General features: G+C 70.5%; 34 protein-coding genes (1 of these 34 only partly in view). 16 read left to right on the top strand and 18 right to left on the bottom strand.

Annotation, left to right across the window (positions count from 1 at the left end; genetic code table 11):
* From ABH935_RS05010 to ABH935_RS04990, 5 genes are all read right to left on the bottom strand, one after another.
* Window positions 1–182: hypothetical protein (locus ABH935_RS05010; RefSeq protein ID WP_370376550.1), on the bottom strand; the 182-nt coding region annotated here is incomplete at its 3' end.
* A 77-nt stretch (window positions 183–259) separates the two neighbouring features.
* On the bottom strand, window positions 260–1,060 hold the full coding sequence (locus tag ABH935_RS05005) for an arylamine N-acetyltransferase (protein WP_370376549.1): 801 nt from the start codon (window positions 1,058–1,060) through the stop codon (window positions 260–262).
* Between the two features lie 97 nt (window positions 1,061–1,157).
* A complete protein-coding gene (locus tag ABH935_RS05000; protein WP_370376548.1) occupies window positions 1,158–1,919 on the bottom strand; it encodes a succinate dehydrogenase/fumarate reductase iron-sulfur subunit in 762 nt (253 codons plus the stop codon).
* A 2-nt stretch (window positions 1,920–1,921) separates the two neighbouring features.
* Entirely contained in the window at window positions 1,922–4,162 is a 2,241-nt protein-coding gene (locus tag ABH935_RS04995; protein WP_370376547.1) for a fumarate reductase/succinate dehydrogenase flavoprotein subunit, read from the bottom strand.
* 17 nt (window positions 4,163–4,179) lie between these two features.
* Complete coding sequence (locus ABH935_RS04990) at window positions 4,180–5,004, bottom strand: hypothetical protein (RefSeq protein WP_370376546.1); 825 nt, start codon at window positions 5,002–5,004, stop codon at window positions 4,180–4,182.
* Window positions 5,005–5,351: 347 nt separating this feature from the next.
* Between ABH935_RS04990 and ABH935_RS04985 the strand changes: the two genes are divergently transcribed.
* Both ABH935_RS04985 and typA read left to right on the top strand, forming a co-directional pair.
* Window positions 5,352–8,186, top strand: a complete 2,835-nt coding sequence (locus tag ABH935_RS04985; RefSeq protein ID WP_370376545.1) for a PQQ-binding-like beta-propeller repeat protein — start codon at window positions 5,352–5,354, stop codon at window positions 8,184–8,186.
* A 145-nt stretch (window positions 8,187–8,331) separates the two neighbouring features.
* The gene (gene typA / locus ABH935_RS04980) at window positions 8,332–10,227 is read left to right on the top strand and encodes a translational GTPase TypA (RefSeq protein WP_370354192.1); all 1,896 of its coding nucleotides are present in this window, start codon (window positions 8,332–8,334) and stop codon (window positions 10,225–10,227) included.
* A 188-nt stretch (window positions 10,228–10,415) separates the two neighbouring features.
* Here the strand turns inward: typA and ABH935_RS04975 are convergent, their stop codons facing one another.
* Both ABH935_RS04975 and ABH935_RS04970 read right to left on the bottom strand, forming a co-directional pair.
* The gene (locus ABH935_RS04975; RefSeq protein ID WP_370376544.1) at window positions 10,416–12,401 is read right to left on the bottom strand and encodes a cell wall-binding repeat-containing protein; all 1,986 of its coding nucleotides are present in this window, start codon (window positions 12,399–12,401) and stop codon (window positions 10,416–10,418) included.
* A gap of 174 nt (window positions 12,402–12,575) precedes the next feature.
* Window positions 12,576–13,007, bottom strand: a complete 432-nt coding sequence (locus ABH935_RS04970; RefSeq protein WP_370376543.1) for a DUF4232 domain-containing protein — start codon at window positions 13,005–13,007, stop codon at window positions 12,576–12,578.
* On the opposite strand from ABH935_RS04970, the gene ABH935_RS04965 reads away from it, so the two are divergent.
* Window positions 12,994–13,320 (top strand): hypothetical protein, encoded by a 327-nt coding sequence (locus tag ABH935_RS04965; RefSeq protein ID WP_370376542.1) that lies wholly within the window; start codon window positions 12,994–12,996, stop codon window positions 13,318–13,320. The genes ABH935_RS04970 and ABH935_RS04965 overlap by 14 nt on opposite strands.
* A 123-nt stretch (window positions 13,321–13,443) precedes the next feature.
* Here ABH935_RS04965 and ABH935_RS04960 read toward each other — a convergent pair whose 3' ends face one another.
* A complete protein-coding gene (locus ABH935_RS04960; protein WP_370376541.1) occupies window positions 13,444–15,600 on the bottom strand; it encodes a prolyl oligopeptidase family serine peptidase in 2,157 nt (718 codons plus the stop codon).
* Window positions 15,601–15,675: 75 nt separating this feature from the next.
* Between ABH935_RS04960 and mshB the strand changes: the two genes are divergently transcribed.
* From mshB to ABH935_RS04945, 3 genes are all read left to right on the top strand, one after another.
* A complete protein-coding gene (mshB, locus tag ABH935_RS04955; RefSeq protein WP_370376540.1) occupies window positions 15,676–16,647 on the top strand; it encodes an N-acetyl-1-D-myo-inositol-2-amino-2-deoxy-alpha-D-glucopyranoside deacetylase in 972 nt (323 codons plus the stop codon).
* Window positions 16,647–17,219: a hypothetical protein gene (locus ABH935_RS04950; protein ID WP_370376539.1), complete on the top strand. Its 573-nt coding sequence runs from the start codon at window positions 16,647–16,649 to the stop codon at window positions 17,217–17,219. The genes mshB and ABH935_RS04950 overlap by 1 nt, the downstream gene beginning before the upstream one ends.
* 286 nt (window positions 17,220–17,505) lie before the next feature.
* On the top strand, window positions 17,506–21,084 hold the full coding sequence (locus ABH935_RS04945) for a VanW family protein (RefSeq protein ID WP_370376538.1): 3,579 nt from the start codon (window positions 17,506–17,508) through the stop codon (window positions 21,082–21,084).
* A 51-nt stretch (window positions 21,085–21,135) separates the two neighbouring features.
* Here the strand turns inward: ABH935_RS04945 and ABH935_RS04940 are convergent, their stop codons facing one another.
* Entirely contained in the window at window positions 21,136–21,696 is a 561-nt protein-coding gene (locus tag ABH935_RS04940) for a LysR family transcriptional regulator (protein ID WP_370376537.1), read from the bottom strand.
* Window positions 21,697–22,111: 415 nt separating this feature from the next.
* Here ABH935_RS04940 and ABH935_RS04935 point away from each other — a divergent pair, with 415 nt between their 5' ends.
* The 5 genes from ABH935_RS04935 (at window position 22,112) to ABH935_RS04915 (ending at window position 27,728) form a co-directional block, all read left to right on the top strand.
* Window positions 22,112–23,206 carry a glycosyltransferase gene (locus tag ABH935_RS04935; RefSeq protein WP_370376536.1) on the top strand — a complete coding sequence of 365 codons (1,095 nt, stop codon included), beginning with the start codon at window positions 22,112–22,114 and terminating at the stop codon, window positions 23,204–23,206.
* 221 nt (window positions 23,207–23,427) lie between these two features.
* Window positions 23,428–24,393 (top strand): ABC transporter ATP-binding protein, encoded by a 966-nt coding sequence (locus tag ABH935_RS04930; protein ID WP_370376535.1) that lies wholly within the window; start codon window positions 23,428–23,430, stop codon window positions 24,391–24,393.
* Window positions 24,390–25,112, top strand: a complete 723-nt coding sequence (locus tag ABH935_RS04925) for an ABC transporter permease (RefSeq protein ID WP_370376534.1) — start codon at window positions 24,390–24,392, stop codon at window positions 25,110–25,112. The genes ABH935_RS04930 and ABH935_RS04925 overlap by 4 nt, the downstream gene beginning before the upstream one ends.
* Before the next feature lie 80 nt (window positions 25,113–25,192).
* On the top strand, window positions 25,193–26,509 hold the full coding sequence (locus tag ABH935_RS04920; RefSeq protein WP_370376569.1) for a sensor histidine kinase: 1,317 nt from the start codon (window positions 25,193–25,195) through the stop codon (window positions 26,507–26,509).
* Between the two features lie 592 nt (window positions 26,510–27,101).
* Window positions 27,102–27,728 (top strand): response regulator, encoded by a 627-nt coding sequence (locus ABH935_RS04915; RefSeq protein ID WP_370376533.1) that lies wholly within the window; start codon window positions 27,102–27,104, stop codon window positions 27,726–27,728.
* Window positions 27,729–27,759: 31 nt separating this feature from the next.
* On the opposite strand, the gene ABH935_RS04910 is transcribed toward ABH935_RS04915, so the two are convergent.
* From ABH935_RS04910 to sdhC, 7 genes are all read right to left on the bottom strand, one after another.
* On the bottom strand, window positions 27,760–28,626 hold the full coding sequence (locus tag ABH935_RS04910; protein WP_370376532.1) for a hypothetical protein: 867 nt from the start codon (window positions 28,624–28,626) through the stop codon (window positions 27,760–27,762).
* Between the two features lie 11 nt (window positions 28,627–28,637).
* Complete coding sequence (locus tag ABH935_RS04905; RefSeq protein WP_370376531.1) at window positions 28,638–29,138, bottom strand: SigE family RNA polymerase sigma factor; 501 nt, start codon at window positions 29,136–29,138, stop codon at window positions 28,638–28,640.
* 79 nt (window positions 29,139–29,217) lie between these two features.
* A complete protein-coding gene (locus ABH935_RS04900) occupies window positions 29,218–29,658 on the bottom strand; it encodes an SSI family serine proteinase inhibitor (RefSeq protein ID WP_370376530.1) in 441 nt (146 codons plus the stop codon).
* 182 nt (window positions 29,659–29,840) lie between these two features.
* Window positions 29,841–30,614, bottom strand: a complete 774-nt coding sequence (locus tag ABH935_RS04895) for a succinate dehydrogenase iron-sulfur subunit (RefSeq protein WP_370354214.1) — start codon at window positions 30,612–30,614, stop codon at window positions 29,841–29,843.
* Window positions 30,614–32,377 (bottom strand): succinate dehydrogenase flavoprotein subunit, encoded by a 1,764-nt coding sequence (sdhA, locus tag ABH935_RS04890; RefSeq protein WP_370376529.1) that lies wholly within the window; start codon window positions 32,375–32,377, stop codon window positions 30,614–30,616. The genes ABH935_RS04895 and sdhA overlap by 1 nt, the downstream gene beginning before the upstream one ends.
* Window positions 32,378–32,385: 8 nt before the next feature.
* On the bottom strand, window positions 32,386–32,838 hold the full coding sequence (locus ABH935_RS04885; protein ID WP_370376528.1) for a succinate dehydrogenase hydrophobic membrane anchor subunit: 453 nt from the start codon (window positions 32,836–32,838) through the stop codon (window positions 32,386–32,388).
* 8 nt (window positions 32,839–32,846) lie between these two features.
* Window positions 32,847–33,245: a succinate dehydrogenase, cytochrome b556 subunit gene (gene sdhC, locus ABH935_RS04880; RefSeq protein ID WP_370376527.1), complete on the bottom strand. Its 399-nt coding sequence runs from the start codon at window positions 33,243–33,245 to the stop codon at window positions 32,847–32,849.
* A 372-nt stretch (window positions 33,246–33,617) separates the two neighbouring features.
* Between sdhC and ABH935_RS04875 the strand changes: the two genes are divergently transcribed.
* Both ABH935_RS04875 and ABH935_RS04870 read left to right on the top strand, forming a co-directional pair.
* On the top strand, window positions 33,618–34,868 hold the full coding sequence (locus ABH935_RS04875; RefSeq protein WP_370376526.1) for a cytochrome P450: 1,251 nt from the start codon (window positions 33,618–33,620) through the stop codon (window positions 34,866–34,868).
* A 233-nt stretch (window positions 34,869–35,101) separates the two neighbouring features.
* Entirely contained in the window at window positions 35,102–36,685 is a 1,584-nt protein-coding gene (locus ABH935_RS04870) for a methylmalonyl-CoA mutase (RefSeq protein ID WP_370376525.1), read from the top strand.
* Between the two features lie 156 nt (window positions 36,686–36,841).
* Here ABH935_RS04870 and ABH935_RS04865 read toward each other — a convergent pair whose 3' ends face one another.
* Entirely contained in the window at window positions 36,842–37,516 is a 675-nt protein-coding gene (locus tag ABH935_RS04865) for a DUF3800 domain-containing protein (RefSeq protein WP_370376524.1), read from the bottom strand.
* A 163-nt stretch (window positions 37,517–37,679) separates the two neighbouring features.
* Between ABH935_RS04865 and ABH935_RS04860 the strand changes: the two genes are divergently transcribed.
* The 3 genes from ABH935_RS04860 (at window position 37,680) to ABH935_RS04850 (ending at window position 40,914) form a co-directional block, all read left to right on the top strand.
* Window positions 37,680–38,312: a SigE family RNA polymerase sigma factor gene (locus ABH935_RS04860; RefSeq protein ID WP_370376523.1), complete on the top strand. Its 633-nt coding sequence runs from the start codon at window positions 37,680–37,682 to the stop codon at window positions 38,310–38,312.
* On the top strand, window positions 38,309–39,232 hold the full coding sequence (locus ABH935_RS04855; RefSeq protein ID WP_370376522.1) for a hypothetical protein: 924 nt from the start codon (window positions 38,309–38,311) through the stop codon (window positions 39,230–39,232). The genes ABH935_RS04860 and ABH935_RS04855 overlap by 4 nt, the downstream gene beginning before the upstream one ends.
* A 227-nt stretch (window positions 39,233–39,459) precedes the next feature.
* Window positions 39,460–40,914: a N,N-dimethylformamidase beta subunit family domain-containing protein gene (locus ABH935_RS04850; RefSeq protein ID WP_370376521.1), complete on the top strand. Its 1,455-nt coding sequence runs from the start codon at window positions 39,460–39,462 to the stop codon at window positions 40,912–40,914.
* Between the two features lie 21 nt (window positions 40,915–40,935).
* Here the strand turns inward: ABH935_RS04850 and ABH935_RS04845 are convergent, their stop codons facing one another.
* Window positions 40,936–42,085: the 3' portion of a N,N-dimethylformamidase beta subunit family domain-containing protein gene (locus ABH935_RS04845; RefSeq protein ID WP_370376520.1), read on the bottom strand. The gene runs 68 nt beyond the window's last position; the window shows 1,150 of its 1,218 coding nt (coding positions 69–1,218); its start codon lies beyond the right edge, outside the window — the gene reads right to left on this strand; it ends in the stop codon at window positions 40,936–40,938.

Genomic DNA, 42,085 nt, shown 5'->3' with positions numbered 1-42,085 from the left:
GCGGGCTGGGCGGCGCGGCAAGGCGGATCAGCAAGCAGCCACGCGAGAATCGGCGGCTTGGCTGGGCGCGGCGAGGTTGTTCGGCAAGTGGGCACATCAAATTCGGCGGCGGGCTGGCTGGCGCGGATTAGTGGCGCGGCGGGGCAGATCGGCTGGCGAGCGCGCAAAAAGTCGTCGCTCACCAAGCGCGCCGATCAGCCCGCCCGATCAGCCCGCCCGATCAGCCCGCCCGATCAGCCCGCCCGATCGGCCTGTCCGCTCAGCCCTTCGACCGCCGGGGCGCCCGCGCCAGCTCGATCCCGAACCGCTCCCGCAGCAGCGTCAGCAGGTGCTCGTCCGAGGTGACCTCCTCGACGTGCCGTCCCGTGCTGTCGGTGGTGATCAGCTCGTCGCCGGTCAGGGTCAGGCGGCCGTCGTCGGTCAGGCGCGAGCAGACCAGGTTCTGGGTGAAGTGCGACTCCGGTGAGGTGACCTGCCACCAGCACGCCTGCGTGAAGTCGGTCAGGGCCAGGGGCTTCGGGTCGACCCGGTACTGGGCTTCGCCGTCGCGGAGGATGGTGAACTCCGCGTCGTCGTTCTCCGCGATGCGGAACAGGCCGCCGGGGTCCTTCTGGTCTGTGCGGTCGGTGAAGTTCAGGGGGTACTCGGTGTGCTTGCCGAAGCCGACGTCGGCCAGCCAGGTGTCGCCTGCCGCGTCGGTGACGTGCAGGGCCAGGTGGTCCAGTGGTGGGCTGTAGCCGTGCGCTGTGCTGAAGGTGCGGGCTGACAGGCGGTGCACGCGGTAGCCGAAGGCCTCCAGGAGGAGGGCGAACAGGCCGTTGAGTTCGTAGCAGAAGCCGCCTCGGCGGTGTTCGACGATCTTCTCGAACAGGGCCGCGCCGTCCAGGGTGACCGGTTCGTCGAGGTGGATGCTCAGGTTCTCGAACGGGACGGTGTGCAGGTGCGCGCTGTGCAGGCGGCGGAGCGTGGCGGCGTCGGGGGTGGTCGGGCCCTCGGCGACGCCGATGCGGGCGCGGTAGGCGGCGACCTGTTCGTGGTTCAGAGCGTGCGTGGGTGCCATGCGTCCTTTATCGCAGATCCGGCGCGGAAACGCCTGGGGCCGCAGTCCTACGACTGCGGCCCCGGGCGTTGTTCAGACATGCGTCAGACGCCAGGCGTCAGGCGTCCGACGAGGTGCGGCGGCGGATCTTGCTGCCCAGCCAGACCAGCGGGTCGTACTTCTTGTCGACGACGCGCTCCTTCAGCGGGATCAGCGCGTTGTCGGTGATGTGGATGTGCTCGGGGCACACCTCGGTGCAGCACTTCGTGATGTTGCAGAAGCCGAGGCCGTGCTCCTCCTGAGCCGCCTTCTTGCGGTCGGCGGTGTCCAGGGGGTGCATGTCGAGCTCCGCCACGCGCATCAGGTAGCGCGGGCCGGCGAAGCTCTCCTTGTTCTCCTCGTGGTCGCGGACCGCGTGGCAGGTGTTCTGGCACAGGTAGCACTCGATGCACTTGCGGAACTCCTGCGAGCGCTCCACGTCGATCTGCTGCATGCGGTACTCGCCGGGCTTCAGGTCCTTCGGCGGGGTGAAGGACTTCACCTCGCGGGCCTTGGCGTAGTTGAAGCCGACGTCGGTCACCAGGTCCTTGATCACCGGGAAGGTGCGCAGCGGGGTGACGGTGACGGTCTCGTCCTGCTCGAAGGTTGACATGCGGGTCATGCACATCAGGCGCGGCTTGCCGTTGATCTCCGCCGAGCACGAGCCGCACTTGCCGGCCTTGCAGTTCCAGCGGCACGCCATGTCGGGGGCCTGCGTGGCCTGCAGCCGGTGGATGATGTCGAGGACGACCTCGCCCTCGTTGATCTCGACCTCGAAGTCCTTCAGGTCGCCGCCGGACGCGTCGCCGCGCCAGACCTTGAACTTGCCTTTGTAACCCATCGTCACTTCTCCTCGGCGGCGGTGTCGGACGTGGCGTTCTCCGCCTGGGCGCCGGCCTGGGCCTCGGCGGTCTGCTCCTCGGCCTGGGCCTCGGCGGACTTCTCGGCGGACTTCTCAGCCGCCGACCCGCCGTTGTTCTGGCCGGGGATCGGAGCGGCTTCCGGCACGGAGTCGGTCTTGGCCTCGGCGGCCGCGTCGGTCTCAGCCGCGGGCACGGCGTCGGGCTTGGCGTCGGCCTTCGTCTCCGGCTCGGCGTCCGTGTCCGCGACCGCGTCGGGGACCGCGTCCGCGACGGCGTCCGTCGCGGCCTCGGCCTCCGCCTCGGCAACCTCGCCGAGCACCGCCAGCTCCTCGTCCGTGAAGTACTTCTTCAGCTCGGAGACCTCGAACAGCCCCAGCAGATCCGGCCGGATCGTCGGAATCGGCTGGTGCTTGAGGTCGATCCCGCTGCCGTCCTCGCTCAGCGTGCAGATCAGGTTGACCTGCCGCCACTTCGAGGACATCGCCGGGAAGTCGTCGCGCGTGTGCCCGCCGCGGGACTCCTCGCGCTCCAGCGCCGCCTTGGCCACGCACTCGCTGACGATCAGCATGTTGCGCAGGTCCAGCGCGACGTGCCAGCCGGGGTTGAAGCGGCGCCCGCCGACCGAGCCGACCTTCTTGTGCCGGGGCTTGAAGTCCTCCAGCTTGGTCAGCGCCTCGCTCACCTCTTCGGGCTTCCGGATGATGCCGACCAGCGTGTTCATCGACACCTGCAGGTCGTGGTGCAGGGTGTACGGGTTCTCGCCCTCGGGGTTGGCCAGCGGCGCGAGCGCCTCCTCGACCGCGGCGTCCACGTCGGCCTCGGCCACGGCCGGCTTGCCGTCCGCGCCGAGTCCGTCCACGTACTCCGCGGCGTGCAGACCCGCGCGGCGGCCGAAGACCAGCAGGTCCGACAGCGAGTTGCCGCCGAGCCGGTTGGAGCCGTGCATGCCGCCGGAGCACTCGCCGGCCGCGTACAGGCCCGGGACGGCCGTGCCCTGGGTGTCCGGGTCGACCTCGATGCCGCCCATGACGTAGTGGCACGTCGGGCCGACCTCCATCGGCTGCGCCGTGATGTCGACGTCGGCCAGTTCCTTGAACTGGTGGTACATCGACGGCAGCCGGCGCCGGATCTCCTCGGCCGGCAGCCGTGTGGAGACGTCCAGGTACACGCCGCCGTTCGGGGTGCCGCGGCCGGCCTTCACCTCGGAGTTGATCGAGCGGGCCACCTCGTCGCGGGGCAGCAGCTCCGGGGGGCGCCGGTTGTTCTCCTGGTCGTCGTACCAGCGGTCGGCTTCCTCCTCGGTCTCCGCGTACTGCTTGCGGAAGACGTCCGGCACGTAGTCGAACATGAACCGCTTGCCCTCGCTGTTGCGGAGCACGCCGCCGTCGCCGCGGACCGACTCGGTGACCAGGATGCCCTTCACCGAGGGCGGCCAGACCATGCCGGTCGGGTGGAACTGGATGAACTCCATGTTCACCAGCGCGGCGCCGGCCAGCAGGGCCAGCGCGTGGCCGTCGCCGGTGTACTCCCAGCTGTTGCTGGTGACGGTGTAGCTGCGGCCGATGCCGCCGGTGGCCATGATCACCGCCGGGGCCTCGAAGAGCACGAACTGCCCGGTCTCGCGGTAGTAGCCGATCGCGCCGGCGATGCGGCCCTGCTCGTCCTTGAGCAGCCGGACGATCGTGGTCTCGGCGAATACGCGCAGGCTGCCCTCGTACTCGCCGGTCTCGGCCTTGTCCTCCTGCTGCAACGCGACGACGCGCTGCTGCAGCGTGCGGATCAGCTCCAGGCCGGTGCGGTCGCCGACGTGCGCCAGCCGCGGGTACTCGTGCCCGCCGAAGTTGCGCTGGCTGATCTTGCCTTCCTTGGTGCGGTCGAACAGCGCGCCCCAGGCCTCCAGCTCCCAGATGCGGTCCGGGGCCTCCTTGGCGTGCAGTTCGGCCATCCGGAAGTGGTTCAGGAACTTGCCGCCGCGCATGGTGTCGCGGAAGTGGACCTGCCAGTTGTCCTTCGGGTTCACGTTGCCCATGGCGGCGGCCGCGCCGCCCTCGGCCATCACGGTGTGCGCCTTGCCGAACAGCGACTTGCTGATGATGGCGACGCGCTTGCCGGAGTGCCGGGCCTCGATCGCAGCGCGCAGTCCCGCACCGCCGGCCCCGATCACCACTACGTCGTAGGAGTGGCGTTCGATGCTCTCAGCGTTCTCAGTCTTCCCAGTCATGATTGCGCACTGATCCTTTAGAAGAACGTCGGGTTGCTGAAGGTACCGTTGGCCACCAGGGCGACATACGCGTCCGTCAGCGCCACGCCGAACAGCGAGATCCACGCGAAGAGCATGTGCTTGTGGTTCAGCTTGGACACCAGCGTCCAGCCCTTGTAACGCAGCGGGTGCTTGGAGAAGTGCTTGAGCTTGCCGCCCATGATGTGGCGGCAGGAGTGGCACGACGCCGAGTACAGCCACAGCAGTGTGGCGTTGGCCAGCAGCACCAGCGTGCCCAGGCTCATGTGGCCCCACGCGCCGTCGACGTTGCGGAAGGCCAGGACCGCGTCCCAGGTCAGGATGACGTTGAAGATCAAGCCCGCGTAGAAGAAGTAGCGGTGCGAGTTGTTCAGGATCAGCGGGAAGCGGCGCTCGCCGGTGTACTTCTCGTGCGGCTCGGCGACCGCGCAGGCCTGCGGCGACAGCCAGAAGGCGCGGTAGTAGGCCTTCCGGTAGTAGTAGCACGTCATCCGGAACCCCAACGGGAAGATCAGGATGAGCAGCGCCGGCGAGATGGACCACCAGTCGCCGAACGGCTTGAAGCCACCCAGGGACGAGCCCGGCACACACTTCGTCGCGATGCACGGGCTGTAGAACGGTGAGATCAGGTTGCCGGTGTAGTAGTCGGCATTCTGGAACGCGCGGAACGTCGCGTAGAAGATGAAGGCGATCAGCACGATCATCGTCAGGAGCGGACTGAGCCACCACCTGTCTGTGCGCAGCGTCTTCTGTTCGATCTGTGCGCGCGCCGGGCTCAGCGGGGCGGGTGCCTCGGGGCCGGGCGCGATGGTGTCAGTCGCCATCGACTTGTGTCTCCCAGACGGGCAATGTTCTTACACTGATGTCTTACACGTAGGCGTCTTGCGTACGCGGGCTTTCACTTGGCAGGGCTCTACGAAGCTGCGCGAACTCTAATGGACATCGCGTCAGATTCCATAGAACGCGTCACCCGGAGTAGTGGAAACGTGATCTACGTCACATCCTACCGGCGGCTGATCAGGGCCCGGACGGCGGGGGGACCGACAAGGGTTTGGCATCATGCTCCTCGAAGCCGCCGCCGACGCGACGCTGGACGCGCCGGGGGTGCACGGGGACACGGGGAGACGGGAAACGGCGCGCGTGAGGCGGCCGTAATCAAGGAGTGGTCGCGATGGTGGGAGCGGTCGGGGCGGTCGGGGCGGCGATGGGGCCGCTGACGGAGGGGGACCCGCGGCGGGTCGGTCCGCATTCGACGGTCGGCCGGCTCGGCGTCGGCGCGCTGGGTCCGCTGTACGGGGGGTACTCCGACGACGGCCGGGCGGTCGCGGTCCGGGCGCTGCGCCCGGAGCTGCTGGCCGACGAGACGGTCAAGGCACGCCTCGCGGCCGACGTCGCGGCGGCCCGCACGGTCACGGTGCCCTACGCGGCGCCGGTGCTCGGGGCGGAGCTGGAGGGCGAGGCGCCGTGGCTGGCGTCGGCGTTCGTCGCCGGGGTGCCACTGCCGAAGGTGGTGGCCGACCACGGGCCGCTGCCCGAGCCCGCGCTACTAAGCCTCGCAGCCGGGCTCGCCGAGGCACTGGCAGCCGTGCACGCCGCCGGCGTGATGCACGGCGATCTGCGACCGGGCACGGTACTGCTGACACCCGAGGGCCCCTGCATCGTGGACTACGCGCTGGTGCGCGCCTTCGACGGCGCGACGGACGGCGGCGTGGCAGAGCTCGGCGTCGCCGGATTCCTGGCACCGGAGCAGGCGCTGGGCCGGACGGTCACGCCGGCGGCGGACATGTTCGCGCTGGGCTCGACGCTGTTCTTCGCCGCGACCGGCCGCCCGCCGTTCGGCGAGGGGACGCGCGATGAGGTGAAGAAGCGGGTCGCGAAGTCCTCGCCGGTACTGGGGAAGCTGCCGGCGGCGCTCGGGGAGCTGATCCGCGGGTGCCTGCAGAAGGACCCGAACGGGCGCGCGCAGCCGCAGCAGGTGGCGGAGTACGTGCGGCGGCGGGCGCCGATCCCGCTGGGGAGCGGGTGGCTGCCGCCGGCGCTCGCCGAGGAGGTGCGGGCGGCTGCGGCGGCGGGGTTGGGGTCGGCCGCAGGGCCGGATCCGGATGCGAACGCGACGATTGTTGTCGCGCCGAGGGTGGCTCAGGGGGCGGCGGGGCAGCAGCAGGCTGACGGAGGAGTGGCGTTCGCGGGCTCGGCGGCGCAGCAGGCTGGCGGGGCGGCGGGGCGCGCGGGTGATGCCGGGTCGGGTGCGCCGGGGTTGGTGTTGGCAGCGGGCGGTGGACAGCTGGCTGATGGGGGAGTGGCGTTCGCGGGCTCGGCGGCGCAGCAGGCTGGCGGGGCGGCGGGGCGCGCGGGTGATGCCGGGTCGGGTGCGCCGGGGTTGGTGTGGGCGGCGGGCGGTGGACAGCTGGCTGATGGGGGAGTGGCGTTCGCGGGCTCGGCGGCGCAGCAGGCCGGCGGCGTGCCGGGGCGCGCGGGTGATGCCGGGTCGGGTGCGCCGGGGTTGGTGTGGGCGGCGGGCGGTGGACAGCAGGCCGATCGGGGAGCGGCGTTCGCGGGTGCTGTGCCTGTGTCGGGCGGGCAGATGCCCGGGTTCGCGCAGCAGGCTGATGGCTCCGTGTTCTACCAGCAGTCCGGCGCGCCTGGCGGCCGACCCGCCCCGAGCCGTCGCAATCTCCTGCTCGCATTGTCCGGCGGCGCGGTCGTCGCCGTGGGCGGCACCGCCGTGGCGCTCGGACTCGGCGGCAGTTCCGGCACCACGACCACCGCCGACGCTAAGCCGTCTACCGGCGCCGTCGGCGCTGTGCCGTCCGCAACCAGACCTTCTGCCTCCGGCCCCGGGTTCACCGCCCGGCTCCCGCTTCCGAAGGGCGGCCCGCTCTCGCCGCCGGTCGGCGCGGCCGGCACTCTGCAGGGTCCTGACGCCACGCCCTTCTGGTCGCTGCCCGGCGGTGGGATCTCCTCGCTCGCGGCCGGTGACGGGGTGCTCGTCGTGTGTGGTGAGTCCGGGGTCTCCGGCTACGACTTCGGGGCCAATCTGAAGTGGGGTCCCGTGCGCGCCACCGGGGTCCGTGGCTCCGGCAACGGCGTCGTGGATTCCGGCGTCGTCTATCTGATCGTCGCGTCGGCCCAGGGCGGTGGCGCCGCCGGTGGCGAGCTGCTCGCGCTGGACGTCGAGACCGGCGTGCAGAAGTGGCGCGCCGCGACGCCCCAGGGTCCGTGGCCCGACCTCCGGGTCGGTGGGGCGTTGGGCGGCGTGGTGTTCCTCGTCGGGACGTCCGGGGGCGTGCCGGCCGTGTGGGCCGTGGATGCCGGCAGCGGCCGGAGCCTGTGGCAGAAGAGTGGTGTGGACTTCGCCACGTTGGCGGTGCCGTCGAGCGGCGCGCAGGTCCTCACCGCCGGCGCCGGGGATCCGAACACCGGGGGAGCCGTCACGGCCCTGGACATTCGCAGCGGCGACCAGGCGTGGAGCCGTCCATGGAAGTCCTCGGTGGACTACGGCCACGTCTCGCTCAACAAAATCGCATGTGCCGGCGACCACTACGTCCTACTGCTCTCCGACCAGCCGGAGGCCGACACCTTGACCGGCGGCAGCGCCACCAGCGGCCCGACCGCGTGGAGCGTCCCGCTGCCGGTGCCGCCGGGAGACGCGGGCACCATCGCGCTCGTCACATGCCTGCCGGACGCGGACGCCGTCGTCGTCCTCTCCCGCCACGGCGTCTACGCGGCCGACGCGCAGACCGGCCAGGTCCGCTGGCAGTCGCAGGGCACGGAGTCGTTCGCGACCGCCTCCGACGCCGGCGCGCCGCAGTCCGCGGACGGCAACGTCTACGTCCCCGACCAGCAGGGCACCTGGTGGGCCGTGGACTTCACGACCGGCCGGACACGCTGGAAGTACACCGTCCCCGGCTACGACCGGAGTACGGATCCGGTGTGGATCGCGGTGTCCGGCGGCGTGGTCGTCTCGGCCGGTGGGACGCTGGCGCTGGTCTCGGCCGGCGGGTGACCAGGTGACGGTCGCCACATCACAGCCGGTGTCCGGCGCTCCGAGTTAACCCTGGCGCCGGGTGCGTGGGCACTGACGGTAAGCAGGGGGATTCCCGACCCCGTACGATGGGTAGGTATCCCCTTCTGCCAAGGAGCGCTCAGGCATGCCCACACGCGACAACATCAGGAACGTGGCGATCGTCGCGCACGTCGACCACGGCAAGACGACGCTGGTCGACGCGATGCTGTGGCAGTCCGGCGCGTTCGGCGAACACCAGCACGTCGACGAGCGCGCCATGGACTCCAACGACCTGGAGCGCGAGAAGGGCATCACCATCCTCGCCAAGAACACCGCGGTGCACTACCGCGGTCCCGACGGGGAGGACGTGGTGATCAACATCATCGACACCCCCGGGCACGCCGACTTCGGCGGCGAGGTGGAGCGCGGCCTGTCCATGGTGGACGGCGTGGTGCTGCTGGTGGACGCCTCGGAGGGCCCGCTGCCGCAGACCCGCTTCGTGCTGCGCAAGGCGCTGGCCGCCAAGATGCCGGTGATCCTGCTGATCAACAAGGTGGACCGGCCGGACTCGCGGGTCGACGAGGTCATCGACGAGACCTACGAGCTGTTCATGGACCTGGACGCCACCGAGGAGCAGATCGAGTTCCCGATCGTCTACGCCATCGCCCGCGACGGCAAGGCCACGCTGACCAAGCCGGTGCCCGGCTCCTCGGGCAACGGCCAGGGCGGCGACCTGGACTCGGACAACCTGCTGCCGCTGTTCAAGACCATCCTGGAGACCATCCCGGCCCCCTCCTACACAGAGGGCGCGCCGCTGCAGGCGCACGTCACCAACCTGGACGCGTCCAACTTCCTGGGCCGCATCGCGCTGTGCCGGGTGCACCAGGGCGAGATCCGCAAGGGCCAGCAGGTGGCCTGGTGCCGGCACGACGGCACCATCGAGCGGGTGAAGATCACCGAGCTGCTGATGACCGAGGCGCTGGAGCGCAAGCCGGCCGAGTCCGCCGGCCCCGGCGACATCATCGCCATCGCCGGCATCCCGGAGATCATGATCGGCGACACCCTGGCCGACCCGGAGGACCCGCGGCCGCTGCCGCTGATCACCGTCGACGAGCCGGCGATCTCGATGACCATCGGCACCAACACCGGTCCGCTGGTGGGCCGCGGTCCGACCAAGGGCACCAAGGTCACCGCGCGCCTGGTGAAGGACCGCCTGGACCGCGAGCTGGTCGGCAACGTCTCGCTGCGGGTGCTGCCCACCGAGCGCCCCGACGCCTGGGAGGTGCAGGGCCGCGGCGAGCTGGCGCTGGCCATCCTGGTGGAGACCATGCGCCGGGAGGGCTTCGAGCTCACCGTCGGCAAGCCGCAGGTGGTCACCAAGACCATCGACGGCAAGCTGCACGAGCCGGTCGAGCGCCTCACCATCGACTGCCCCGAGGAGTTCCTCGGCGCCGTCACCCAGCTGATCCAGGGCAACCGCAAGGGCCGCATGGAGACCATGACGAACCACGGCACCGGCTGGGTCCGCATGGAGTTCGTGGTCCCCTCCCGGGGCCTGATCGGCTTCCGCACCGAGTTCCTGACCATGACCCGCGGCACCGGCATCGCGCACGCGGTGTTCGAGGGCTACGAGCCCTGGTACGGCGAGCTGCGCACCCGCACCTCCGGCTCGCTGGTGGCCGACCGCCCGGGCGCGGCGACGCCGTTCGCGATGATGAACCTCCAGGAGCGCGGCACGATGTTCGTGCAGCCCACCACCGAGGTCTACGAGGGCATGATCGTCGGTGAGAACTCGCGCTCCGACGACATGGACGTGAACATCACCAAGGAGAAGAAGCTCACCAACATGCGGTCGTCCACCTCGGACGTCACCGAGACGCTGATCCCGCCGCGCCAGCTGTCGCTGGAGCAGGCGCTGGAGTTCATCCGCGAGGACGAGTGCGTCGAGGTCACGCCGGACACCGTGCGGATCCGCAAGGTGGAGCTGAACCAGCAGGTGCGCGGGCGCTCGCGGGGCAACGCGGCCAAGGCGAAGGGCTGAGCTTCGGGGGCTGACAAGCTCCGGAACGAAAGAACGAAAGAAGCAAGAGAACGGCGGAGCGGCCGCTGCGGGAGTTTCCCGCAGCGGCCGCTCCGTTTCAGTGACAGCGCCTGCTTCGCCCATGTCCTCCAGTTACAGCGGCTACTTCCTGGTCGCGGCGGCTACTTCGCCTGCCTCGCTTACTTGGCCTACTTCGTGTCGAAGTTCCCGGCGCCCCAAGCCTGGCCGCCGGCCTGCTTCACCGCGCCGTCCGGCACCGCGTTCGGGCCGCCGAAGACCGGGACGAAGGTCAGCGCCGAGCCGTGCGCGTGCAGCCACCGCGCCGCCCCGGCCGGCACCACGCCGCCGTCGGTGAGCAGCAGCGGGGCGTGCAGCGCGCCGGCGTAGGCGCCGCCGGACAGTGCGTCCGGCCAGGTCCAGCCGGTGGCCAGGGCGGCCTGCGCGGGGTTCGGGTAGAGCGTGGCGTTGTTCGCGACCGCCGCGTCGGTGGCGTAGCGGTCGGCGCCGGCCAGCTTCGTGAAGCGCCCGGCGAAGCCCGGCTCGGTGTTCAGCGCCGCGACGCCCTGCACGCCGACGCCGTAGACGGCGGTCGCCGCCGGGTTCACGTGGGCCAGGTAGGCCTTGGTGGCGGCGGGCAGCACCTTGTCGTCCGAGAGCAGCACCACGCCGCCGTTCGGATCGGTCGCCGCGGCGGCCCCGGCGGCCAGCGCGTCGGGCGCGTTGACCCCGGTCGCGACCAGCACGGTGTGCGGATGCGGCGAGACCTCCGCCGCGATCTTCGTGGCGGTCTCGAACCGGTCGGCCCCGGCCAGCCGCTTCGGCGTCAGACCCAGGGCCCGGATACCGGCCTCGACCTGCGGGCTCAGCGCCTGATCCCCGCCGAGGACGTAGACCGTCGAACCCTTGGGCAGCAGCTTGCCGAGCTCGGCACCGACCGACGGATCGAGCTTCGCCCCACCCGTCAGCAACAGCGGACCGCCCTTCTGCGCGGCCAGCGCGTTGCCGGCGAGCGCGTCGGCGTAGTTGTCGGAGCGCGACAGGACGGCGACCTTCGCCTTCGCCGTCGCGGCCGGTCCGTAGGCGTGGTCCGCGACGGCGATCGCGGTCGCGACGCGGTCGCCGCCACCGAGGCGCAGGGTGTAGGGACGGCCGGGAGACGGCGGCGACGTTGGGTCGGGGCGGCCCGGGTTCTGGGTGGTCGGCGGGGTGAAGGGCGGGGCCCAGGTGATGAAGGGCTGCGGGTTCTGCCCGCTGACGGGCTTCACTTTGCCGCCGACCCAGTCCTGGGTCGAGGACTGAACCTGGACGTAGGCCTGCGAAAGGCCGATCGACGGGTTCGGACACACGGTGTGCGCGACCTGCGATCCATCCGGCGACCACGCGAGGTCGCTGCCGTCCGCGCAGCCGCTGACCACCCCGGGCTTGAATTCGAGGGCGTCGGAGCCATCCGGCGCCATGCGGTAGGCGAAGCCGGACGGTGTGTCCGCGCTCGCGGTGAACGCCGTGAGCTTCGTCCCGTCGGGCGAGAACCGGGGGCGGCGGAAACCGGGGATCGTGTGCTTGACCGTCTTGGTCGTCGCATCGATCACCTTGACCGAAGCGGACCAGGCGTTGTTCGGGCCCACGCAGATCTCGGAATAGGCGAGGTCCCCGTTGGGGGCGAAGCTCGCGTCGCCGGCGTAGCAGCCGCCGGAGGCCGGCACGAGCCGCGTGGGCTGCGCACTGCCGTCGGAGGGAACCGACCACAACTCGACACCACCGTCGAGGCCCGCCGCGAGCTGGAAGACGATGGTCTTCGAGTCCGGAGACCACACGGGTTCCATCTCGCCGGTGGCGGCGGCCGGCGAATCCGGCGCCGGAGTCGTGGTGATCTGCCTGGCATGAGTGCCGTCGGCCCAGGAGACCCAGAGCGTGACTGTCTTGGTGTCCATGAACGCGGCCCAGGAACCGTCGGGTGAGAACGCGACGTCTCGGATCCCGTCGGTAGCGTTGAAGCCACCGCCGCTCGGCGTGATGGTCTGCTGGCCGGAGCCGTCCGCGTTGACTTCGGACCAGTGTGTGCCGTCGTTGTAGGCGATCGGCCCGTTGGCGGCGCTGCCAGTGCTGCCGGAACTGCTACCCGCGGTGGCCGCATGCGCTGCTGTCGTCAGCGCACTGACCCCACCGCCAGTCACCGCCAACACCGCGAGGCTCGCGGCCGTGCGTGCTCGGACTCGTCGTGACACGGTATCCCCCCAGCATGATCGGTGATCGAACGCCGATCATGCTAGGGGCGTTCCCACCTGCGCCGGATCCTGTGAAGTTCGTAGAACGCCATCCCCCTTGTGTGGTCTACGACCCTTGATGGATCAGCCGCCGGCGGGGCTTGACTGCCCGCTCACGAACGGCTTCATCTGAAGCTCGCCCTTCTCGCACACCGGCGTCGGGTTGTCGAGCGTGATGTGCGCCCAGGCGCTGTCCCCCGGCAGCTGTGCCTGCGCGTGGACCGTCGTCGGTTCGCATTGCCCGTTCTGGGACTCGCCGGGGCCGGGGACGTTCGGTGAGTAGCGCATCTCTGCGTGGACGAAGGCGCCCGGCGCGACTGTGATGGTGGTGACCGCCGCGGAGTTGTCCTTCACGATGTACGACGGCAGGGTGCGGTCGTTCGAGGCGAGCAGCGAGATGCCGGGGAAGCCGGCGACGGTGCAGCTGTGCGCCGAGGTGTTCTGGAACGTGAGGTCGGCGGCGACGTGGCCGGCGCCCTCGCTGTCCGGGACCACACGCCAGGTGCCCGACGGCATCTGGGCCGTGGTGCAGGCCGAGCCGGCGGCGTGCGTGGCCGGGGAGCTCGACGTCGACGTGGGGGGTGCGGTGCCGGCCGAGCTCGACGCCGTGGAGCTGTCGCCGGCGGAGGTGGACGCGGAGGCCGGGTTGGAGCCCGATCCCGACGAGGACGTGTTCCCCGCCGAGCTCGTGGTCCCCACAGCGGGTCCGCCGCCGGCGGAGTTCTTGGCGGCGGTGCTGGAGCATCCGGCCGTCAGGGCGGCGGCTCCGAGCGCCCCCACTGCGACCAAAACGGAAATACGGTTCATGGAACCCAACCTTTCCGGGTGACTACGGCAAGTAGACGCCGAGTAACCCGGCCAGGTTGCTACTAACCCGAATCAACTCATGGTCATCTCCGCGTGACGCCAGGGTTCTGCGAGGCATCGCCCCAGCGTCACGTCGGAGCGGCGGCTAGCTTCCGGCGAGCGCGCGCTTGAGGAAGTCGACCTGCAGGAGCATCAGGTTCTCCGCGACGACCTCCTGCGGCGTCATGTGCGTCACCCCCGACAGCAGCAGCGTCTCGTGCGGACGCCCCTCGGCCAGCAGTGCCGAGGACAGCCGCAGTGTGTGCGCGACCACCACGTTGTCGTCGGCCAGGCCGTGGATCAGCATCAGCGGCCGGTGCTGCTCGGCCCAGCCGCTGGGCTCGGTGCCGACCACGACCGAGTTGCGGCGGTACACCTCCGGCTCGGCGTCCGGGTGGCCGAGGTAGCGCTCGGTGTAGCAGGTGTCGTACAGGTGCTGGTCGGTGACCGGGGCGCCGACCACGGCGGCGTGGAACACGTCGGGACGGCGCAGGGCCGCCAGCGCCGACAGGTAGCCGCCGAAGGACCAGCCCCGGATCGCGACCCGGGTCAGGTCCAGGTCGGGATTCTGCGCGGCCGCCGCCTGCACGGCGTCCACCTGGTCCTGCACCACCGGGCCCGCGAAGTCGCGGTAGATCGCGCGGTCCCACTCCGGCCCGCGGCCCGGCGTGCCGCGGCCGTCCACGACCAGCACCGCGAAGCCCTGGTCGGCCAGCCACTGCGAGCCCAGGTGCATGTTGTGCGAGGCCAGTGCGCGCTGCGCGTGCGGGCCGCCGTAGGGGTCCAGCAGGATCGGCAGCTTGGTACCCGGTACGTGGCCCGTCGGCAGGACCAGCACGCCGCGCAGTTCCCGCTCGCCGAGCCGGACCAGCGTCGCGTTCAGCTTCAGCTCGGGGGTCTCGGCGACGTTGCGGACCGTGCACAGGTCCTTCGCGTCGCCGTCCTCGTCCAAGCGCACCACGCGCGCGGTGGAGCCGGGCTCGGTGAACGACGCCGAGCTGATGACGGCCAGGTCCGCGCCGAACACCGCGGAGTGCACGCCGGGCGTCTCAGTGAGCTGACGCACCACGCCGTCCCGGGAAGCCAGGAACACGTGCACCTCGGCCGGGTCGTCGGCGCTGGCGCTGAACTGCACGCCGTGCTCGCCGACCGCCAGCACCGCGCGCACCTGGAGCTCCGGCGGCGTCAGCGGCTCGCCGTCGAGCAGGACGCGGTTCGAGCCCTCCCGGGCCCCGACGGTGACCAGCGCGGCCGTCGGCTCCTCGTCGCCGTCGTCGGCGCCGCTGATCCAGGACGGCACGCCGGAGACGATGTCCACCCAGCGTGGGTCCGACTCCTCGCCGTGCAGCGTCACCATGCCGGTGTCCGGGTCCAGCAGCGCGTGGGTGATCCGGGTCTGCTCGCGGTTCATCAGGCCCAGCACCGGGTCGCCGCCGGCCGACCAGTGGACCGTGGTCAGGTACGGCGAGGAGTCCTCCCACGCCACGTCCACCCGCGAGCCGTCCAGCCCGAGCACCACGCCGGAGACCGCCGCGTTGTTCGTCCCGGCCGCCGGGTAGCGCACCGCCGCCGGCTCCTTGCCGGGGTTCGCGGGGTCGGAGATGAACCAGGTCTGGATCGGCGCCTCGTCGGCGCGCTCGGCGAACAGCCGGTCGCCCTCCGGGGCCCACCAGTAGCCGCGGAAGCGGTCCATCTCCTCGGCGGCGATGAACTCGGCCAGGCCGTAGGTGACGGTGTCCGTCTCCGGCTCGGCCAGCGCGCGGTCGCCGGCGCCGTCCAGGCCGATCACCCGCATCGCACCGCCAGCCACGTAGGCCACGTGCGTGCCGGCCGGGTTCGGCCGCGGGTCGGCCACGCCGGCCGGGGTCGGCAGCTCGCGCACGGCCCGCGCCGGGTCCGTCTCTGTGAGGTCGGCCACGAACAGCCGCCCGGACAGCGCGAACGCCGCGTGCCTCAGATCGGCGTCGACCGCGAAGCCGACGATGCCGGCCGCGCCCTGCCGCGAGCGCTCGCGGCGGGCCTTCTCCTCGTCGGTCAGCTCCTCGCCCGCGCCGCCGAGCAGCGCGATCGGGTCGGCCACCAGCCGCTCCTCGCCGCTGGCCGGGTCCAGGACCCACAGGCAGGTCGCGGTGTCCGTGCCGTGCTTGCCGCGCAGGAACGCGATCCGCGTGCCGTCGGGGGCGATGCTGAAGGCGCGCGGCACGCCGAGGGTGAAGCGCTGGGTCCGGGCCGAATGCCGGGGGAACGAGGGGGTGTCAGCCATGCCGTCATGCTATTCGCCCCGGCGACCGCCGGGCTGTTCCATGAGCGGCGGGGAAGGTATGCGTACCCTTGCCCTATGACCGCGAACACGACCGCGCAGCCGGCGGGCGCCACGCCCCCCGCGAGCCCCACGGCCGCCCGGCGTCTGCTGCTCGTCCACGCCCATCCGGACGACGAGGTGATCGGCACCGGCGCCACCATGGCCGGCTACGCCGCCGAGGGCGTGCACGTCACGCTGGTCACCTGCACCGCCGGCGAGGAGGGCGAGGTGCTGGTGCCGGAGCTGGCGCACCTGGCCGCCGACCGCGAGGACCGGCTCGCCGACGTGCGGGTGGTGGAGCTGGCGAACGCGATGACCGCGCTCGGCGTGGCCGACCACCGGTTCCTCGGCGGCGTGGGCCGCTACCGGGACTCCGGGATGATGGGGACGCCGGCCAACGACAAGCCGCACGCGTTCTGGCACGCCGACCTCGACGAGGCCGCCGGCCACCTGGTGAAGGTGGTCCGCGAGATCCGGCCGCAGGTCCTGGTCACCTACGACGAGAACGGCGGCTACGGCCACCCCGACCACATCCAGGCCCACCGCGTCGCGATGCGCGCCGCCGAGCTGGCCGCCGACCCGGACTTCGCGCCGGAGCTCGGCGCGGCCTGGGAGATCACGAAGATCTACTGGACCGCGATGCCGAAATCGTCCCTGGCCGAGGGCATCCGCCTGCTGAAGGAGGCCGGGGACACCAGCGGTTTCCTGGCCGTGGACTCGGTGGACGATCTGCCCTTCGGCACCGACGACGCGTTGGTGACCACCGGCATCGACGGCAGCGCGTACATGGAGAACAAGCGCGAGGGCATGCGCGCCTACCCCACGCAGATCTCGATGAAGGAGGGCTTCTTCGCGCTCTCCAACGCGATCGGCATGAACTTCATGGCCCACGAGTTCTACCAGCTGGTGAAGGGCGTCGCCGAGCGCTCGGACAGCGAGTTGGAGAAGGACCTGTTCGCCGGCCTCGGGATCGCGGACGGGGCCGCTGCCGGGGCTTCCCAGGACTGATGGACGTTTCGGGCGCAGCGGAGGTCGGCGTGTCGGTGGTCGTGGTGCTGGCCGGTCTGGTCGGCCTGATCGGCCTGGTCGGGGCCGCGTGGCTGGGTACGGAGTCCCCGCGGGGGCGCGCGCTGGTGCTCTCCGGGCTCGGCGGGGCCGGGGCCGTGGTCGGCCTGATCGGCTCGATGATCCAGGGTTACACGGTGCGGGTCGGCGGCTCCGGCCCGCGCCTGCTGGACGCCGGGGACCCGACCTCCGCCTCCCAGGGCGGCTCCGGCGGATTCGCCTTCCCCCTCGGCTCGCTCATCGGCCTGGTGCTGTTCACCGCGCTGCTGGTGGTCGGCGGGGCGCTGCTGCGCGCCCCGCGCGCCGTCGGGATCCCGACGGCCGGCTGGCTGCTGGTCGTCGCGGTGCTCATGTTCGGCGTCGGCAACAGCGGCACCGTGATCCTGGCCAATACCTCCTCGGCACAGATCTTCGTGTACGGCGGTCTTGTCATCGCCTTCGGAATCGCGGTGCTGGTGTACCAGTGGCAGCTGACCGACCGGCTCGCGGACAAGGCCGCCAGCCGTTCGCGGTGAGCGTCTGAGCGTTCGCCCTGTCGCATAACCGTCGAATCCGGCTTTTCAGGGACCGGACTTAAGGCGGAATCCTCCTCGCTCGATCGAGTGAAGCCTCGCCGGATTCCGGCGGGTCAGCGCCGCACGGCCGTGGCAATGTCACCCGTACGCCCCTGTGACCACCGCTGATCACAGTACTGTGATCGGAGCAATACTCTCGGTGGCCGGTGGCGCGCTGCTAGATGGCACAGCTAGTAGGCCCTGCCCGATGGCCCTGCGCGACCGACCTTGACAGAGGCGACCGATTTTGAACGACGAGTTTCCCCGACGCCAGGCAGACGACGTTGATCCGGACCGGCAGCCCGACTACGGGTTCGGCGGCGCGCCGCTGTTCCGCGACGAGGTGCCGCCGCCGGCCGAACCCGCGTTCGGGGCCGGCCCGGCCTCGGTCCCCGGTCCCGGGTCGACCGGGTTCCATGACGCCTCCCTGTTCCGCGACGGGACCGAGCCGGTCGCCGAGCAGGCGCGCGGCCTCGACTACGGCGGCGGTGGCGACTACGGCACCGGGCTCATGTCCGGCTTCGGCGGCGGTGCCGACACGCTGAGCAGTTCCGGCGGTTTCCCGGCGCAGCGCTTCGCCGGTCCCGGCGACGCGGCCGACACGGCCGGCCCGGATGCGTTCTCGCACGCCGGCCCGAACGCCTTCAGCGGCGGTGCGGCGGCTTCCGGCGGCGGCGCTGGGGTCGGGCCGGGCGTCGGGCCGGGCGGCGCCGGCGGCGGGGCGCCGGAGTGGGGCCCGAGCGAGGGCCCGCTGCGCGTCGTGCCTGCTGATCAGGCCAGCGCGCTGCTGCGCATCAAGCTGCCGGACGTCCCGCCGGTCCCGTCGACCACGCTGCGCGGCGACGCCGCGATCGAGGAGGTCGTCGAGGCCTCACAGATGCTGCACCGGGTGAGCCCGGCCAAGGCGACCGCGCTGCCCGGCGACGTGCTGGCGCTCACCACCGCGACGATGGTGGTGCCGATGCCGGGTGCCGCGTTCGGCGGCGTGCGGGCCGCGCCGCGCTCGGCGCGGCTCACCGCGTCGGTGCCGCCGGACCTGGCCAGCCGGGCCGAGGCGGACCTGCTGTCGGACACGGTCGAGCAGTTCTTCGGGGACTTCGACGCCATCGGGCGCGAGTTGGAGGCGCAGCGCGCGAGCGGTGCTCAGGCCGCTGCGGCTGCGTCTGTGCCGGCACAGAGCGGGGAAGCCGCCGGAGCCGCGGCGTCGCAGCCTGCGCCGCTGCCGAGCCAGTACGGCCCCAGCACGCCGCCTGCGGGCCGCTACGGTGTGCCGACGCAGGTTCCCGGCTACGAAGCCGCGCGCCGGAGCCCGGTCGGGATGCGCTACCTCGGCGGCATCTTCCACGACTCGTCCGGGGAGTCCTCGTTCTACGACCCGTCGACCGAGTCGTTGGTGCCGATGGGTGCCGCGGCGATTTCGGCGTCTGACTTCCGGCGTACCGCGCCGGCGATCACGCGTCCGGTTCCGCCGCCGCGGGTCGGGGCGCAGGCGAAGCCCGCGCCACACACCGCCCCGGTGTCCGCCCCGCCGCGCGGCGGCCACACCGGCTACACGCAGTACGCCGCCGGCGGCGACGACGACACCAAAGTGCTGTCGAAGGAGCACTGGTCCGACCACCACCCGGACCACCACCGCTCCCGGCGCGGCCGTCGCCGCGGGCGCCTGGCGCTGGTGTCCGCGCTGTCGGTGACCCTCGCGTGCGGCGTGCTGTACGGCGCCGCGCTCGCCTTCGAGGGGCAGGTGCCCAAGGGCACGGTCGTGGACGGCGTCGCCATCGGCGGCATGACGCGCACCGCCGCCGAGGCCAAGCTCTCCGCGGCCCTCGGCCCGACGCTGAACGCACCGCTGCGCCTGACCGCCGACGGCAGCACGTTCCAGCTCGCGCCGGACCAGTCCGGGCTGCACATCGACTACGCCGGAACGGTCGCCGCCGCCGCCTCGGGCCGCAGCGACCCGACGGTCGCCATCCCGGCGCTGGCCGGCAGCGGTCGCGAGGTCCCCTTACAGGTGAGCGTCGACCGCGCCGCGCTGAAGACCGCGCTGACGAATCTCACGGCCGGTTTCGACAAGCCGATGGTGGACGGCAGCGTCATCTTCCCCGGCGGTGTCCCGACGCCGATCGCCCCGCGCCCCGGCCGGCAGATCGACGTCGACGCGGCGGTCGACGCGGTGGTCTCCGCCTTCGACAACGGGGTGTCCTCGGTGCACCTGGCGAGCATGGCGCCCGCGGTTCCGCTGCCGACCGCTCCGGCGGCATATGTGATGGCACCTGCGAAGACCGCGCTTTCGCCGGCGCATCGCTCTGCCGCGTCCCGAGTGAAACAGCCCTCTGTGACGCCCTCGTCGCCTTCTTCACCGTCTTCGTCTTCGCCTTCCGCTCCGGTGGGTACGGTGACCCCCGCCCCGGCCGCCGTCGCAGCGGCCGTGCCCTTCACCGGCTTCCCCGCCCCGCCGGTCGCCCTGGCCGTCCACGACATCCAGCCGACCGTCACCCCGGCCGCCGTCGCGCAGGCCATGCAGGACTTCGCGCGGCCCGCGATGTCCGGGTCGGTGGCGCTGATCACCGGCAGCATCCACACCGTCCTGAAGCCCGCGATCCTCGGCCACCATCTGGCGATCGAGCCGGACGGCCACGGCGGCCTGGCTCCGAAGCTCGACGGCGCCGGGATCCGGGCCGAGCTCGACCACGACGCGCTGGCCAAGCTGGAGCAGGCGCCGACCGACGCCTCGTTCACCGTCTCCGGCGGCCAGCCGGTCCTGGTCCCGGGCAAGAACGGCGTGGGCTACGCCCCCGAGGCGATCCAGAACGCGGTGCTGCCGGTGCTGACGAAGACCTCCTCGTCGCAGCGCACTGCGACGGTGCCGATCGGTCCGCTGCCGCCGGCCCTGACCACCGAGGCCGCGCAGGCGCTCGGTGTGCGCGACGTGATGGGCCTGTACACCGCTCCGTTCAGCGCCACCACGCAGCGCACGGCCAACGTCAAGCGCGCCGCCGACCTGGTGCGCGGCCAGATCCTCCAGCCGGGCCAGGTGTTCAGCCTGAACCAGGTCCTCGGCGCGCGCACGGCGACGAACGGCTTCCTCCCCGCCGCTCAGTCCGGAACCTCGACCCCGGCGCAGGACATCGGCGCGGGCACTTCGCTGGTCGCCACCGCGCTGTACAACGCCGAGTACCTGGCCGGGCTCAAGGATGTGGAGCACCATCCGCACGCGACCGTGACCGACCACTTCCCGCCCGGGATGGAGGCCGCGGTGGCGTACCCGGACGTGGATCTGAAGTTCCAGAACGATTCCGGCGCTCCTGTCTACCTCTGGACGAGTTCCACTGAGAACGCGGTGACCGTCGCAGTACTCGGACAGAAGGCGTACGACTCGGTCCAGACCGAGACCTCGCCGCACTACGCGCTGGTGCAGCCGAAGACCACGTACTCCTTGGCAGAGTCCTGTGTCGCCGGCGACGGCGTCCCCGGGTTCCAGGTCGACGTCACCCGCACCCTCACCAAGAGCGGCCAGGACCCGATCCGCCAGGTGTTCCACAGCTCCTACGCCGCGCAGGACAAGGTGATCTGCGGCGCGCCCGGCAGCAGCGGCGCCTCGACGGCCAACGGCGCCACGGTCGGCACCCCCACTGGAACGCCGACCGGCGGCGCCGCGACCTCGCAGTCCGCTCCGACCGCGACGCAGGGCGCCACCACCAGCAGCCCGAACGCCCCCAGCCCGACCGGCGGCGCGGCGTCCGGGACGCCGGCCGAGCCCCCGGCGTCGAGTGCGTCGGACGGATCGCTGCTGGGCGGGCTGCTGGGGGCGCCGTCGTCGCGGCACTGAGGGGGTACTGAGGGGGTGTGGTGATGTGGCGCGCAGTTCTACTGAGGTTTCTCAATTCTTTGCGATCACGTCCACGCAGCACGAGACGAAATCCCGCACCGCCGGATCGGCGTCCTCGCCGACCCGCCACGCGACCGTGCTCGCGGCGATCCGGTCGCGTCCGGTCAGCCGGTGGGCGGCGGACAGGATCACCCAACGCGGTTCGCTGAACAGTTCCCTGATATGTAAACCCACGGCGTCCGGTACCGGAAGACGCAGGATCGCCGCCTCCACCAGACCCTGGGCCAGTCCCGCGCTTGGATCGCCCCAGTCCGCCTGCCGCATACGGGTCTTCCAACCGGGACGCCGCCTAGCGAACTCGGCGACGATCTCCGGGGTGGCCTCGTTCGCGGCCGCTGCGAGGAAACCCACATGCAGTGTTTTCTCTGACATGCGCGCGGCTGCTTGGGTCTTGCGGAATGCAATATCCCACCTACTCAGCAGAGTTGGGACACGGGCGGCGAGCGCGCGCCCCGCCGCCGTCAGGGTCATTCCGGCCCGGGAGCGGGTGAACAGTTTCACGTCCGCCGCGTTCGAGGCGTTCGCGATCGCCTCGCCGGCGCTGCTGATCACTCGCTGAAACGACCGGACTGTAACGGTTGACATGGGCCGAACATCGGACGGAGGTGAACCAGTCGCCCGACGGTGCCGTTGTCAACATAAATGAGGGCTCTTAGGATCCGGCTATGGGGACGGCCGACGGTGGATTCACAGCGGATTCCGGGGGGAACCGATGGCAGGGCGCGTTTCGCCGTGCGCACGCACGGCTCGGTGGGGGTCTTATCCGGTATCGCCGCCCATCCTCGGATCAAACCTCTGATCTCGCCGCCGCCGCTGCGGCCACCGCCGCCGTCCCCGTCCCCGGTTCGGGTGCCCGCCCCGGACCTCACCCCACGGCCCGTCCCCGCGCCGGCGCCCGCGACGGCGCAGGCCCGTCGGCTGCCGCCCGCCCGCGTCCCGGCGCGCGGGGCAAGGAAGGCGGCCCCGTATGACCAAAATCCTGCACGTCATCACCGGCCTGGCCTCCGGCGGCGCCGAGCGCCAGCTGGCCACGCTGTTACAGCACCTGCCCGAGGAGTGCGAGGTGGTGTGCCTGACCGAGGGCGGCCGCGTCGGGGAGCGGATCCGGGCCGACGGGTTCCGGGTCCACGACCTGCGCATGCCGTCCAACCGCGACATGGCGTCGCTGATGCACCTGGTGAAGCTGGTCCGCGACGGCGGCTTCGACATCGTGCACACCCACCTGTACCGGGCCCACCTGTACGGCCGGCTGGCCGCGCGGATGGCCGGGGTGCGCGCCATCGTCGCCACCGAGCACTCGCTGGGCAGGGAGCTCATCGAGGGCAGACCGAAGGACCGGCTCGGCGTCCGGGCCATGTACCGGGCTTCCGAACGCATGGGCCGGGTGACGATAGCGGTCTCGCAGGCCGTCGCGGACTACCTGCGCGCCTGGCGGATCGAGCGGGTCGAGGTGATAGAGAACGGCATCGACATCCGCGAGTTCCGCTTCGATCCCAACGCGCGCACCCTGGTGCGCAAGATCCTCGGCATCGACTCCGGCGCCTTCGTGATCGGCGGTGTCGGCCGGCTGGACCCGGACAAGCACTTCGAGGTGCTCATCGAGGCGGCCGGCCGGATCGACGGCGCGATCGCGCTGATCGTCGGAGCCGGTCCGGACCGCGCGCGGCTGCAGCGGCTGGCGCACGAGATGATGCCCGGCCGCGTGCACTTCACCGGGGACGTCGGCGGCGGGATGCTGGAGATCAAGGATCTGTTGTCGGCGATGGACGTGTTCGCCTCGCCCTCGCCGTCGGAGACCTTCGGGCTGGCTCCGCTGGAGGCCGTGGCGTGTGGGCTGCCCGCGGTCTACTCCGACTCCCCGGCGCTGGACGGACTGTCGGGTCTGGGGGACCGGGCCGCCCGGGTGCCGTCGCGGCCGGACGCGTTCGTCGCGGCGCTGCGCGAGGCGGCGGACCTGACCCCGGTGGACCGCTCGGCGCCGCCGGGCGCGTTGGAGCGGTACGCGGTCGCCGAGCAGGCCGCGCATGTCAGTGAGTTGTACCGATCGGTGCTGGCCGGATAGCCGCCGCGGGCGTCCGGCGCCGGTCTCGGTGCCGATCGTCGCCGGGCGCCCGGTGCGGTTCTCAGTGCGGTTCTCACCCCTTGGGCCATGACAGCTGTCATGCCGTTTTCACGAGCTTCCACAATGGTTGCGGCCCTGGTCACGGTGGTGTCATGGAGGTCGAACGCCGAAAGCGTGCGGCCCACAGCCACACACCACTGACGACACTGGGGACGCCTGACATGCCACGAGACACTCGAAGCCCGGACGGGGCGGTAGTCGAGTTCGAGAACGTGAGCAAGACCTTCCACTCGCCCAAGGGGCCGGTGCACGCCGTCAACCACCTGACGATGGCGTTGCAGCCCGGCCAGACCATTGCCTTCCTCGGCCCGAACGGCGCCGGGAAGTCCACCTCGCTGAACATGCTGCTCGGGCTGAGCCGGCCCGACTCCGGCCGGGTGGCGCTGTTCGGCGGCACCGCCGCCGACGCCATCAAGCACGGCATGGTCGGGGCGATGCTGCAGTCCGGCGGCCTGATGAGCGACGTGACGGTGCGCGAGCAGGTCGAGCTGTGGGCGAAGCTGCACCCGCGGCCGATCCCGGTCACCGAGGCGCTGAAGCGGGCGAACATCGCCGACCTGGGCGACCGCCGGGTGGACAAGCTGTCCGGCGGGCAGCAGCAGCGCGTGCAGTTCGCGATGGCGATCATCGGCGACAGCCCGCTGATCGTCCTGGACGAGCCCACGACCGGGATGGACGTGGAGAACCGCCAGGCGTTCTGGGCGACCATGCGCGAGCGCGCCTACGAGGGCAAGACGGTGCTGTTCGCCACGCATTACCTGGAAGAGGCGGACCAGTTCGCCGAGCGCGTCATCGTCATCAACAAGGGCCGGCTGCTCGCCGACGGCTCGGCGGCCGAGATCAAGGCCAGCGCCGGCGCCAAGCGGCTGTCGTTCCGGCTGCCCGGAGTGCCGGACGCGGTGCTGCACCGGCTGCCGAACCTGGTGCACGTGGAGCGGCAGGCGGACATCGTGCGGCTGCAGTCCTCCGACTCCGACGCGACGCTGTACGCGCTGCTGGACGCCGGGTACCGGCCGGCCGAGATCGAGATCCAGGCGCTGGGCCTGGAGCAGGCCTTCCTGGCGATCACCGCCGAGGACAACTCCGTCGGGGACACCGACACTGCGACTCTGGAGGCGGCGCGATGAGTGCCACGCTGACGCTCACCAAGCTGGACGTGCTGCGGGTGATCCGCAACGGCCGCTACCTGATCTTCGCGATCGCGATGCCGGCGGCGCTGTACCTGATCATCGGCAAGCAGAGCACACAGGCCGACGGGGTCGACTTCAAGGCCTACTACATGCTGGCGATGGCCACGTACGGCGCGTTCGCCGGGGCCCTGATGAACAACTCCATCCGGATCGCCACCGAGCGCAAGTCCGGCTGGACGCGGCAGCTGCGGCTGACCCCGCTCCCGGGGTGGGGGTACGTCTTCGCCAAGGTGGTCACCTCGCTGGCCACGACGATCCCGTCGGTGCTGGTGGTGTTCGGGATCGGCGCGTTCCTGAACCACGTGGAGATGCCGGCCTGGAAGTGGGTCGTGAACGCCCTGGTGCTGTGGATCGCGTCGATGACCTTCGTCTCGCTGGCGGTGGCGATCGGCTACCGGTTCGACCCGGAGACCGCGCAGCCGGCCGTGATGCTGGTGTTCTTCCCGATGGCGATCCTGGGCGGCCTGTGGTTCCCGCTCGGCGGCACGCTTGAGAAGATCGGCAAGTGGTTCCCGACGTACCAGGCGCACAAGCTGGGGACGGACATCATCAGCAGCGGCAAGGTCTCGGCGACGTCGATCGTCGTGGTGCTGGGCTGGGGCGTGCTCTTCGCCCTGCTGGCGGTCTTCTCGTACCGGTCGGCGAAGGAACAGTGATGTGCCCGGCGGGGTCTCCGGTACCGGGGACCCCGCCGGGTTGCGGAGGGAACCCGTAGGCGAGGCACGATACGGAGGTGATGGACGTGGGGAACGAGCGGTCGGCCGAGGGGCCGTCGGCGACGGCCGAGGAGGGGATGGCCGGCGCCGCGGAAAGGGCCGGCCGTTCGGCCTACGCGGACCCGACGCTGGCGATGCGGGCACCGCGGGTCGGGCAGCCCGGCAAGTACAAGTGGCTGTTCGCCGCCGTCTGGCTGATCTACCTGATCCAGCCATTGCAGAACGCGGTCCACGCGGACCGCTCGCTCGGCTGGAAGGTGCTGAACTTCGCGCTGGTCGTGGCCTTCGCGATGTTGTACTGCGGGCTGGCGTACGCGGTGTACCCGAAGTCCGGGGAGATCGGCATGCCGGTGCGCAACACGCGCGCGGTGGTGCCGGTGCTGACCGTCATGGGCGTCGTGGCCTTCGGCACGAGCGTCTGGGTCAACTCGGACCTGGCCGGGCTGTGGATCTACGTCGGCACCGGCGCCGGGCTCGGGCTGCCGCTGGAGCGGCACCAGGCACTCAAGGGCATCGCGGCGGTGGTCGCGATGCTGGCGTTCTGCGAGGTGATCTCCGGCGCGAACTCCTCCGACTGGCTGCTGCTGACGCTGCCGACCTTCTTCGCCGGGATGGCCACCACCGGCATCCGGCAGATGGCGATCCTCATCGGCCAGCTCCGCGAGGCCCGCGCCCAGGTCGCACACCTGGCGGCGAACGAGGAGCGCCTGCGCCTCGCACGCGACCTGCACGACCTGACCGGCCACTCCCTGGCGACCATCACACTGAAGGCGGAACTGGCCCAGCGCATGCTGGCCAAGGCCCGCGACGTGGCGCCGAAGGGCCCGACCCCGCGCCTGGACGCGGCGCTCACGGAGGTCCGCGAGATCGAGCAGGTCTCGCGCCAGACCCTGACCGACATCCGCCAAGCGGTGAGCGGCTACCGCCGGGCGACACTGGCGGTGGAGGTGGCCTCGGCCCACCTGGCCCTGGACGCGGCCGGCATCAAGCTCGACGCCTCGCCCGACGTCGCCGCCGCCACCGGCGAGTTCGACGCCCAGAGCGAATCGGCCCTCGCCTGGTGCCTACGCGAGGCGGTGACGAACGCCATCCGGCACAGCGCCGCGGAGCACGTGCACGTGACCCTGGTGCGCACCGCCGACGAGATGGTGCTCACCGTCCGCAACGACGGCCGCGGCCTGGCAGCCACGGTCGGAGGCACGGACAACTGCGGCGGCCACGGCCTGACCGGCCTGCGCGAGCGGCTGGACGAGGTCGGCGGCCGGCTGTCGGTGGGCGGGAACGATGGGGACTTCCGGTTGGTGGCGGCGGCGCCGGTGAAGGGGCTCGCGGTTTAGCGCTGGGGGCGGTGGCCGGGCGGCGGCGGATGCGGCAATGTGCGGCGGCCGGGCGGCTGCGGGCATGGGGCTCGCGGCTGGCTGGCCGGGCATGTGCGGTGGCTGGGTGATGGTGCGCGAGGCTGGGCGCGCGGCTGGGTAATGGCGGATGAGGCTGTCTGCGGCGGTGGGACGCGGCAGTGTGCGGTGGTCGGGCGGCTGCGGGGATGGGGCTCGCGGTTTAGCGCTGTGCGGGGCGGTCTTGCGGCTGCGGGGATGGGGCTCGCGGCTGGCTGGCCGGGCATGTGGGGCGGCCGGGTGATGGTGCGCGAGGCTGGGCGCGCGGCTGGGTGGTGGCGGGTAAGGGGCTGTCTGCGGCGGTCGGGTGATGGCGGATGAGTCCGGCGCCGCGGCCGGGTCACGCGAGCGCGGCTCGGCGATGGTGGATGAGGCAGTCTGCGGCGCCGATGAAGTTTTGCGGCATATGTGGCAGGGCTGGCTTTGCGGGCACCCGGCCATGTGCGCGTGAGGCTGTGCGTGGAGGTCGGGCAGTGCGGATGCAGCCGCGTGCGGCGGCGGGATGCGGCTGTTTCGTTCCCGGTAGGTTGGCTCCATGACCACCGCGCCCGCCGACGTCGTCCGCCTGCTGCTCGCCGAGGATCAGGCCATGGTGCGCGGCGCCCTGGCGACGCTGCTCAATCTTGAGGACGACCTGGAGGTTGTCGCGGAGGTGGGGCGGGGCGACGAAGTTCTGGCGGCGGCGAAGGCTGCTGATGTGCGGGTGGCGTTGCTGGACATCGAGATGCCGGGGATGTCCGGGCTTGATGCCGCCGACGTGTTGCATCGGGCGTTGCCGGAGGTGCGCATCATCATCCTGACCACGTTCGGGCGGCCCGGGTTCCTGCGGCGCGCGATGGAGTCGGGGGCTTCGGCGTTCTTGGTGAAGGACGCGCCGGTGGCGGAGTTGGTCGCGGCGATTCGCAAGGTGCTGCGCGGGGAGCGGGTCATCGACCCGGACCTGGCCGCCGCAGCGCTGGCCGCCGGGGAGAATCCGCTGACGCCGCGTGAGCGCGACGTCCTCGCCGCCTCCGCCGACGGCTCCACCATCGCCGACATCGCGCGGCGGCTGCACCTGTCGGAGGGCACGGTGCGCAACTACCTGTCGGCCTGCATCCAGAAGACCGCCGCCCGGAACCGCACCGAGGCGGTCCAGGCGGCGCAGCAGCGCGGCTGGTTGTGATCCGGGCGCTTTGGGCTTGGGCGTCCCAGGCTCACGGGGCCTGTTTGAACGCGGCCACCAGCGCTTCGCCGAGCTTCTCGTTCAGACCGATCGTCCGGAGCTCCTGGGTACCGGGGAGCTTCGAGAGGTTCTTGTTTTGGGCGTGGAACTTGAAGTTGTAGTCGGTAGTGACGCCGCGGATGGTGAAGGTCATGTCGAACACGCCGTCGTAGCTGGACGTGTTCGCCGGGGAGGACTGCCACTCGACGTCGTGTCCGAGGAATCGGGCGTCGCTGCACTGATTCGGTTTGTCGCAGTACCAGGATTCGTTGTAAGGGCCCTGAGTGATGCCGGCCTGCAGGCTGTAGGCCCGGCCGGACGGCTCGACGACATCGAGCATGATGCCGAACAGGGGGCCGGTGAACTTCTTCTGCGCCGGGCTGTCGGCGAAGGCCTTGACGTTCTTCACCGTGCTGCCGGCCGGCAGCGCCGCCTCCAAGGACTTGACGGCCGCCTGCGCCGTCGGCTGGTCGTCCTCGCGGGTCAAGCCCCAGTTGGTGCCCAGCGGTTTCGACGGCATCGGCGTCGGGGGTGCCGTCGCGCGGTCCACAGCCGCGCCCGGGCTCGCGTGCCCCACCACGAAGACCGCCGCGACCACCGCAGCCGTGGTGACGCCCGCCCCGCCGGCGGCCAGCACCCGCTGCCGCATCCGCCGACGCCGTCCCAGGGCCCGGGCTCGATGGTGCAGGTCGACCAGGACCGGCACCTCCTCCGGCGCCGCCGCCGCGAGCCAGTGCTCGATGTCCTGCCTCTGGTCGTGGTCTTGCTCGGTTCCCCGTTCGAGTTCCTGTCCTCGTTCGAGTTCCTGTCCTCGTTCGAGTTCCTGTCCTCGTTCGTGTTCCTGCCCGTGGTCGTGCATGCTCGGCCTCCTCACGAGGTGAGATCCAGCGCCTGGTCCCCGAGGACCGAGCGCAACTGCTGGAGACCACGGTGGGTGTGCGACTTCACCGAGCCGTCGGAGATGCCGAGCGCCGCAGCCGTCTCGGCGACGCTGCGGTCCTCCCAGAACCGCAGGACCAGCACGGCGCGGTAGCGCGGCGTGACCTCGGCCAGCGCGGCCAGTAGAGTCAGGCGGACGTCGCTGGCAGTGCCAATGCCAGCGACGTCCGGTACCGCCGCGCTCAAGATCTCCCGCCTCCGGCGCCGCCGGTAGGTGTCGACGAAGGTCCGGAACAGCATCCGGTGCACGTAAGCGTCGATCTGCTCCAGGCGCTGAATCCGGTTCCAGCCCAGGTACACCTTCGCCAGCGCGTTCTGCGTCAGGTCCTCGGCCAGATGCCAGTCCCCGCACAACAGATACGCGGTGCGCAGCAGCCGTTGCTGCCGTGCGAGGACGAACTCGTCGAACTCCCGCTCGCGCTCTTCCCGCATCCGCCGCTCCCTCCGTGGTCACCCCACTGACGAAGCGGCGGACGCAGAGGGTTGCGTCACGCGCCGAGCAGACAGTGCCTCAGAACGCGAACACATCCCCGGTCGCTCTGGCCAGCCATCCGCCATTCGTGTACTTGTGACTCCACGCGACCCTGGCACCCTCCCACGTTCCCGCCGCCCTGGCCTCCACCGGCGCCACCACCGCCGGCGCCAGCCACGTCGGGTGCACCGACAGCGCGTCGAAGTTCCCGTGCACCGCGGCCAGTTGCTCGCACGCCGAGGTTGCGTCCTTCAGCCCGCCGAGACCGTGGATCACCGGCGCCGCGCCCTCCGTCGTGGTGGATGTGCACAGTAAGTACGTGACCTGCGTCTGCCCGCTCGTGGCGTCCACGCGCTTGAGGTGCAGACCGCCGAGCAGGTGAACCGTGAAGCCGTCAGACGCCTGAGCGGCCCCGGCCCCGGCGGTGAGCCCCGCCGCGGAGAGCAGCGCGGTGACGGTGACGGCTGCGAAGCGGCGCATCGTCGATCCCTTCGTCGGAGATGCCGCCGGCCACGGATCGGCCGACGGGCAGCACCTCCCAGCGTCCCGCGAACCGCCGCCGCAAAAGCGGAAGACCCGCCGAATTCACTCTCGGCGGGTCTTCGCGGTGTAACAGGTCAAGCAGGTCAATCAGGTCGAGACATTTAAAAAGATCAAACAGCTCAAATCACCCTGCGGGTGATCAGCGCCCGCTTCACCTCGGCGATGGCCTGCGTGATCTGGATCCCGCGCGGGCACGCCTCGGTGCAGTTGAACGTGGTCCGGCAGCGCCACACGCCCTCGCGGTCGTTCAGGATCTCCAGGCGCTCGTTCGCCCCGTCGTCGCGGGAGTCGAAGATGAACCGGTGCGCGTTGACGATCGCCGCCGGGCCGAAGTACTGCCCGTCGGCCCAGAACACCGGGCACGACGTGGTGCACGCCGCGCACAGGATGCACTTGGTGGTGTCGTCGAAGCGGTCGCGGTCCTTCTGCGACTGGATCCGCTCGCGCGTGGGCTCGTTGCCGTGCGCGATCAGGAACGGCTTGACGTCGCGGTAGGCCTGGAAGAACGGCTCCATGTCGACCACGAGGTCCTTCAGCACCGGCAGGCCCTGGATCGGCTCGACGGTGATGGGCTTGCTCGGGTTCAGGTCCTTCACCAGGGCCTTGCACGCCAGCCGGTTCTTGCCGTTGATCCGCATCGCATCCGAGCCGCAGACGCCGTGCGCGCAGGAGCGCCGGAACGTCAGCGAGCCGTCCTGCTCCCACTTGATCTTGTGCAGCGAGTCCAGGATGCGTGCCGTCGGGTCCGCGGTGACCTGGTAGTCGACCCAGTGCGGGGCGGCGTCGACTTCCGGGTTGTAGCGCCGGATGCGGACCGTGATGGTCATCATCGCGATGCCGGCCTTGCCGGAGGCCGACGTCTCGACGTGCTCTTGCACAGTTGCGGTACTCATCAGTACTTACGCTCCGTCGGCTGGTAGCGGGTGACGATGACGGGCTTGTAGTCCAGGCGGATCTTGTAACCGCCCTCGCCGTCCTTCTCCCGGTAGGCCATCGTGTGCTTCTGCCAGTTCACGTCGTCCCGCGTCGGGTAGTCCTCGCGGGCCTGCGCGCCGCGCGACTCGGTCCGGTTGCGGGCGCCGAGGACCAGGATCTCGGCCAGGTCCAGCAGGAAGCCCAGCTCGACGGCCTCCAGCAGGTCGGTGTTGAACCGCTTGCCCTTGTCCTGGACGGCGACGTCCCGGTACCGGCGCTGCAGCTCCTTGACGTCCTTCTCGGCCTGCGCCAGCGTCTCGTCGTTGCGGTACACGCCGGCGTTCTGGTCCATCGTGGTCTGCAGCTCGGACCGGATCTGCGCGACGCGCTCGTGGCCGGTGGAGGTGCGCAGGCCCTCGACCATCGACACCACGGCCTGCTCCGGCTCGGCCGGCAGCGGCTTGAGCTCGGCGCCGACCGCGTACTCCGCGGCGTGGATGCCCGCGCGGCGGCCGAAGACGTTGATGTCCAGCAGCGAGTTGGTGCCCAGGCGGTTGGAGCCGTGGACCGACACGCACGCCACCTCGCCGGCCGCGTACATGCCCTTCACGACGGTGTCGTTGTCGGCCAGCACCTCGCCGGAGACGTTGGTCGGCACGCCGCCCATCGCGTAGTGCGCCGTCGGGTACACCGGCACCAGCTCCGTCGTCGGCTCGACGCCGAGGTAGGTGCGGGCGAACTCGGTGATGTCCGGCAGCTTCTCCTCGATCTGCTCGGCCGGCAGGTGCGTCAGGTCCAGGTAGACGTAGTCCTTGTTGGGCCCGGCGCCGCGGCCGTCGCGGACCTCCAGCACCATGGAGCGCGCGACGATGTCGCGGGGTGCCAGGTCCTTGATGGTCGGGGCGTAGCGCTCCATGAAGCGCTCGCCGTCGGCGTTGCGCAGGATGCCGCCCTCGCCGCGGGCGCCCTCGGTGAGCAGGATGCCCAGGCCCGCCAGGCCCGTCGGGTGGAACTGGTAGAACTCCATGTCCTCCAGCGGCAGCCCGCGGCGCCACACGATGCCCATGCCGTCGCCGGTCAGGGTGTGCGCGTTCGAGGTGGTCTTGAAGACCTTGCCGAAGCCGCCGGTGGCCAGGATGACGGCCTTGCCGCGGAAGATGTGGATCTCGCCGGTGGCCAGCTCCAGCGCCACGACGCCGGCGGCGTACTTGGTGCCGTCCGCGTCCTCGTGCAGCAGCAGGTCCAGGACGTAGAACTCGTTGTAGAACTCGACTTCCTGCTTGACGCAGTTCTGGTACAGCGTCTGCAGGATCATGTGGCCGGTGCGGTCCGCGGCGTAGCAGGACCGGTGCACCGGCGCCTTGCCGTGGTCCTTGGTGTGCCCGCCGAAGCGCCGCTGGTCGATCTTGCCCTCGGGGGTCCGGGAGAAGGGCAGGCCCATCTTCTCCAGGTCCAGGACGGCGTCGATCGCCTCCTTGCACATGATCTCGGCGGCGTCCTGGTCGACCAGGTAGTCGCCGCCCTTCACGGTGTCATAGGTGTGCCACTCCCAGTTGTCGTCCTCGACGTTGGCCAGCGCGGCGCACATGCCGCCCTGCGCCGCGCCGGTGTGGGAGCGGGTCGGGTACAGCTTCGTCAGCACGGCCGTGCGGCTGCGCTTGGAGGCCTCCAGGGCCGCGCGCATGCCCGCGCCGCCGGCGCCGACGATGATGGTGTCGTAAGTGTGGATCTGAGGTGCCATGCGCGCGCCTAGCCCTTGATGCTCGGGTCGAACGTGAAGATGACCAGGGTGCCGAGGAAGATCGTCAGCACGGAGGCCGTGTACAGCAGGCCCTTGAGGATCGCGCGGGTGCGGTCCTTGTCGGCGTAGTCGTTGATGACCGTGCGCATGCCGTTGGTGCCGTGGATCATGGCCAGCCACAGCTGGAGCAGGTCCCAGAACTGCCACCACGGCGAGGCCCAGCGGCCGGCGACGAAGGCGAAGCCGATCTTCTCCACGCCGCCGTCGGTGACCATCATGATGAACAGGTGGCCCAGGACCAGGAAGACCAGCAGGACCCCGGAGGCCCGCATGAACAGCCAGGAGTAGAGCTCGAAGTTGCCCCGGGTGACCTGGCCCGGGCCCTTGCGGCTGCGGAAGCGCCGGGAGCGGCCGGGGTTGCCGGTGCGCGGCGGTTCGAGTGCGATGTGAGAAGAGGACATAGGACCGGTCACCACCCGAACCACTCGTGGAAGGTGTGCTGCATCATCGGCTCCAGGAAGCCGAGCATCAGCACCGCCCACAGACCGACGACGACCCAGAGCAGCTGGCGCTGGTACTTCGGCCCCTTGCTCCAGAAGTCGATGGCGATGATCCGCAGGCCGTTGAAGGCGTGGAACATGACGGCGCCGACCAGGCCGACCTCTAGGAGGTTCACCACGGGGTTCTTGTACGTGCCGATGACCTGGTTGTACGTGTGCGGACTGACGCGGACCAGCGCCGTGTCGAGCACGTGTGCGAACAGGAAGAAGAACACGAGGACGCCGGTGACGCGTTGCGCGACCCAGCTCCACATGCCTTCCCGGCCGCGGTAGAGGGTGCCCTTGGCGCCCTGAGCTCCGCTTGCCATGCCCAGCCTCTCAGGTGGTGAAGTAGCTGACGAGACGGCTACCGATACCGTGCGCAGCTGTCATGACGTGCGGACAGGCTTCGATGCCAGCGGTCATGCTAACGATCATCAAGTGGACAAAACGGACTCGCAAGCCGAGTGTGACCAACTCCTCAGGGCCCGCACGCCGAATGGGTTGCATCAGGGCCTGTGAGGGATTTGCCAACGTTTTCGTTGGCTTAAATACGTCGCGGACGCGGTGCGAGTGCGCAGGTTGCGGGGCGGTAACGACCGCGGGCGCGATGGGTATTGCGGAAACTAGAACACGTTATTACGGTGCCCCTACACCGGAAGCTGACAACCCGTCAGAAGACTCGGCCGGGAGGCGCTCGCATGTCCGTCACGACCAAGCCCGCGATCCCGGTGAACCGGGACTTCACCGATCCGGACCTGTACGAGGAACGGATGCCGTTCGAGGAGTTCGCCGAGCTGCGGCGGACCGCGCGGCTGTGGTGGTGCGCCACCCCGGACTCCCAGCAGCCGTTCGGCGACGACGGGTACTGGGTGGCCTCGCGCCACGCCGACGTCAAGTACGTCTCCACGCACCCGGAACTGTTCGCCTCCTCGCCGAACACCGCCCTGGTGCGCTTCGGCCCCCGCGTGACGCGCGAAGACCTGGACATGCAGAAGGTCATCATGCTGAACGCAGACGCCCCGGACCACACCAAGATGCGCAACATCGTCCAGCGCGGCTTCACCCCGCGCTCGATCAACGCGCTGGAGTCGGTGCTGAAGGAGCGCACACGCCGGATCGTCGCCGAGGCGGCGGAGCGGGGGAGCGGGAACTTCGTCACGGACCTGGCCGGTGAGCTGCCGCTGCAGGCGATCGCCGACCTGATCGGGGTGCCGCAGGAGGACCGCTGGAAGCTGTTCGAGTGGTCGAACACGATGACCGGCTACGACGACCCGGATCTGAACGTCAGCGAGGAGGACGGCAAGAACGCCTCCATCGAGCTGCTGGTGTACGCGATGGAGCTGGCGGCGAAGCGGCGGGAGCACCCCGAGGACGACATCGTCACCAAGCTCATCCAGGCCGACCGCGGCGACGGCTTCGGGAAGCTGAACGACGACGAGTTCGGCTTCTTCGTGATGATGCTGGTGGTGGCCGGCAACGAGACCACGCGGAACGCGATCACGCACGGGATGAGGGCGTTCTTCGACAACCCGGCGCAGTGGGAGCTCTATAAGAAGGAGCGGCCCAAGACCGCCGCGGACGAGATCGTCCGCTGGGCGACGCCGATCATCTCCTTCCAGCGCACCGCGGCGGCCGACACCCTGGTCGGGGACGTCGAGGTCAAGGCCGGGCAGCGGGTGGTGATGCTGTACTCGTCGGCGAACTACGACGAGAGCGTGATCTCGGACCCGCACACGTTCGACATCACCCGCGACCCCAACCCGCACCTCGGGTTCGGGGGCGGCGGGCCGCACTACTGCCTGGGTGCGAACCTGGCGAAGATGGAGATCAACCTGATGTTCGAGGCGCTGGCCGATCTGACGCCGGGGCTGGCTCCGGACGGCGAGGTGCGGCGGCTGCGGTCGGCGTGGATCAACGGGATCAAGGCGCTGCCGGTGCGGTACGTCTGAGGCGGTACGTCTCGGGCCGTACGCCCGAGGTCGTACGTCTGAAGCGGTACGTCTGAAGGCTGGGGTCGGTAGGGGTACCGCAGGCGGCGCCGGGCTGGTGGCATGGGGTGCAATCGGCGGGTGACGTGCGCTTCAAGGCTGTCCGTTGGTGCGCTTTAGGCGTACCGAATAACCTGCGGTCAGGAGGCCGCGTTCCCTCGCCGCGAGCCCCGTAGCCGTTAGGAGCGCCGAAGGTGTCATCGCTGAGCGAGTCCGGCCTGCCGATCGAGCCCGTGTACGGCCCGTCCGCGCTGAGCGGCTGGGACCCGGCCGCCAAGCTGGGGGAGCCGGGCGCCTTCCCGTTCACCCGCGGAGTGTACCCGACGATGTACACCGGCAAGCCGTGGACGATGCGCCAGTACGCCGGCTTCGGCACCGCGGCGGAGTCCAACCGGCGCTACCACCAGCTGATCGACGCCGGGACCATGGGGCTGTCGGTGGCCTTCGACCTGCCGACCCAGATGGGCTACGACTCCGACGAGGCGATCGCGGCCGGCGAGGTGGGCAAGGTCGGCGTGGCGATCGACTCGGTCGAGGACATGCGCGTGCTGTTCGACGGCATCCCCCTGGGCGAGGTCTCCACGTCGATGACGATCAACGCCCCGGGCGCCGTCCTGCTGCTGATGTACCAACTGGTCGGCGAGGACCAGGGGGTGCCGTCGGACCGCCTGACCGGCACCATCCAGAACGACATCCTGAAGGAGTACATCGCCCGCGGGACGTACATCTTCCCGCCGAAGCCGTCCCTCCGCCTGGTGTCGAACGTCTTCCAGTACTGCCACCGCGAAGTCCCGAAGTGGAACACCATCTCCATCAGCGGCTACCACATGGCCGAGGCGGGGGCGACCCCCGCGCAGGAGATCGCCTTCACTCTGGCGAACGGGATCGAGTACGTACGCGCGGCCGTGGCGTCGGGACTGGACGTCGACGACTTCGCGCCCCGGCTGTCGTTCTTCTTCGTCGCCCGCACAACGTTGCTGGAGGAGATCGCGAAGTTCCGGGCAGCGCGCCGCATCTGGTCCCGCGTGATGCGCGACGAGTTCGGCGCGAAGAACTCGAAGTCGCAGATGCTGCGCTTCCACACACAGACGGCCGGAGTGCAACTCACGGCGCAGCAGCCGGAGGTCAACCTGGTACGCGTGGCGCTGCAGGGCCTCGGCGCCGTGCTCGGCGGCACGCAGTCGCTCCACACGAACTCGTTCGACGAGGCCATCGCCCTGCCGACGGAGAAGGCGGCGCGCCTGGCGCTGCGGACGCAGCAGGTGATCGCGTACGAGTCGGACGTCACGAAGACGGTGGACCCCTTCGCGGGCTCCTACGCCATCGAGGCCATGACCGACGAAGTCGAGACCGCGGCGCTGGAGCTGATGGCACGCGTCGAGGACTACGGCGGGGCCGTCGCCGGCATCGAGGCGGGCTTCCAGAAGCAGGAGATCGAGCGCTCGGCGTACCAGATCACCCAGGAGATCGACAGCGGAAAGCGCACAGTCGTCGGCGTGAACAAGTACACGATCGACGTCGAGGAACCCTACGAACCCCTGCGCGTGAACCCCGCGATCGAAGCCCAGCAGGCGGAACGCCTGGCGAAGCTGCGCACCGAGCGCGACAACGCGGCGGTGTCGAAGGCCCTGGACGCGATGAAGCGCGCCGCGGGGACGGACACGGAGAACGTGATGTATCCGATGCGGGAGGCTTTGGCCGCGCGGGCGACTGGCGGCGAGGTGAGCCATGCGCTGCGGGAGGTGTGGGGGACTTATGTGCCAGCGGATGCTTTTTAGTCACTCTTTGGGGTGGCGAATGGGGCGGATCGGCCCCGATCCGTGCGATCGGGGCTTCAGGCGGCTACAGTCGGTGGTGTAGCTGCGGCCCGTTGACGCGGGACCACCGCAGCTGGCTAAGCAAGGTCCTGGCCATTGGCCGGGACCTTTGCCATTTCAGACTTCCCGAGGGCCATCGGGGTCGATGTAGTCCTCGTACCACGTCCAGCAGAACTCCCTGCCCGGCCGCCTGATCACTGATTGGAAGGCGGTGTAGGCGACGATGTCCGCGATCTGGACCCACTGGCTCTCGTCGGACGGCTGGAACAGCGGGCCCCCGATGAGCTGTCGCCCGCTGAGGTCGAGGCCCCGGAACAGGCGAAAGTACTCACGGCAGCTACTGTCGCCCTCGCCGTCGATGATCATGACCCCTTGAAGTCCTGTGAGGAACAGCCTTCTGTCGATGCCGAGCACCAACTTGCAGAATGTGTCTCGCATGACGTCTGCGAAGCGGCTTGGTCTGTGTGGGGATCTCCGGTAGACAGCGCCTACGTTGACCCCGGGCAGCTCACTGATCGTCTTGAGCGCGTCGAGGAAGATCTCGTGGCGCAATTCCTTGGATTTGTTCACTTTTTCCTCCGCTGACGGACGGCCGCGACCGCTCAGAAACTTCACCGCATGGATCTCGACTTCTTCCGGAATTTGGTGGAGTTCGAACAGGCGACCGCGGAATCGGAGCCAGACAGCCAATGCGGTCATGGCCTGTTCGGGGTCGACCTCGATCCAGGAGTAGACGGCGATACCCGCCTTGTTGTCGCCCGAATCGTCGACGTAGTACATGCGAAAACTCATGCGCCAGACGCTAAATCTGTTCGAATCGCCCAAGTCCAGCATTCCGGACGAGTGCCACCCGAACGTGTATTTCCCGTCACCCTCACCCCGCCTGGCCTTCCGCTACCCTCGGGCAACCCCGCCCGCGCGCCTCGTGCTCTAGGTAGGGCGGAAGGGGGTCGCGATGCGGCGGAGTGCGATCGCGGGGGCTGGTGCCGATGGCGGCGCTGGGGACGTGGGGGTGGGCGGCGTGGTGGAGGCTGATGCCGACCTTGATGGCGAGTTCCAGGCGTACATGGCGGCTCGGTGGCCGGTGTTGGTGCGGACGGCTTTTTTGTTGAGCGGGGATCGGTTTCTGGCTGAGGACTTGGCTCAGACCGCTCTGACTCGGGTCTACGCGTCGTGGCGGCGGGTGCGGCGGGCTGATGACGTTGACGCGTACGTGCGGCGGGTGCTGGTCAACGCGAATTCGGGACGCTTTCGGAAGCGGCGGGTCGCCGAGCATCTGGTGGCCGTGCCGGTTGACGGGCGCTCGCATGTGCCGCATGAGCCGATCGCGCAGCGGTCCGCGCTGATGGCGGCGTTGGCCGAGCTGCCCGCGCGGCAGCGGGCGGTCGTGGTGCTGCGGTACTGGGAGGACCTCTCGGAGCGCGACGTCGCCTCGGTCATGGGGTGCTCGGTCGGGACCGTCAAGAGTCAGGCCTCGAAGGCGCTCGCCCGGCTGCGGGCCAGCGCCGTGCTGGTCGATCGCGACTTCCATCGTGACTTCCATCGCGACTCCACCGTGGAGGAATCCGGAAGGAAGGAACCGGAATGAGTGACCAGTCAGAGTACGAACACAGGCACGACAGTCCGTACGCCGACCTGCACGACGCCTTCGGCGCCGAGGTCGCCGACCTCGACATCGGCGCCACCCCGGTCGGCGCGGTGATGAGGGGCGGCGCGGCGTTGCGCACTAGGCGCCGCCTCACCGCGGTCTCGGGAGTGGCGGCGCTCGCCGTGCTGCCGGTCGCCGCGGTGACGATCTTCGCCGGCGGTGGCGGGGCGGGAGCCGGGCCTGGGACGTTGAAGTCGGCAGCCAACACCAACAGCACCGGCCCCGGTCAGGCCGAATCCTCGGCTCCGGCCGTCACCAAAACCCCGACCCAGAGCCCCAGCACGTCGATCATCCTCCCCCAACTGACCCGGAGCATCGGCGCCCCGAACCCCAACGACCTCGTCACCGTCGTCGCCAGCGGCACCATCGACGGCAAGCAGTGGCGCCTGGTGCGCGACCTGTTCGTCGTCTCCAAGAGCCAGTCCATGATGTTGGGCCTCGGCAGCCACCTGCCGATCTCCGAGAAGGGCAAGGCCGGCACCGCCACCTGCGACTACACCGGTTTGCAGTGGGGCAGCAACCCGCCCGGATCGCAGCCGGACTTCGACTCCGGCGGCCAGTGCGGCGGCGACGTCGAGTCCCAGCGCGGGCCGCTGTCGTCCGGCATGGTCTCGCATTCCAGCGGTCTCGCGCTGTGGTCGTTCATCGGCCGCGTCGACTCGGCGAAGGTGGCCTCGGCGTCCCTCACTATCGGCGACCTCACCACCGCCCCGCAGTCGATCGTCCCGGTCCCGGGGGAGAACGACGGCTACTACGTGGTCCTGCTGCCGGCGCTCAGCGACCAGGACCAGCAGGCCATGAAGTACTACACGACCTACGACGCCACCGGTCACGTCGTGGACCACGTCCAGTTCGGCTGACCGACGCCCGGCGGAAGCGCCGCCGCGCCGGACGCCCCGACCGACATGCGCGGAGCGGTCTCAGGCCAACTCGACTGACCTGAGACCGCGACTACCATGGTCGCAGATCTGCGCACACGGATCCGGTATAAACACAGATCTTGCACAGACACGGATCTTGCACAGACACAGATAAGCGCGTTCCGCGCCAGCTCCACCAGCGATCGGCGGCGTCAATGGGTGTCAACATGGGGATCGGCAAGTACGGCCGACGTGTCGCGGCGAAGGCCAAGCGCGAGGTCACCGGCATGTTCCGGGCCAAGCCGTACGATCCCCGGCACCCGCTCCCGCCGGCCCGCGACATCGCCCCCGCCGAGCACGTCAGCGCCGCCGGGGAGCCCGTCTGGTCGCCCAAATCCGGCGGCACCTGCGCCAGCAGCGACGTCGAGGGCCGCATCCGCGCCTACGCCTCGGCCACCAGCGTGAACCGCGGCACCGGCATCGACTTCATGGTGTCGGTGAACCCTCCGCAGCGCTTCACCGTCGAGGTGTTCCGGGTCGGCGCCGAGGATGTCAGCGTCCTGAAGACCGAGGCGCTCGACGGTGCGCCCCAGCCCTGGTCCTCGCTCGACCTCACCACCCGCACCATCACCTGCGACTGGACCCCGACCTGGCACCTCGACGTGCCGGCCGGCTGGCGCAGCGGGATCCACGTCGCGAAGCTCCGCACCGACGACGGGCTACAGACCTGCGTGCCTTTCGTGGTGCGTGACGACGCGGGGAGCCACGATATCCTCGTGGGGCTGCCGTTCCCGACCTACCAGGCGTACAACGAGTACCCCAAGGACAAGAAGACCGGCGCGAGCCTGTACTACGCCTGGGAAGACGGCAAGATCTACACCGAGGGCAAGGCCGCGACGAAGGTCAGCTTCGAGCGGCCGTACCACGTCACCGGGCTGCCGGCGAACTTCGACCTGGACACGTCGTTCGCCAAGTGGGTCGAGACGTGGGCCGACGCGCACGGCAAGAGCGTCGGCTACGCCGACAGCGCCGACCTGCACGACGGGACCGTGGACCCGACGCGTTACAAGGCCCTGATCTTCCCCGGGCACGACGAGTACTGGTCGGCGCCGATGCGCGACGCGCTCGACAAGGCGTTGGCGAACGGGGCGAACGTCGCGTTCCTGGCCGCGAACAACGTGTACTGGCGGATCCGGCTGGAGGACGGCGGCCGGACCGTCGTCTGCTACAAGAACCGGCCCGACCCCGGCGCGGCCACGGCGAACGAGCGGACCGCGCAGTGGCGGCAGGCCGGGCGTCCGGAGCAGGCGGTGCTCGGTGCGCAGTACGTGTCGACGCTGAAGGGCACGGCTCCGCTGGTCGTGGACAACGCCGCGCACTGGTTCTGGGACGGGACGGGGGTCCGGAACGGCGAGCAGATCCCCGAGCTGCTGTGGGGGGAGTGCGACCAGGTGCAGCCGTGGATTCAGAGCCCTGACGGCGTCGAGATCCTGGCCGCGTCGCCGTACACCGGCCAGGGGCAGCCGCGGATCCAGCACACGGTGCTGCACCGGACACCGGCCGGGGGGCTGGTCTTCGACGGCGGGACGTTCCACTGGGCGAAAGGCCTGTCCGCGCACGGGATCGCGGACTCGCGGATCCAGCGTGCGACGGCGAACCTGCTGGAGCGCATGCTGGGCTGACGGCCCGCGCACGGCTGCTGTTCAGTATCGAATCAGGATCCTGTCGGCGCGACCGTCGGGCCCGGGCGCGAAGTCGACGGAGGGCGGCGGGACGCCTTCGAGGCCGCCGACATCCGTGCCGGACAGCGCCGCCCTGGCGACGGCGGCGCGCATCCGGGCCGACCACAGATCGGCGCGCAACAGGACCTTGCGATAGGCGCCGGGGTCGACGAGGCCGGCGTGCAGATCCAGGCTGGTCGCGAAGTCGGTGGCGGCCAGCGGCTCGACGAACGCGGCGTCGGCGCCGAACCCGGCGGGCAGCCCGTTGCCCGCGAAGGGGCGGTCGAACGACAGCGCCCGGGCCCGCCGCACATCCGCGATCGGCCACGGATTCGCGGCGGTGTACGCGGCGAACGGGAGGACCACGAGCGTCGGGAACCCCGCGGCCAGCGGCCCGCGCACGACGAAGGGCACATAGGCGCTCCGGCCGCGCATCGCCACGACCGACAGGAGCGGCGCGTCCACGGTGAAGCGCGCGACGTACAGGCCCGGCGGCCAGGACTCGGGGATGTCGAGCAGGAGCGAGGGCTCCCAGTCGCACCAGGTGAGGGGCACGCCGACGTCGCCGGGCAGGTCTGCGGCGGCCGGGCCTGCGCCGACCTGCGGGGCGCCGGGCGGATGAGGGCCGCCGATATCACCGCCAGCTTGCTCGCCACCGCCACGAGCCGAACTTGGCCCGCCATCGAATCCGCTGCCGACCACATCAGCCGCGGCCTCGCCCCGCGCTGCACTGCGCCCGCCGCCGAAATCATCGCCGGCCTGCCTGCCATCGCTGAGAGCCGAACCGGCTCCGCCGTCAGAGGTGCTGCCGCGGCCCGCGCCGCGCTCGCCACCGAATCCGCCGCCGGCCGTACCAGCCGCCGCCTCGCCCCGCGCCGAACCCCGCCCGCCGCTGAAGCCATCGCCCTCGTGAAGGCCACCCTCGTGAAGGCCACCCCCCGCCCCCGCCACCCGCACCCAAGCCACCACCGCCCCGTCCTGGTCCTCCCCGACGAAGCGCACCGCGGGCGTCGGCACCGCCGTCCCGATCCGCCGTACGGCGACCGAGCAGGCGGCGCCGCTGGGCACCGAGACGCGGAACTCCATCGTGCCGCCGGCCGGGGCGCTGGGGGCCGAGGCGTAGGCCTGGATG

It is taken from the genome of Catenulispora sp. GAS73 (assembly GCF_041262085.1).
Classification (GTDB): Bacteria; Actinomycetota; Actinomycetes; order Streptomycetales; family Catenulisporaceae; genus Catenulispora.
The sequence above is the reverse complement of the archived record's forward strand: the minus strand, read 5'-3'. Positions and strand labels throughout refer to the sequence as shown.

Coding starts and splice junctions, on each gene's coding strand:
- ABH935_RS05005 (WP_370376549.1), bottom strand. CDS start 1,060: ATGGCACCCACGCACGCTCTGAACCACGAACAGGTCGCCGCCTACCGC.
- ABH935_RS05000 (WP_370376548.1), bottom strand. CDS start 1,919: ATGGGTTACAAAGGCAAGTTCAAGGTCTGGCGCGGCGACGCGTCCGGC.
- ABH935_RS04995 (WP_370376547.1), bottom strand. CDS start 4,162: ATGACTGGGAAGACTGAGAACGCTGAGAGCATCGAACGCCACTCCTAC.
- ABH935_RS04990 (WP_370376546.1), bottom strand. CDS start 5,004: ATGGCGACTGACACCATCGCGCCCGGCCCCGAGGCACCCGCCCCGCTG.
- ABH935_RS04985 (WP_370376545.1), top strand. CDS start 5,352: ATGGTGGGAGCGGTCGGGGCGGTCGGGGCGGCGATGGGGCCGCTGACG.
- typA (WP_370354192.1), top strand. CDS start 8,332: ATGCCCACACGCGACAACATCAGGAACGTGGCGATCGTCGCGCACGTC.
- ABH935_RS04970 (WP_370376543.1), bottom strand. CDS start 13,007: ATGCCGTCGGGCACCTGGCGTGTGGTCCCGGACAGCGAGGGCGCCGGC.
- ABH935_RS04960 (WP_370376541.1), bottom strand. CDS start 15,600: ATGGCTGACACCCCCTCGTTCCCCCGGCATTCGGCCCGGACCCAGCGC.
- mshB (WP_370376540.1), top strand. CDS start 15,676: ATGACCGCGAACACGACCGCGCAGCCGGCGGGCGCCACGCCCCCCGCG.
- ABH935_RS04950 (WP_370376539.1), top strand. CDS start 16,647: ATGGACGTTTCGGGCGCAGCGGAGGTCGGCGTGTCGGTGGTCGTGGTG.
- ABH935_RS04935 (WP_370376536.1), top strand. CDS start 22,112: ATGACCAAAATCCTGCACGTCATCACCGGCCTGGCCTCCGGCGGCGCC.
- ABH935_RS04930 (WP_370376535.1), top strand. CDS start 23,428: ATGCCACGAGACACTCGAAGCCCGGACGGGGCGGTAGTCGAGTTCGAG.
- ABH935_RS04925 (WP_370376534.1), top strand. CDS start 24,390: ATGAGTGCCACGCTGACGCTCACCAAGCTGGACGTGCTGCGGGTGATC.
- ABH935_RS04920 (WP_370376569.1), top strand. CDS start 25,193: ATGGACGTGGGGAACGAGCGGTCGGCCGAGGGGCCGTCGGCGACGGCC.
- ABH935_RS04915 (WP_370376533.1), top strand. CDS start 27,102: ATGACCACCGCGCCCGCCGACGTCGTCCGCCTGCTGCTCGCCGAGGAT.
- ABH935_RS04910 (WP_370376532.1), bottom strand. CDS start 28,626: ATGCACGACCACGGGCAGGAACACGAACGAGGACAGGAACTCGAACGA.
- ABH935_RS04905 (WP_370376531.1), bottom strand. CDS start 29,138: ATGCGGGAAGAGCGCGAGCGGGAGTTCGACGAGTTCGTCCTCGCACGG.
- ABH935_RS04900 (WP_370376530.1), bottom strand. CDS start 29,658: ATGCGCCGCTTCGCAGCCGTCACCGTCACCGCGCTGCTCTCCGCGGCG.
- ABH935_RS04895 (WP_370354214.1), bottom strand. CDS start 30,614: ATGAGTACCGCAACTGTGCAAGAGCACGTCGAGACGTCGGCCTCCGGC.
- sdhA (WP_370376529.1), bottom strand. CDS start 32,377: ATGGCACCTCAGATCCACACTTACGACACCATCATCGTCGGCGCCGGC.
- ABH935_RS04885 (WP_370376528.1), bottom strand. CDS start 32,838: ATGTCCTCTTCTCACATCGCACTCGAACCGCCGCGCACCGGCAACCCC.
- sdhC (WP_370376527.1), bottom strand. CDS start 33,245: ATGGCAAGCGGAGCTCAGGGCGCCAAGGGCACCCTCTACCGCGGCCGG.
- ABH935_RS04875 (WP_370376526.1), top strand. CDS start 33,618: ATGTCCGTCACGACCAAGCCCGCGATCCCGGTGAACCGGGACTTCACC.
- ABH935_RS04865 (WP_370376524.1), bottom strand. CDS start 37,516: ATGAGTTTTCGCATGTACTACGTCGACGATTCGGGCGACAACAAGGCG.
- ABH935_RS04860 (WP_370376523.1), top strand. CDS start 37,680: ATGCGGCGGAGTGCGATCGCGGGGGCTGGTGCCGATGGCGGCGCTGGG.
- ABH935_RS04855 (WP_370376522.1), top strand. CDS start 38,309: ATGAGTGACCAGTCAGAGTACGAACACAGGCACGACAGTCCGTACGCC.
- ABH935_RS04850 (WP_370376521.1), top strand. CDS start 39,460: ATGGGGATCGGCAAGTACGGCCGACGTGTCGCGGCGAAGGCCAAGCGC.